A 57,671-nucleotide genomic window follows, 5' to 3' on the forward strand; every position below is an offset into this window, starting at 1 on the left:
CCCGAACTGTCGCCATTCGTGGCCGTGCCGGTACCATCACCGGTCGATCCGTCGCCCGTTTGGCTGTTGCCCGTTGTATCCCCGGACGTCTCCCCTGATCCATCCGATCCATCCGTTGATCCGGTTTCATTCCCGGCCCCGCTCGTCGTATCGGTGCCGGTTTCCGTGCTGGTGTCGCCGCTGCCGGTGTTACCCGTTGCGCCACCACTACCCGTCGTATCATCCCCCGATGACCCGCTGGTATTGTCAGAACCTGCACTGCCCGAACTGTCGCCATTCGTGGCAGTGCCGGTACCATCACCGGTCGATCCGTCGCCCGCCTGGCTGTCGCCAGATGTATCCCCGGACGTCCCCCCTGATCCATCCGATCCATCCGTCGATCCGGTTTCATTCCCGGACCCGCTCGTCGTATCGGTGCCGGTTTCCGTGTTGGTGCCGCCGCTGCCCGTATCACTCTGGCCGCTGCCGGTGTTACCCGTTGCGCCACCACTACCCGTCGTGTCATCCCCCGATGACCCGCTGGTATTGTCAGAACCTGCACTGCCCGAACTGTCGCCATTCGTGGCAGTGCCGGTACCATCACCGGTCGATCCGTCGCCCGCCTGGCTGTCGCCAGATGTATCCCCGGACGTCCCCCCTGATCCATCCGATCCATCCGTCGATCCGGTTTCATTCCCGGACCCGCTCGTCGTATCGGTGCCGGTTTCCGTGTTGGTGCCGCCGCTGCCGGTGTTACCCGTTGCGCCACCGCTACCCGTCGTATCATCCCCTGATGACCCGCTGGTATTGTCAGAACCTGCACCGCCCGAACTGTCGCCATTCGTGGCAGTGCCGGTGCCATTGCTGGTCGATCCGTCGCCCGTTTGGCTGTCGCCAGTTGTATCCCCGGACGCCCCCCCTGATCCATCCGATCCATCCGTCGATCCGGTTTCATTTCCGGACCCGCTCGTCGTATCGGTGCCGGTTTCCGTGCTGGTGTCGCCGCTGCCCGTATCACTCTGGCCGCTGCCGCTGTTACCCGTTGCGCCACCGCTACCCGTCGTATCATCCCCCGATGACCCGCTGGTATTGTCAGAACCGTTATTGGTTAAAGCATCGCCGTTCGTCGCGCCGCTGGTACCACCACTGGTCGTTTCACCCGGCGTGGTGCCGCTGCTATTCGGGATGTTTTCACCCTGGCCGGAACGCATATCGACCTTCACACCGCCTGTCGCATCGCTGTAATCAAGGGTGTTATTGCCCGCGCCACCGCCAATCTGATCATTGCCGCCGCCGGGCGAAAATGTATCGTCGCCGCCTGCGCCAGCAAGGATGTTGTCGTTGGCATCGCCGCGCAAATTGTCGTTGCCATTTGACCCGGTGACATTGTCAATATTGGAAAATGAAGTGGTGTCTCTGCCGTTGCCGCTGCTGGCTGTTCCGGCCCCCATGTCAACATTGGCACCGTCAAGCTCGCCCCAATAGGACAGGGTGTCGTTGCCATCGCCACCGTTTATGACATCATTGCCACCACCGCCGCTGATCGCATCATCGCCCGATGTCCCGGCGATCACGTCATCACCAGCCGTGCCCTGAATGTCGTTAAGCGATGAAAGATCGGTCAAATTGACCGTCCTGCCATCGGCAAGCCCGACAATTTCACCGGCATCGACGATCGAAACCGCTTGCAGATCTTTGATGGTAAGGTTTTGCAGAACCAGCACATCGCCATTATCGAACGTGATAACGACATTTCCGGCATCTTCATGGGCAAGACTGATCAGATCCTGAACCGTTTCGGCCCCCGTGCCGCGGAGCGACAGGGAATCCTGCGTCGGATCAAAATCTGTAATCGTGGTCTGACCGAACCCTTGCTGCAAAACAAACAGATCCCGGCCATGCCCGCCGGTTAAATGATCGCTGCCTTCACCAGAAACCAGCGTGTCATCGCCCGCCCCGCCATCAAGGCTAAGGGTTGACCCATCGGCAATCAGCACGTCGTTATACGCACTGCCGATGACGTTTTGAATATTTGTGAAAACCTGGGTCGAAATTGATTGCGGAAGCTGCCCGGCAGGTGCCCCGGCATTTTTGGAAGCAGAAGAATCCGCATCGCCAATGCCCGCTGCGGAACCATTTTCCGCGCGCGTATCAAGCACATCTTCCAGACTGGGGTCGGTAAAACCCGTGCCATCATCCTGATTGGCTGCCGCTGTCAATTTTTTAACTCCCTACATGGGATCGACTGGCACCCCTGCCAGCATCACTCTACAACTTCCCATATACGGCAGTATATTCAAGCCGACCACATGCGGCAACAGCAGAAACGCTGGAAAACCTTATGTTTCGGCCTTTTTCCCCCGATGTCGCGATGATACGGCATCAAAGCAAAATAATTGTCAGATTGTGTCAGAATTGGAAGTCAAAACAGCCATTTCAAACGTCTGAATTTTGCGACTCGGGCTATTCTTCGCGGAAGGCGCGCTGGAAACTATCTGTGATTGGTGCAAACAAATACGCCAGAATGGTCCGCGCCCCGGTTACAATCTCAAGTTGAGCCGCCATACCGGGCAACAGGATCATGCCTTCATGTTCGGCCAGGCTATCGGCGTCTATTTGGACCAGCGCCCGAAAATAGGGCCGCCCGTCGCTATCGCTAAGCCGGTCGGGGGACACATCAACGATTTCGCCCTTCACCGGCGCAAACCACCGCTGGCTAAAGGCTGTTACCCGGATATTCACCAAAAGCCCCGGTGAAACCACATCAATATCGTTGGGCGAAATGCGCCCTTCAATCACCAGCCGGTCATTATGCGGGACAATTTCCAAAATGGCCGCCCCAGGGGGAATAACGCCCCCAACGGTGGTAAATTTCAGGCTGGTCACAGTCCCTTCGGTCGGGGCAACAATTTTGGAACGTGCGAGAATATCCTCGGCCGAGCGCAAACGTTCGGTCAGATCCGACAAATCGGCCTGCACATCGCGCAGTTCGGTATTCACCGTTTCCAAATGATCGCGGCTCAGCTGGGCCTGACTGGCGCGCACCTGCTGAATTTGTTGTTCAATACGGGCAATGTCGGCGGAAAAGCGGCCAATATTGCCCAGATTATCGACCAGTCGGCTTTCCAGCTGCAACAACCGGGTGCGCCGGGCATAGCCCTTTTCCACCATCGGCTTTACCATCGCCAGTTCTTCTTTAACGATACCAACCTGCTGCCGGGACGCTATTTTTTGCTCGTTGGTGGCCGAAATTTCACGGCGCAATTCCTTGATCCGCTCGTCATAAAGCGATTTCTCGCCGCGAAAGGCACTGGTGCGGCTGTCAAACAGGTCTTTTTGCGCCAAAACAAGCTCTTTATGCGCCGCCGGGCTCAAATCAGATGGCCATACCACATGGTCAAGCCCCTGACGTTCGGCATTCAGCCGCGCCTGGGTCGCCAGCGCACTTAGATGCCGTTTATAAAGCAAATCATAACTGGCCCGGGCACGGGTATCGTCAAGTTCGATCAGGGTTTGGCCTGCCACCACCCGCGCACCATCGCGCACCAGAATGTTACGAATAATCCCGCCTTCAAGATGCTGTATGGTTTGCCGCCCGGAAAAAGGGGCAACAACCCCGCTGGCAATGGCCGCAGAATTAATCCGCGCTGTCGCCGCCCATAAAAAAACCGAACCAAACCCCAATATCAAAATCAGCAACCCCAGACGCACCAACGGTTTAACATCGGTATCAAGGGTTCGAACCGAAGGCAGTTCAACGCCGTTCATCGACGACCCCCTTGCCTGCGCCCGGCAGATCCTTCAACCACCCGCAATTGCGGACGGCCATCGGCCCCGGTTTTTACGCGTGGTTTGCGCCCTTGGGCTGGCACTTCGGGGGCACGCGCAGCATCACTGCCAGCATTATTTTGCGCCTTATTTTGTGCAGCATTTTCGCCCTTCTTGCGCACAACCTCGCGCGCGGTTTTCTCGCGACTCAGCTCGGCATCGGTGGGCCGTTGCGGCCGGGCTGGCTTGGCGGCAGCCTGCTTGCGCCGCACCACATCCTTTGGCCCCTCGCCACGATCCAGCCCATCATCCTTGCGCACGGACGGGGGCAACGGGGTCAAGGGACGCATGACTTTAACAGTGCCACTAGCGGTGCTGCGCATCGCCTGCTGTTCGCTGTTTGCAGCATTGTCTGCGGCGGGCGGTAGTGCATCACGGCGACGCACGCCATCATCGGTCATCCCGGCATCGGGGTTGCGGCGTTGCGGAGCTTCGGGGTTGGGCACCGCCCGTTTTTGCGGTGTAATGCGCATTTGCCCGTCTGGTGCCGGGCGGGGGGTACCGGTCGCCGCCGCGACATGATCGGGCGGGAGTTGCGGCGCGGGTGCCTCAACCGATGCCGGAACGGGTGGCTGGGGCATTTGCATGCGCGAAACATTCACCGGCACCACCCGTATCTGCCCGCCCGACATGGCAATAATGGCATCTGCCCGCTTTAACACTTCGCGTTCGTGACTAACGATAAACGTGGTAATCCCGGCGCGGCGCACAATGTCGATAAGGTTGATGACATATTCCATCCGCCCTTCATCCAGGGCGGTCGTCGGTTCATCAAGCAATAACAGGCGCGGCTTGCCATAAAGGGCCGCTGCCAGTGCCACAAGTTGCCGTTGCCCCCCCGACAGGTTGGTACCGCCACGATCCAGCCGGGTGTCATAGCCATCGGGTAAATCAAGAATGAATTTATGCGCCCCGGCCAGTTCGGCGGCCTGGACAATATCGCGCGGGTAGGCTGTTCCCAGCCGGGCGATGTTTTCGGCAATAGTGCCGGGAAACAAAAACGGATTTTGTGCCAGATAGCCAATTTGCGGCCCGATCTGCGCGCGGTCCAGCCTTGAAGCCTCGATATCGTCAAGTTTGACCGAGCCCGATGCTGGCGACCAGATGCCCATCAACAATTTCAACAAGGCGGTTTTCCCCACCCCGTTAAACCCGGCAATGCTGACAACCTGCCCGGCCCCGACCCGAAATGAAAACCCCTTGAACAGCACATTGCGGCTGCCCGGCGGGGCAAAAACCAGCCGGTCAACCGAAACCGCCATGCCCTTGGCCTTGGGCGCTGGCGCATGCAAACGCGGTTTGCGTTCCAGCAAAATGCGGTTAAGCCGTTCAAACGAACTGCGCGCCGATGTCCAGGACCGCCACGCCGCCACCGCACCATCAAACGGGGCCAATCCGCGCATGCCCAAAATCATCGACGCCACCATTATGCCAATGGTGATGCTTTCGCTCAGCACCAGATAAGCCCCGGTGCCGATAAACATCACCTGCATCGACAAGCGGACAAAATGCGACAATGTGGTCGATGTGCCCACCCGGCGGCTGGTCTGGCTTTCCCAATACAGCGCATCGGACTGGTCGGCCTGCCAGCGTGCCTGGGCCGCGGGCGTCATGCCCATGGCCTCCATCGCCTCGGCATTGCGGATATAGGTTTCTTCCTGGGCAATGCCACGATTTTGCGATTGTTCGGACCGATCCACCGAAATTTTCGCCGCCGTCTCGTTGGCCACCGCAATCAGGATCAAAATCACCGCCCCGCACAGGGCGACCATGCCCAGGCGGATATCAAAAACAAAAACCACGCCGATATAAACCGGTGCCCACATGAAGTCGATCAGGGCAAACGGGCCCGACCCGGTTAAAAACCCGCGCAAACCATAAAGATCGCGCAAGGGTCGTTGCCGGTTGGGTGCCCCGCGCGATGCCTGTTCCACCACATGGGAAAACAGATCGCCCCCCAGGCCCAGATCAAGCCCCGTCCCCACCCGGATCAGCACACGAGAGCGCAATTGCTCCATCGCGGCGATAAAGACCAGCACAATGGCAATGCCAAGGGTCAGCAAAAACAGTGTATCGAAACTGCGCGAAGAAAGAACCCGGTCAAAGACCTGCATCGAATAAATCGGGATCACCATATTCAGCAAATTGATCACCATGCTGAATCCGCCCACAATACCGATCGACCGCCAGAACATCCGTTCTAGCGCGGTGCGGTCACCTTCGCGGTTACGTCCGGACAAAATGCCGGTGTGGGCTGTTTTCGGCAGGGCCATCCTGATCCCGTTAATATCATTGCCGCATACCTGCGGCCTGTCCCCCAAAAGCAATCATTCTGTCGCCTCACACAACAGAACGCACTATCGCGCCGGATTAATCCTCTACGACTATTCTAGTCAAACTTATAAAGATGCGTTAACAAAATCATTGCTTTTGCGCCAATGCTTCATCATCTGCATGAATTTACAGCTGTTATACAGCCGTTATGTTGTGACCTCGCACACCATTTTGGGCAATCAGGGCATTAAAACCCTTGCAACGCCTCCTTATCTGGCCAATTTTCATTGCTTCAATTCCAGAAACAATTGCGAGTCCCTTATGGTCGCCCCCAATCATGCCTCCGCCTCGAAAGACAAATCCAATCCGTTCAAAATCGTCCTGTTAACCATTATGCTTGTCATGGCGCTGGGTTATGTCGGCTACTGGTTCAGCCAGATGGTGTTTTAACCCTTCCCCCAAGACCCCGGTCCCGCAACAAACCTGACACGGTTGTTCGGTCCGGGGGCCGACCTGGCACTTTTGCTGCCCGCCCCTCCTCGGCTACAGGATGCGGGCAGGCACAGGGGCAAGACCGCATTTCGCCCCTGTCGCGCCCACACCATTATTCACGCAATCTCTTTACGCATCATTTTCCCGGTTTTATTTGCCCGGTATTGATCAAGCCCCATGCAACGTCGCCGATAGAAGCGTATCCTTCAGCCATTGCGAACAGGCCTCCGCGAAAAAGGGTTAATAATATGCTGGACCTCTCCAATTCTGTGCAACGGTTTCTGGCCCTGCGTCCTGGCGGGGTTACCCACACCGTCGGGCTTATGGCCAGCATGGCCGGGGTACTGGTGGTGTGCGCCTGGATTTTTGGCGGCCCGATGATGACGGTTTCGGCCTTTTTCGCCATTGCCCTGATGGTGGTTCTGGGGCCGATGGTGTCGTCCGATACGATCATGAAGTTGCTGCGCGCCAAACCGCTGGCCGCACAAAGCTATCCGGCCTTGCATGAAATGGCGGTTCTTTTGGCCCAGCGGGCCGGTCTGACATTTGTGCCGCGCCTGTATTTATTGCCCGGCAAAGGGGTTAATGCCATTACAACCGGCAAGGATGACAGCACCATCATTGCCTTGTCGCAAGATGCCGTTGACAGCCTGTCCCCCCGGCAATTGCGCGCGGTGCTGGCCCACGAAATTGCCCATGCCTGGCATAACGACACCCAAATCCTGATGATGACCGACATCCTGTATCGCACCACCTGGACACTGGCGATGTTTGCGATGTTTATGTTCATTTTCAACGATGGCACCCCGCCCCTGTGGCTGGTGATTGTCCTGGCCGCCGCCCCCAGCATCAGCTTTTTGCTGCAACGTGCGGTCATCCGCGACCGCGAATTTGCCGCCGACCACGGGGCCAGCGACCTTTTGGGCGGCGCTGATGATTTGATTGATGCACTGACCCATATCGACCAAATCAACCGCCGCACCCTGCGCCTGATCCCCTATCGCAGCACCCAGCCCCCGGCGCTGCTCGATACCCATCCGTCCGTCACCACCCGGATCGAGGCCCTGCGTAATCTGCCGCCGCCCTTTGCCGGTGGATTTTTCAACCAGCCCCGCCCGTAACATCAAACCACATTGCGCCCTTGCCAAGGCTTCACACGCCTGCGTCGGTGCCATCGCGCCTAAATGTTTGGTCCCGGCATTTGATGGATCGGATCAAGATTGAAGCGTTCCGGTTCTTTTGTCCAGATATTGCAGATGTATTCGTAAGGTGTCATGCCCTTGAGCGTCTTTAACCGCTTGCCAAAATTGTAAGCGGCAATGAAGTCATTGAGGTGGTTTCTCAGCTGATCATGATCGTCATAATGGAACCGCTTTACTGTCGCGTCCTTGATGGTTCGGTTCATGCGTTCGACCTGTCCGTTTGTCCAGGGATGTTTCGGTTTGGTTGTTCGATGATCGATGTCGGCTTTAGCACAGGCATATTCAAACGCATGAGCACGGAATGCCTCACCGTTTTTCATGGCTTGCCTGATGAGTGCAACAGCCGATCCACCTGCCCCCGGTGTCGTGAACTGGATCCCGTTATCAGTGAGGATCGTGTGGATTTTGTATGGAACAGCTTCAATCAGGCGGTTCAGGAACTCTGCAGCCACCCGTGTTGATGCTTTGGCATGCAACTCAACAAAAGCAAACTTCGAGGTCCGGTCAATCGCAACGAACAAGTGGAGTTTTCCTTCAACCGTTCGAACCTCAGCAATATCAATGTGGAAATAGCCAATGGGGTAAGATTTGAATTTCTTCCTTGCCGTTTTGGTGCCTTCAACATCGGGCAGTCGGCTGATACCATGACGTTGCAGGCAACGGTGAAGAGAAGACCTTGTCAAATGTGGCACGGTTGGCTGCAACGCATAGAGACAATCATCAAGAGGCAACAGCGTGTGGCGGCGGAAAGCCACGATGATTGCCTCGTCTTCTATTGACAAAATCGAAGACCTTGGTTCTTGCGGGCCTGTCTTCAGATCCGATGTCGATGTTCTCTTTTTCCACTTTGCGACAGTCTTTTTGTTGATGCCATACCGTTTCGAGAGAGTTCTCAGGCTCTCTTGACTACTTTGTATCGCTCGACGGGTTGCCTTTGTCGTTGTGGCGCTGCCGTGTAAAATTTGTCCCATAATGCATCCTTCCATTGATGGCTAAATAACGTACCATCAAATGCCGGGACTAAACATTTAACCGGCTCTCCATAAATCATCCTCATGGGGTGCGGGTATAACGCCGGCCCGAAAATTCACCGCCTGAAACCGAAAAACCATAACCTGGCATTTACCTTTTTCGCGCAACCGCGTAAATCAGGGCTGGCTTTCCCGGCCAGATCGGGCAGGCTGGTTTCATAAACCGGGATTCAGGCGGGGCAAAGCGGCATACAGCCACAGCAACACGGCCCCAAACAATTCGTGCTGCCCCGTTTCTGGCGTCAATCCCGGCGTGAGCGCGTAAAAGCTGCGGCCTCACATCGACAGATCATCGCGCAAAAAGGAAATTTCATGCCCGATATCAGTATGGCAAGCGAACTGATCGCCGCCTTTGTCACCCTGTTTGTGATTGTCGACCCGGTGGGGCTGGTGCCGGTTTTTCTTGTGCTGACGCAAGATACCAGCACCGCACACCGCCGCCGCATGGCCATTCGCGCCTGCATCACATCTTTTGTCATCCTGACCGCCTTTGCTCTGCTGGGCGAAAGCCTGCTGGGTATTTTCGGCATCCATATGCCCGCCTTTCGCATTTCGGGCGGCACCTTGCTGTTTTTAATCGCCCTTGAAATGCTGTTTGAACGGCGCGGCAAAAAACGCAACGAACGCGCCGAACAGGTCCATCAGGAACTCGAACATGAAGAAAATGAGGATCGTGCAGGCAGCAAACCCCACACCAACGCCGCCACGGCCACAGGCACATCCGCACCCAATACCATGACCAGTAGCACAGCCAGCCCGGCTGCAAAGGACGGTGCCCATACCAGCACCAGCCCCACGCCAACCGCCGCGCATGACGACGATTACGAAGATGTTTCCATCTTCCCGATGTCAATCCCGTTTCTGGCCGGTCCCGGCTCGATTGCGACGATCATGCTGCTGATGGGCAAGTATAAAGATAATATCGTGATGCAAACCGGCGTGATTGGCGTTGTCGCCCTCGTCATGGTCTGCGCGCTCACCATGTTCCTGCTCTCGGGTCTGGTCGCCAAACGTCTCAGCCCTACGGTCGCCACCGTCATCTCGCGTCTGCTCGGCATGATTTTGGCCGCCCTTGCCATCCAGTTCATTATTGATGGCATTAAACAGGCGTTTTTCTAGCACACAAAATCGAACCTGCTACAATAGCGGCAGGTTAAAAGTGGCGGTTTGTCCCGTTGTAGCTACCATCCAAAATCGAACCTGCTACAATGACAACAGTTCCGCTATTGGTGCCGAAATAGTTGTAGCTACCATCCAAAATCGAACCTGCTACAATCACGGTCACGCACCGGCAAAACGATGTTGTGTTGTAGCTACCATCCAAAATCGAACCTGCTACAATGTTGAGGTTGCCCGCTGCACGGCGGACGCCGTTGTAGCTACCATCCAAAATCGAACCTGCTACAATATCACAAGAAAAGCCCTGCACCACTCCACGGTTGTAGCTACCATCCAAAATCGAACCTGCTACAATATGGCGGAAACCACGCACGGTCTTTGTTTGGTTGTAGCTACCATCCAAAATCGAACCTGCTACAATACGGTGGGTTGTTTAAGGGCGGTTGGCGTCGTTGTAGCTACCATCCAAAATCGAACCTGCTACAATATCGGTTTGGGGGTTGTCCAGGTTACGATCGTTGTAGCTACCATCCAAAATCGAACCTGCTACAATTCGCATTTGTGCGTTTATATCCCGCACCCGGTTGTAGCTACCATCCAAAATCGAACCTGCTACAATATGTCGCGTGCCGGTTGGCCTTGCAAAACGGTTGTAGCTACCATCCAAAATCGAACCTGCTACAATCGGTCAAGCTTCAATTGTTCGCGCACGTCCGTTGTAGCTACCATCCAAAATCGAACCTGCTACAATATGGTAAATTCGGACACGCTGCAAGAAATCGTTGTAGCTACCATCCAAAATCGAACCTGCTACAATATAACGGCAGCGCTATCGTTCGTGAGCGGCGTTGTAGCTACCATCCAAAATCGAACCTGCTACAATTACCATCGGTCTCCGCAGCAATCGCAATCAGTTGTAGCTACCATCCAAAATCGAACCTGCTACAATCTGCCCTTGAATGCGTCGAACACGTGCTAAGTTGTAGCTACCATCCAAAATCGAACCTGCTACAATGTTATTGTGACGCCGGACGTTACAATTCCTGTTGTAGCTACCATCCAAAATCGAACCTGCTACAATATTGTCAGGTTTTTGATTGAAGGCGAAGCCGTTGTAGCTACCATCCAAAATCGAACCTGCTACAATATCAGCGCATCAATTGATTATACCATTGCAGTTGTAGCTACCATCCAAAATCGAACCTGCTACAATTGACTGTTCACAAAGGCGCGGTCCTGAACCGTTGTAGCTACCATCCAAAATCGAACCTGCTACAATACATTGAGAACGGCGAACCGTCCACAGGGGTTGTAGCTACCATCCAAAATCGAACCTGCTACAATAGCCTGATATCTTTGCCGCGACCTATGAGCGTTGTAGCTACCATCCAAAATCGAACCTGCTACAATAGGAACACCGAATCCCGCAGCATATTCAAAGTGTTGCGGGATTTTTTTGAGTCAAAAACTGTCATTTTCACCTTAAAAAAGAGCCAGTTGGTCCGGTTTTTGATCGTTTTTTGTCGGCACCTTGCCCATGAAATTGACCATCTGGCCGAACTGTTTGTCGGTCACCGACAGGATCGAGACCATGCCGCGTTCGGGGATTTTAGCCGAGATGCGTTTGCTGGCGGCATCGGCCTTGGCCCGGCTTTCGTAAAAGCGGTAATAGACCGAAAACTGTTTCATATCGAAACCTTCATCAAGCAAATAATCGTGAAATTTGCGCGCCCGGCGCTTTTCTGCCTTGGTCACCACGGGCAGGTCAAACATCACAAAAGCCCACATGATCCGATACCCCGATAATGCCATTTTGCCCTGGCTCCCCGGCTGGTCCGTCTGATCGGTCTGATCCGGGTTACAGCCCCTCCATCTCCATCTGCTTTTCAATTCTGATTTGAGGTGGGAGATCCAGTTCCTTGCGCTGGCCCGCATAGACAGCAGCGAGCGAAAACGCCATTTGCCCCATCACCCGGTAAACCGGCAATAATCCTTCGCTGGTGGGAATGGCCCCGGTCACAATAGCCGCCAGCGCCTTTTTGGCATCGGGTGTAACGGCGTCGCCCCACATATCGCGATTGGCATAGACCACCCGGTCCACCAGCGGGCGAAACGGTTCCATCAAATCATCGACCAGACGAAACGGATTGCGTTTGGAGGTATGAAAAATGCCCAAAGCCGGGGCCAATCCGGCGGCGGCCACCGCGCGCGCCATGGCAGATCGCACAACGATATAGCCATAATTCAACACCCCGTTAGGCCCGCCGCCATCGGGGTTGCGGACAAAATCACCGCCCAGAAGGCGCGACCAGTAAAACCGGGCGGCCCGGGCCTCGATATTATCGGGGTCGCCGGGTTTGACCAGGGCAATCAGCTTGACCAGGGCATCAGCCCCTGCCGGGTCCGCCCCGCGCAGGGTGTTGGCTTGCTCGCGGATTTTGGCGCGAATGATCTGGCGCCATAACCGGCGGATCAGGGCCGGTTTTGCCATGGCCTGGGTCGCAATGCGGTCGGCCTGTTCAAAATGGCCGGTAAAGGGCCAGACGATGGAGGACGGCATATGTTTGTCATCGCACAAAACCAGCGGAATATTTTCACGCGCCAGCGCCGCAGCAAGATCGGTGGACAGGGTGGCGCGATAGGCGTGAACAATCACGGCATTAATATCACCCAGCGGCAAACGGCCCAGCTTTGCCTCCCCATCCATAACTTCCAGAGCATTTCGCGCCAGTCGCAGATGCCGGTTTTCGCCCGAAATATCCACCACTCGCCACATCTGCCTGCTCCGTTACAAGGGTTTTACCAATTCCGTTTCGGGCTGCGCCACACCACTTGCCCGGCGGCATCCACCACAATCAATCGTGGGTCTGCCTGCAATAAACGGTTAAAGCTGAATCGCAACCGTGATCGCAGCGGCGTATCACGCACATTCAATGCCAGATTAACCGGCTGAAACGACCAGTCCCCGTCTGAGTTTTCCCTAAACACGCAAATCCGGCGCTGACCTTCCTTGTCGGTCAGTTCCACCGTATCGCCCTGATACAGGCGCAACAGGGCAGTATTTTCCGGGTCTTCCTGCCATTGCGGGGTAAATCCCGGTTTCATCGCGTCAATGTTGCGGACAATTTCATAGACCGTTTTGCCATCCGCCCCGCGATATACATCCAGCCACGCATTATTGCCCGCGCGATAGCTGCGGCTTGGCACTCCGTTGTCATTTTCCGCAACGATCACCGCCTGCGACATACCATAAACCCGCACGGTCCGCCGCCCGGTTTGGTCAACATAGCGGGCAATCGCCCGTCCCAGCCTTTCTTCGGGTTTGATGACCCGGGTCTGGGTTGAGGCATCGGGCTCGCCCGCATCACGCACCACGGTTTCGGCTTCCGGCTGCTGGTCATACAGGGCCATGATGGCCTGATGAACATCTTTCAAATCCGTTGCAATGCGTTTCAAATCACCGACCGGATCACGCGATGGCCAAAACACATGGGCGGAGCCGTCTTTAAGCCCCTTTGCCAGCGCGTTGATATAACGTTCGGGCAGGCAAATGGCATCTTCCAGCTTTTTCGGGTCCACCACCATCCCCGGCACAAGGCGCTTGCGATTGCGCACCAGATAACTGCCATCGCCCAGCCGCGCCACCACGCCAAGGCAGGTGGCTTCGTGCAGCCCGGCATTAATATTACGATCCGGTTTGTGGTTGGCCCGGCTTTCGGCCAGAAACAGCCGAATGTCCTGTGCAAAATGTTCCCACGGGTGCGGCGGGGTTAATTGCCCAATACGGCCATTATTGGCCTCAGCCTGCCGTTTGGCTTCGATTTTTAAAATCTGCACCAGCCTGGGCGGGGTCAAAGCCGCAACAATCGCATCTAGCAAATGGTGGCGATGGTCATCCCGGTTTTTCTTGCCCGTTCCCTGTTTGGCATCGGCTTTATACCCGTCGGGCTCCTGATCCAGCGCAATTTGCTCGACCATATCCTTCAGGCCCCAGCCATAACGCAAATCGCCAACCACGCGGCCATTGAGCGCCACCACCGGCTTTGTTTTTCCACTGGAATCAGGCCGGATAATACATTGCAGATATTGCGCCACCCATTTGGCGATATAACGGGTATCGTTTAAAAACCGCTCGGTAAAATCGTTATCATCGGCATAGCGTTCCATCGCATCAGGGCCAAATCGCCATGCCTTGTGCGCCATACCCTTGGTGTTGCGAATGTTTTCAATCATTTGCTCGTGGCTGATCAAAACGCCATCATCGCGTTTGTAATCTTTCCCGTCGCCAAAAGCTTTATGCGGATGTTGCTGCCCTTTTACCCGGTTGGCATCACGCCACGCCACCACCAGATTGCCCAAACTGTCATCCAGCGTTTGCGAGCGCGGTAAAATATGGTCGAGGTCAAAATCCTGGAACAACCGGTTCACCTCGATCTGCTTTAACGAATAGGGACATTTCCAGCCCTGTTCACGGGCGAGGCGCAACATGCGGCGGGCCTTGCGCCCGGCAATGCCGCCATTTCTAACAATCTCGCGGTCATCTTCACTGTTCTGTTTGTGCTGTTTTGTCGTCTGGCGGGCATAGGCTTCGCGTTCTTCCTCGCTCATGCTCATTTCACGCGCCAGTTCCACATGTACCCGCAATGGCAAGCCGTGGGTTTTCTCGTGGCGGGCCAGCAGCGCATTCACCACTTTGCGTATCCGGTTCAGCGCCACATGCACCACCGGGTTGGGAATACGGCCAAATTTTTCCTCGTTGGTGGCGGCAGGATACCCCCGATCCTCCGGTTTCATCCGCCCGCGCACCAGATGAGGGAACACCTTGCCGTAATAAGGCAGGCGCGATGCCGCAACAACCTGCGCCCCGGCTTTTTGAAAGCCCTGTTTCTGATCCAGCCATTGTTCCGCATCATAGGGAAACATCACCCGCCCGGCATTCGGCCCGTCTTCCATGACTTCGTCACGCAATGTTTCAAACAACAACCGCGTTGCGGTTGGCCCGGTGGCGGCATACCCGGCAGGCAAGATAACCTCTTCTACCGCATCGCCTGCTGCCACAGGCGACAGCCCAAAATCATCGCACAGTGACCGCACAACAATTTCACGATCCCGCTCCTTGCGCAAAAGCTCAACAAGGGATTCGCGCCGCTCCGGTGTTAAATCTGCATAAACCGCCTGTAATTCTGGCACCTTGGCAAACTCGTGTGCCAATCGATGCCCCTTGATTTTTACGGCGTCCTTGCGCTTGCCATATCCGGCATCCAGCGAAAGTTTACGGCCTTTATCCAGTTCGAGAATTTTCTTGATTTCAGACCCGCCAAGGTCTTTGCCCGTCATCAGTTCGGCAATCAAACGGTCCCGCTGATCCGGGGTCAGACGTTCTTTTGACTCATTGCTGAATTTTACCAGTAACGAGTTCACCTGCTCATAAATGCGCTTGCGCTGAAACAGGTCCGATGCTTCGGGCAATCGCCTTTCACGATCCGGAAAATACAAACACGGGCCAATTTCGGGTTCCGGAGCATCCTTTTCCCAAAATACCCGCACGCGCAGGGTTTCCATCACATCGGCGGTCAGAATGTCGGGGTAAAATTCGGCCTGTTTTGCCAGCAGTGTGTCAAACTCCGCCTCAATCTGCTGGCGGGTAAATAAAAACCCGCCATCGCGCCCCTTGCGATTGCGCAGGGCCGGGCGTTGGTTGCCTTTGGTTGCGTCCTGTTCGCGCTGCCATAAAAAGCTGCCCGGTGTTGTTGCCTTGCTCTCTACCATCAAGGACCGGGTTTGTTCGGCTTCCTGTGCCATGCCGCTGGCTTCGGCACGAGCCTGCTTTTCGCCCTTGTCATCCTTGCCACTTTCCAGAACGCGGGTCAGGCGCATTCCCCGGTTTTTGGCCACATGCAAAATGGTACGGGCCAGATCCCCCGGTGTCAGTTTCTGTTCCAGCGCAAGGGCACGCAAGCGAAACCGGCTGTTGGCCGATAAAATTGCCGGTTCGCCCGCAGCCTTGCAAGCCGCGATATAAGCCTGCCCGGCATCGGGCAAAACATCGTCAAAACCCGGTGGAACAGCAAAAAGGTTACTTAAATAACCGCGCAAATCTTTCAAACGATGTGTCTGGCGCTGATAGCGTTTGCGAATAGACCGTTGCAGCCGCCGTTCTGCCGCCCCGTCCGCCGCAGGAAAGATATGGCTGACACCATCAATAATGCCGCGATAATGCAACACGCCATTAACGACATCGACCTCAATCAAGGCAGCCCCAACCGATGCCACCCCGACATCAATGCCCAGCACACAGCCCTTCATCTTCCTTCGCCTTTCATATCATTTTTATCTTATTTTATTTTTGAACTATGCCTGCCCGCAAAAAGCTATTGCAAGAATTAATTTTCTCGCATAAAGTTTAATTGGTTCGATTTTGGATGGTAGCTGCAACAAAGCTATCATGCTGAAAGATAAGGGAGGCTCCGGCCTCCCTTTTTTCGTTTTATGCCATGCGCCAAAACCGGTTTCTCAGCTAAAATTCACCTTCAAAAATGACTCATTTTTCAAAAAATCCGGCTAAAATCAGCACCGAAATTCGATTTCTTGAACCAAAAAAATCCCGTAACATATTGACTATGCTACGGGATTCGACGTTCCTATTGTAGCAGGTTCGATTTTGGATGGTAGCTACAACAGCATGTCTGGGGTGGCGGATATGAGTTAAATTGTAGCAGGTTCGATTTTGGATGGTAGCTACAACCGTTTTGATGTACGGCTTTGCAAAAACCGAATTGTAGCAGGTTCGATTTTGGATGGTAGCTACAACGGTTACGCGGCTGGCGATGCGAACATCGGCATTGTAGCAGGTTCGATTTTGGATGGTAGCTACAACCGGTGTCGCGTCCGAACAAGCTGCGCTATGATTGTAGCAGGTTCGATTTTGGATGGTAGCTACAACATCGCCATCTTCCACCACCAGAATAAAATTATTGTAGCAGGTTCGATTTTGGATGGTAGCTACAACGGGATGCGGTGGGTATTTGCAGATGAGCTAATTGTAGCAGGTTCGATTTTGGATGGTAGCTACAACCGCAAGGACATATTGGAGCCGATTATCAGCATTGTAGCAGGTTCGATTTTGGATGGTAGCTACAACCTGATTACATTCCTCAACAATCGCAATCGGATTGTAGCAGGTTCGATTTTGGATGGTAGCTACAACACCTTAACGAGGCGATCCTCTGCGATGCTAATTGTAGCAGGTTCGATTTTGGATGGTAGCTACAACTGAATCCGCTGTAATGTCTTTGATCGGTGTATTGTAGCAGGTTCGATTTTGGATGGTAGCTACAACACAATGTCGATGATGATGTTTTCGACACCAATTGTAGCAGGTTCGATTTTGGATGGTAGCTACAACAGAAAATCTGCAAAAACTGGGTCCGGTTCAGATTGTAGCAGGTTCGATTTTGGATGGTAGCTACAACGGTTGTCATCGGATCTGGGCTGGAAAACCATTGTAGCAGGTTCGATTTTGGATGGTAGCTACAACTGCACGACATGCGCCAGATGGGCAGGAAAGATTGTAGCAGGTTCGATTTTCGCATTGGCACTTAAGTTGAGATGAAAAAGCCCTGGCATATAACCTCCCGAACGCCAGGAGTAATTGGCACAAAGTTTATCAAACTCTAACAACCGATTCGATATCGTTGCTCGGTGATTAGATTCTCGTCTGTACAATAGACAAATCAGGCACAACCAGATTGTCATCAAATTCAAAATTGATGTTAATATTAACATCAACATAAAATACCAACGACACTTCTATCAGCAGTCGAACGAACCGAATTTTTTTCACCGAACCATCCTTTCTGGCGTGCATATTCCATAAGCATTAAAGGCTCAATGAGATTTTTTGTCAACAAGCACGTTCAGAGAGACAAATCCCTGAACGTGCGAATCAACACGTTGAGACGGGTTCGATTTTGGAATGACAGCTACAACGCATATTCCATATGCATCTCAAAGCAAGATCATTGTAGCAGGTTCGATCTTACTTACCAAGCAACTGCAAACCCAAACAAAAAGGGAGAGCCAAAGCCCTCCCTTTTGTCGTTCCCGTTTTACCGGGTGATCAGTCCCACCGCTGGGCCGCGCGCAGGATGGCTGCGGTGTCGATCTGGTAATGGTTATACAGATCAATGCTGTCGCCGCATTGACCAAACGCATTTATTCCCAAAGGAGCCACTGCATGGCCGCGCACCGCGCCTAACCACGCCAAAGCCGCCGGGTGGCCGTCAATCACGGTGACCATGCGGGCATCTTTTGCCAGGGGTTTCAGCAGGTTTTCGATATGGGCCATCTCGCCGTTATTGCTGGTATTTTTGCTAGCGTTTTTGTCGGCCTTGCCTTCCAGGCGGGCGCGTTCCAGATCCTGCCATTCGTTATATAAACGGTCGGTCGAGGTCACGGCCAACAGACCCAGGTCGGGATGGTCATCCTTAAGTTGTTCCCACGCCGCAATCGCCTCGGGCGCCATCGCCCCGCAATAGGCCAGTACCATTTTGCAATTTTCACCCGGTTCGCGCAGCCAGTAGCCCCCGCGCACAATGCTGGCTTTGGTGGCATCATCAAGCACACGGTCCGGCTGTGCCATGGGTTTGGTTGACAGGCGCAAATAAACCGATCCGCCGTCTTTATCCTGCATATGGTTAAACGACCAGCCCATGACGGCGGCCACTTCATCGCCAAAGCTGGGTTCAAAGCTGGTCAGGCCCGGCTGGCCCATGCCGATCATGGGGGTGCCAATCGATTGATGCGCCCCACCTTCCGGTGCCAGTGAAATACCGCTGGGTGTTGCCACCACCATAAAGCGGGCATCCTGATAACAGGCATAATTCAGCGCATCGAGCCCGCGGGCGATGAACGGATCATACAGTGTGCCAATGGGAAACAACCGCTGGCCAAACAGGCTGTGCGACAGGCCAAGGGCGGCAAGGTTCAAAAACAGGTTGTTTTCGGCAATGCCCAGTTCCACATGCTGGCCTTTGGGCGTTCTGATCCATTTTTGGGCCGAGGGCACCTTGCGGTCGCGAAATTCATCAGCCAGATTTTCCCGGGCAAACAGGCCGCGCTGGTTTACAAAGCCGCCCAGATTGGTCGATACCGTGACATCGGGCGAGGTGGTGACAATGCGGTCGGCAAAGTCGCTGTTTTTCGATTTCGCCAGTTCATTCAGGATCTTGCCAAAAACCTCCTGCGTGCTGCCGGTATCGGCCCGCTGATAGGGCATTTCCGGCACGGTAATGATTTCGGCAAATTTCTGGCGCGGCTGGCGGTTATTAAACGGCGCGGCGTCAACAAAGGCGCGCACATCATCGGCCGCGCAGTCCAGCCCGGCGGCCCTGTCCCATTCCGCGCCCTCGGCAATATTGTTGGCTTTGCGGAACCCTTCCATTTGCGCCACATTCATCAGCCCGGCATGGTTGTCCTTGTGGCCCTGAAGCGGCAGACCATAGCCCTTAACCGTATAAGCAATAAACACGGTGGGTTTGTCGTTGGGCACATTTTCAAAGGCGTTTAAAATCGCTTCCATGCAATGCCCGCCCAGATTGGTCATCAGATCATGCAAGGCATCGTCATCATAATCACCCAGCAGGCTGGCAAGGGCGTTATCACCCGGCATATCGGCCAAAATCTGTTTGCGCCAGGCCGCCCCGCCCTGAAAGGTCAGGGCGGAATACACATCATTAGGCGATTCATTGAGCCATTTTTTAAGCGATTTTCCGCCAGGCCGCGCAAAGGCATCGTGCAGCTTGCGGCCATATTTAATCGTGATCACGTTCCAGCCGACCGCACGGAAAAAACGGCCAATCACGCGAAACAAATGGGCATCAATCATGCCATCCAGGCTTTGGCGGTTATAATCGATCACCCACCAGACATTGCGAATGTCGTGTTTCCAGGTATCAAGCAGGGCTTCGTAAATATTGCCTTCATCCAGTTCGGCATCGCCGACCAGCGCCACCATCCGGCCCGGTTTTTCGCCCTTGGGCAGCATGTTTTTATAGCGCAGATAATCCTGGGTTAAGGCAGCAAAATTGGTCACCGCCGCGCCCAGCCCGACCGATCCGGTTGAAAAATCCACCACGTCGCCATCCTTGGTACGCGACGGATAAGACTGCGCCCCGCCAAAGGCCCGGAAATTTTCCAGCTTTTCGCGCGATTGCCGACCAAACATATAGTTAATCGCATGAAATACCGGCGATGCGTGCGGCTTTACCGCCACCCGGTCCTGCGGGCGCAACACATTGAAATAAAGGGCGGTCATAAGGGTGCTGAGTGATGCGCAACTGGCCTGATGCCCGCCCACCTTGATGCCATCGCGTTTTGGCCGAATGTGGTTGGCATTGTGAATGGTCCAGCTTGACAGCCAGCGCACCTTTTTTTCCACCTCGGCCAGCATTTTCAAATCATGGGCCGAAACGCGCGTGCCGGCTGTGGCATCAATAATCTCGCCGGTCATGATGGTATCGCTGTGTGCTGCCAATGTCTGTCTCCCGCTTGCATCACGGCGGCCCTTTCCGGTACGGAGGCCGCTTATATTTTGGTACTTGAATACGTATTTCTAAAAACCTGCCCGCACAGGCAAGCGATTTTGGCAAAATTCGCAGAACCAGCGACAGTTTCGAAAATTCTTCGCGCATCTCGCGCAATATTTGCCAATTTTATCGAACGGCAATTTTGCAAAAAGGCTGCGGCCAGTTCCTTGCAACAGCGATTCGCGCCATGGGTCCGTAAGGTCAGATCAGCCTGCACCCCTCACAGAAAACCCCGCCATTTTCACAGATTTTAGCGCCGCTCCCCCCGCCCAGAAACGAAAGATGATCATTTTCTCTGGCCCCGAATTTGTCCCTGCCAGCCTGCCGCCACACCCAGCATCCACCGCATGTCGCTAGTCGCCCTCTCACCGGGAAGGCGACACGACAGGTTATTTATTCAGCCGCCATCTTCATCGTATCGCCATCCAGCGCATGTTCCAGATCTGCCAGAATGTCATCGACGCATTCAAGTCCGGCGGAAATACGGATCAAGCCATCGGTGATCTGATATTGGGCGCGTTCTTCGGCACTATAGGTCGAATGGGTCATCGAGGCCGGATGCTGGATCAGGGTTTCGGCATCGCCAAGGCTCACGGCCCGGGCAATCATTTGCAGGCTGTTCATCATTTTACGACCGGCCTCGATCCCGCCTTTAAGTTCGAACGCAATCATGCCGCCAAAACGGGCCATTTGTTTTTTGGCAAGATCGTGCTGGGGGAAACTGGCAAGTCCGGGGTAATAAACCGTTTCGACCTGCGGATGTGCTTCCAGAAACGCCGCGATTTTTTCGGCATTGTCGCAATGGCGTTCCATGCGCAATTCCAGCGTTTTTAACCCGCGCAACACCAGATTGGCATCCTGGGGCGATAAAACCGCCCCGGTCATATCCTTTAGCCCGATCAGGCGAATGTCGGTCAAATCCTCGGCTGTGCCGATAATGGCACCGGCCATTAAATCGCCGTGGCCGCCCAGATATTTGGTTGCCGAATGCACCACAATATCAGCCCCCCTTTCCAGCGGGCGCTGCAAATACGGGGTGCAATAGGTGTTATCGACCACCACCCTGGCCCCGTGTTTATGGGCAATATCGGCAATTGCCTGCACATCAACCAAACGCATATTGGGGTTGGCGGGGGTTTCAAAGTAAACCACCTTGGTATTGTCGGAAATCGCTGCTTCCAGATTTTTCGGGTCCGACAAATCGACATGGGTATGTTTAATCCCGAACCGTTCCAGCCCATGGCGGAAAAAGGCAAAGGTGCAGCCATATAACGTGCGGTCCACAATCACTTCGTCGCCCGGCGCAATCAGCGTCCAGAACACCGAGGTAATCGCCCCCATACCCGATGCCGTGGCAATCGCGGCTTCGCCGCCTTCCAGTGTCGCCAGGCGATCTTCCAGCAGGCTGAGTGTCGGGTTGCCAATGCGCGAATAAATATAGCCCCCTTCATCCCCGGCAAAGCGACGCCCGCCCTGCTCGGCGGTATCAAAGGCAAAGGTCGAACTCATATAAACCGGCTGATTCAACGCCCCGTTATGGCTGGCAGGATTATAGCCATGATGAATGGCGCGGGTGGCAAAACCGGCTTTGGCATTCCGATGGGCATGGTTTGACGAAGACATGAAGGCACTCCCGTTTTTTAAACTGTTCTGCCCTCATTAACGCAACCGCCATGCCAGTTCCGGCTTTTTGTTTAAATTCAATACCTTGGAAATATCGCGTGCATTCCATCTGTATCATAAAGTTTACACACCCATAGAAGCCAGCCGCAGAAACACTTGTATTTCGCAAAAACAGTGCCTTATATATGTATATAATAGTTTACACTGTAAATTAAGATATACACATGCGTTTTGAAATCACCGGTGAAAATCGCCTTGGCATTACCCGCGATGTTGTAAATACCTTAACATTGCGCGGGCTGGATATTCGGGCGTTTGAAGTCACCCCGCATCATATCTATGCCGATATTCCCGCCATTGGCCCCGATGATTTTGCGGAACTGGCGCGCTGCCTGATGCGGGTACCGGGCATTCGCAATGCCCAACCGATTGACCATTTACCGACCGAACGCCGCCGTGCCCAGCTTCACGCCACCCTGGCCGCCATGGGCGACCCGGTAATTGCGGTAAACGCCAACGGCCTGATTGCGCAGGTCAACCCGGCGGCACAAAAAATTGCCGGTACATCCAAACAACCACTGCGCGATCAGCCCCTTACCAGCATTTTAACCGAACCCGATATAACAACCCTGCGCCGGGCCGGGTTTTCGCAAAGCGAACGCGAGGTGACGCTGGGCGGGCAAACCTACCTGTTGCAGGTCGAACCCATTGGCCGGGTCGAGGATGGCAGCCCGGTGCACGATACCGGCCCCCGCGAGGATGACGCCCCATGGGGCGGGGTCTTGATTTTTCATCGTGCAGCGCGACTGGGCCGGGTCATCACCGCCCTTCAGGATCGCAACCATACCGAATTTGCCGACATTATTGGCGACAGCCGTGCGCTGGCGCGGGTTAAAACCCAGGCACAACGTTTGGCGATTGTTGACGCACCCTTGCTTATTCTGGGTGAAACCGGCACCGGCAAGGAACTGTTTGCCCGTGCCTGCCACCGCGCCGGCAAACGCAATGACCAACCTTTTTTGGCCCTGAACTGTGCCGCCCTGCCCGAGGGTTTGGCCGAAAGCGAATTGTTTGGCTATGCCGCCGGAGCCTTTACCAGCGCACGGCGCGGCGGCAAACCGGGGCTTTTAGAACTGGCCGATGGCGGCAGCCTGTTTTTAGATGAAATCGGCGAGCTATCGCCCTATTTACAGGCAAAATTACTGCGCGTTTTGCAAGATGGCCGATTTCGCCGGGTGGGTGGGACCGAGGAAATTGCGGTTGATGTGCGCATCATCAGTGCGACCAACCGCGACCTTGAAGCCATGTCGCATGACGGAACGTTTCGCGAAGATCTTTATTTCCGCCTCAATGTCCTTGGCATCACCTTGCCGCCCCTGCGCGAGCGGCGCGAGGATATTGATGCGCTGGCACACTATTTTGTCGCCCGCGCGGCCCGCCAAACCGAACGCCCTTGCCCCAAAATCGCGCGCGATACCCTGCAATGGCTTGTCACCCGCGACTGGAAAGGCAATGTCCGCGAACTGGAAAACACGCTGTTTCGTGCCGTCGCCCTGCTTGATGGCGATATCCTGGCTGCCTCCGACCTGCAATCTGCCTATGGCCCGCATTCAGCGTCACGCCGCGACGCTGAAACCGCTTCAACACCGCAAAATGCGCCCTTTCAGCCCGAAGATGCCGTGCCAATTGTCGGGTCTTCGCAAAACACCCTCGAAAGCTCGCTTATCGATCAGGCGCTGTTTTGTGAAAATCATGGTGCGGCGATGGATCTGCTGGAAAAAAGCCTGCTGGAACGGCTTTATCCTGATTATCCCAGTTCACGCAAACTTGCCGCCCGGCTGGGGCTGTCGCACACAGCGGTTGCCAATAAACTGCGTAAATACGGCATTGGCACCTGACCCTGCTCGCTCGTGCTGCGGTGCCACATCCCTGAAAAAGTTGAAACACCCATCAAGCGCAAACAACCCCGACGTCATTCCTTGCTTCAACGATTGCGCTGCGGCATGATCGGATTATCTCACAAGGGCAAACTCGCCGAACGCCCCCTCATCGGACAATGGAGAACCACCATGCTAAAAGGCAAACACGCGCTTGTAACCGGCTCGACCAGCGGTATCGGCCTTGCGATGGCAAAGGCCCTTGCCGGGCAGGGTGCCAATGTCATGCTGAACGGTTTTGGCGATGCCAGCGAAATTGAACAGATCCGCTTGGGCATCGAAAGCGAATTTGGCGTCAAGGCGCTTTATAGCGGCGCCGACCTTTCCAAACCCGATGAAATTGCAGACATGATGAAAATGGCCGCCAGCGATTTTGGCGGCGTGGATGTTCTGATCAACAATGCCGGTATTCAATACACCGCCCTTGTCGAGGATTTCCCGATTGAAAAATGGGATGCGATCATCGCGATTAACCTGTCATCGGCCTATCACACCACCCGGCTGGCCCTGCCGCACATGAAAAAGCAAAACTGGGGCCGGGTGATCAACACGGCATCGGCGCACGGCCTTGTCGCATCGCCGCAAAAGGCCGCCTATGTTGCCGCCAAACACGGCATTGTCGGCTTTACCAAGGTTGTCGCCCTTGAAACCGCCGAAACCGGCATTACCGCCAATGCGATCTGCCCGGGCTGGGTTCGCACCGAACTGGTGGAAAAACAGATCAAGGCCCGTGCCGAGGAAAACAACATTTCAGTCGAGGAAGCCGCCAAAGACCTGGTATCGGACAAACATCCGTCCAAAACCTTCGTCACCCCCGAACAAATCGGCCAGACCGCGGTTTTCCTGTGCTCGCCTGCCGCCGACCAAATGACCGGCACCAGCATTTCGGTGGATGGTGGCTGGACGGCGCAGTAAAGCCAAAAAATGACACCATATGGTATCATGACAGACAAATCCCTTGAATGAAACCGATCAGTTACATATACTCATTTTCCGCATTATGGAACTGATCGGTGTCATTATGATTATCCGAAGCCCCGCCGACCTGCAAAAAGCCGTCCGCATTCTGCGCAAGCAACGCGGCCTGACACAGACCGAGGCCGCACAGCTTATCGGCCATAGTCGCAAATGGCTGTCATCGCTTGAAACCGGCGCGACCCAGCCGCCGGTCGATATGGTGATCAATCTTCTGGTGCTGCTGGGCGCGCCGATCCATCTGGACATGCCCGGCGACCCCCGCCGCCCCGCGCGTGACAATCTGCCGCCGTCCGATATGCTTGATATTGACGAGGGGCTGTAACATGGAACGGGTTGCCGCAGTCTGTTTATACGACACCCCGATTGCTGACCTTGCAGCAGAAACCGGCGGGCGCCTGAAATTTCGTTATCACGCCGATTTTATTGCCCGCCATCATGCAGGGGATGCCCATTGCCACCCCTTGTCGCTGTCACTGCCAGTACCCGCCCGTTATGATGAAAATTTCTGGTTTGATGACGGGCAATGTGGGCCATTTTTTGCCGGATTGCTGCCCGACAACAAACAAACACGCCGCCGCCTGGCACAAATCCTGGGCACCCGGCAGTCGATGAACGCCAATGACGAATTCGACATGCTTTTTGCTCTCGGACGCGACTGCCCCGGTGCGGTTTCCCTGATCGCACCCGATGCCGACCCCGATGATTACGATCCCTGTCATCCGCAATATCGCCTCCTTAGCGAGGCCGAACTGGCCCGACATATCCGCGAATTGCCAACCCGCCCGCTTTTTGCCGACGACGCAGGCGAAATCCGCATTTCCCTGGCCGGTGTTCACGACAAGGCCGTGGTGATCCGGGTGGGCGGCGAAATCGCCCTGCCGCTGGGGCGCACCCCCAGTTCACACATCCTCAAACCCGACATTCGCGGCCTGCCGGAATCCATCCGGGTGGAACATTTCTGCCTTGAAGTCGCCCGCGCCATCGGCCTTGCCACCCCGCGCTCGCGCATTATGCAGGCCGAAGACCAAACCTTCATGCTGCTGGCCCGCTATGACCGCGCCCTGCACGAAAAATCCGGCACGCGCTATTTAACCCGCCTGCACCAGGAAGATTTCTGCCAGGCCACCGGGTGCTTTCCCGACCAGAAATATGAACGCGATGGCGGCCCGGGCTGGCTCAGCCTGTTTGCCATGCTGCGCTACAGCCACGACCCGGCGCGTGACCGTCTCGAACTTTTACGGCGCGCCATTTTTCAGTATCTCATCGGCAACCCCGATGCCCATGCCAAAAATTACAGCCTGCTCTGGCAAAATGGTGCGTTACGCCTCGCCCCGCTTTACGACATCAACAATGCCAGGGCCTTTGCCGGATTTTACAAGCAACAGCGCATCAAACTGGCAATGGCGATTGGCGGCGAGCGCGACCCACACGTGCTGACACAGGATCACTGGACCCAATTTGGCAAAGAAATCGGCCTCAGCCCCAAACTTGTTCTGGCCGAACTTGAAACCCTGCGCGACCAGATCGGCCCCATCGCCCAGACGGTCCGTACCCGCCTGACCAACAGCCTCGCCGATACCCCGCTGCTCGACCTTGCCCTTAACGACATTCTCAGTCGCTGCCCATGAACTGACCACGGCAAAAGTTACCTCAGCTTTAAACGAAGCCCTGCATCATAAATATCCGTACAAATTACAGATGCTTGATACTGAGAATCCCGCCCCATTTATCATTGAGATAATCGCAAACAATTTTGCGGTGACAGTTGTGGGGTTTTGCTTCCGAGCACAATAAACAAGCTCCATCAAGCATAGCGGGATCCAGCTTCTTTTCGATTTGCCTCTGCGCCATCAAATCCCGGAATTTACCTTCATAAACACTCCAGTCACCTTTTTCTTTTTTATATTGATCCAGCATTATTTTTGTCGGCGCCAAGTCCGGATAGTGAACATAGTCAACATTGCAAATCGTTTTTAAAAAGAACTTCAAATCTCCCGCCTTTGCAAATCCGGCCAGTTGCGAGGTATTATTCAGGCGCACATCAACCACTTTTTTTACATGTGATGACTTGATGCGCTGAAAGAATGATTCCGCAGAAGTCTGCGTAAAACCAATGGTATTAACCTTAGACACTCACCCAACCTCCCTTGCGGAAACTTCCTGTTCTTGCTCTACATAAGCAACTTTTTTCCCACGCTCCCGATATGCACGAGAAATTCGCTCATCTAACGGCGTAAAAAGATCTTCATGATTAAGACCCGACAATTCAAGCAACTGACGCTCAATATCGTCATGACTTGACACACTGCCATTACCCAAAATATGGGACAGCCGTATCCCCTGATCAGCGAGCGATCTTCCAACCAGCAAACAACGATGGCAGTCCAGAGGATTATGCTCTGCGCACATTAATGCGATTGTATATCCCTTGCTGATTCCATCCTTGACACGCTCAAGACCAGCTTGAAATTCAACCGAAGATGCCATCAACTCATAATTTGCAACGCCGTCTGTATAGCATTCCAAACGGCGCGGACGTCCGCCAAGCTCGTTTCCTAAAAAAACGTAGGATATCCCATCCCTTTTTAACTGTTTTTGCAAAACATCCTGATTGAATTGCGGCGTGAATTTTGAGAACGGCGTTGATCGGACGTCGGCTATGACATTGACCGCAAAGGAATTCAGCTTGCTCAAAAACATGTCATAACTCGTTGTAGAATGACCTACCGTAAATGTTATGGACATAGACACATTTCCTTACCAAAGAACTCCGTTTAGCATGACTGTACACTCATTGAGCCTTTGTTTCCACGGCCTGGCCAAACCCACTCGCAAATGCAGATAGCCATCCGGTAACATACGATTTAATGCCGGAAGTCCATTTTCAAGCCATCCCAAATGCAGACGAGTACCAGAGACCGGCAGACGATACGAATGAGAAACATCGCAGATCTCTGCGCGCAACTTTGGTTTCTTTGGATCATAATGATCCTCAACGAATCGCAATTGACTCCTGTGAACCATCAACCCTGCCAATGATTTTGTCTTAGCTCCAACAGGCACATAGTTTCCATTTGAATAGTTTTCCAAATCGAATGGTAAGCAACCTGATCTAAAAATGCTTCCTGCAAACTATCGCAACAATGCCCGATACGACGTCTGAGCCAGTCCTTATACGCAGCCATCGTATTGATTAATATTATTTGCCCAAATGCGGGTATCTTCAGAGGCATGAGGGTACGAACTATTATGAGACTCATGTTGCGGCTCAACATCAAGAACGACCCCTTTGTAAACACCAACTTGGTTTATCAATTGCGTTGTCCAATTTCTCCCGTTTGGCAACAAGCGAACCATACTATTTCTCGCAACATCAAAGCCCGCAACGCAATGCTGTCCAGGACTCATATTCGTCACATCGGTTATGATAACTTCCATTGCCCCCTCTATTCATCAACCTTGATTGAAGTTATTGAGAGAAATCTTAAATCTTAAACAAAACAACTATTACGCGCACAGATACGTAAGAATAGTTACCCCAAATACCGCGCCAAATGTTCCACCAGCATTCTGACCTTGGAGGATAAATGCCGGTTGGCGGGGTAAAGCGCCCAAATGCCTTCGTCAGACGGCTGATAGCGGGTTAAAATCGGCACCAGTTCACCGCTGGCGATATAGGGATCAACGTAAAAATCGGGCAATTGCACAATGCCGATCCCCTTGCGTGCAGCATCGAGCAGGGCCTGCCCGCTATTGGCGGTGATGCTGCCGTGAATGCGAATGGTACGTTCGCGCCTCTCTTCCTCGAACCGCCAGTAATCCAGCGTGCCGGGCAGGCAGTTATGGCGTGAAAGCTCCGACAGGCTATGCGGCTCACCGCGCTTTGCCAGATAGGCCGGGGCAGCACAGACATAAAGCCTGCGCGAGGATAGCCGCTGGCTCATGATTGCGCTTGATGTGCCCTCCAGCCGCCCCAGCCGGACCGACAGATCAAACCCTTCCAAAATCAGATCCAGTTTCTGGTTGGTAAAGCGGCATTGCACCTCAAGGTCGGGATAGCGGGCGACGAAATCATTGATCAGCGGGGCAATTACGGTTTCGCCGTAGGTGGTTGGCGCGGTCAGTTTCAATTTCCCGCGCGGGGTATCTTGCAAACTGCTGATCGCCCGTTCGGCATCGTCCAGCCCGTCGCGCAACTGGCGGCAATGCTGGTAATAAATCAGTCCGGCTTCGGTCAGGGTTACCTTGCGCGTGGTGCGGTAAAACAGCTTGCTGCCCAGGCGCATTTCAAGCGCGGTTATCTGACGGCTGACATGGGCAATCGAAACGCCAAGCTGCGTTGCCGCCCCGGTAAAGCTTTGGCATTCTGCCACCGCAATACATTCGCTAATGCCGTCCCACGCATTCATTATTACCACACTGTAAAAGTTATTTGCATAATTACCGGATTATCAAATTATCAGAAACAAATAAACTTTCCTTCATATCTTTGCATCCACCTATGCGTTCCCGCTGGTCTGAAAAGGATTTACCATGACTGCACAAACCATCACCTGCAAAGCCGCCATTGCCTGGGAAGCCGGGAAACCGCTGTCGGTCGAGGACGTTCAGGTCGCGCCGCCCAAAGCAGGCGAAGTGCGCCTTAAACTGACCGCAACCGGCGTGTGCCACACCGATGCCTTCACTCTGTCGGGCGATGACCCCGAAGGCATTTTCCCCGCCATTTTGGGCCATGAAGGCGGCGGCGTTGTTGAATCGATTGGCGAAGGTGTCACCAGCGTTGCCGTGGGCGACCATGTTATTCCGCTTTACACACCGGAATGTGGTGAATGCAAATTTTGCAAATCGGGCAAAACCAACCTGTGCAGCAAAATCCGTGAAACTCAGGGCAAAGGCCTGATGCCCGACGGCACCACGCGCTTTTCACAAAACGGCACGCCGATTTTCCATTATATGGGCTGCTCGACCTTTTCTGAATATACCGTTTTGCCGGAAATTTCGGTCGCCAAAGTCAATAAATCCGCTCCGTTAGAAGAAGTCTGCCTGCTGGGTTGTGGTGTAACCACCGGCATGGGGGCTGCCACCAATGCCGCCAAAGTAAAAAAGGGCGATACCGTTGCCATCTTCGGCCTCGGCGGTATTGGCCTGTCGGCGATTATCGGCTGCCAGATGGCGGGGGCAGAACGCATTCTGGCTATCGACATTAACGAAAAGAAGTTTGATCTGGCAAAGCAGTTGGGTGCCACCGATTGCATCAACCCGAAAAACTTCGACAAACCGATCCAGCAGGTGATTGTCGATATGACCGATGGCGGGGTTGATTACAGCTTTGAATGTATTGGCAATGTCAACATCATGCGCTCCGCCCTGGAATGCTGCCACAAGGGCTGGGGGGAATCCGTCATCATCGGGGTTGCCGGGGCCGGACAGGAAATTTCCACCCGCCCGTTCCAGCTGGTTACCGGGCGCGTCTGGCGGGGTACGGCCTTTGGCGGGGTTAAGGGCCGGTCTGAATTGCCAAATTATGTCGAACGTTATCTGGCGGGCGAGTTTAAACTGTCCGATTTCATCACCCATACCATGCCGCTTGAAGACATCAACCATGCCTTCCATCTGATGCATGAAGGCGAAAGCATCCGCAGCGTCATCCATTATGCACCGGCGGCGAAATAAATTGCCAAACGAGCGGGCCGGATGCGTTCTTCCGGCCCGATTGCATAACCGGAGGATCAAATGAGCATCGAAAATATATCAAGCGCCAAAAGCTTCGGCGGCTGGCACAAACAATACAGCCACCGCTCAACCGTTCTGGGCTGCGACATGCGCTTTGCCATTTACCTGCCGCCCCAGGCGGGCAATGGCACCACGGTGCCGGTGATGTATTGGCTTTCGGGCCTGACCTGCACCGATGAAAACTTTATGCAAAAAGCCGGTGCACACCGCATTGCTGCCGAACTGGGCATTGCCATTGTCGCCCCCGACACCAGCCCGCGCGGCGACCATGTGCCCGATGATGAAAACGAAGCCTATGATTTCGGCAAGGGGGCGGGTTTTTATGTCAATGCGACACAGGAACCCTGGCGGCAGAATTACCGGATGTATGATTATATCTTAAGCGAGCTTCCGGCCCTGATCGCCGAACATTTCCCGGTCAATGACAATGCGGTTATTTCCGGCCATTCAATGGGCGGGCATGGCGCGCTGATGATGGCGCTACGCAATCCCGGCAAATTCCGTTCTGTCACCGCCTTTTCGCCCATTTGCAACCCGGTCAATGTGCCCTGGGGGCAAAAGGCGTTTGAAAACTATCTTGGCGCCAAACAGGCCGACTGGGCCGCTTATGACAGCTCCATGCTGATGAGCACCGCCCAGCCCACCGGCTTCACTCCCGCCCTTGTCGATCAGGGCGATGCCGATGGCTTCCTCAAAGACCAGCTTAAACCCGAAACGCTGGAACAGGCGGCCAAAAACAGCGGCTACCCGCTGACGCTACGGATGCAGGAAGGCTATGATCACAGCTATTATTTCATCGCCAGCTTCATTGAAGACCATATGCGGTTTCATGCGAAGCATTTGGGGCTGTAAACCCTAGATATTCCTCTGCCATCCGGCGCTTTCAATACCGCCGGATGGCGGGTTCTTTTAAGCCAGCTTTTGCCAAAACGCATTTTTACGCGGATGCTCCGCCCTTAGGCGCTGCATATAGGCATCATGCGGTTCAAATGGCCCAAAATCATATATCCGTTTGGCAAGGCTTTCACATTCTGCCAAATGATTGGCCGCATAGCGATAACGGCTTGAGCGGGTGTGCTCCAAGGTAAAATCAATCATCGCACGCAAAACAAGGGTAGCAGCCAGGGGGTATTTCTCGCTCAGGGCATCGGCGACCGGCCCCAAAAGTTCATATTCGTTTCCGTCCAATTCATGCTGATGCGCCACAACCATGCCTGCCGCTCTGTCATAGGCCGGCCATTCTATCAAAAACCACAGCGCAGCCTCCCAATCATCCCCCTGAACGGCATGATCAAGAGCCTTTTCCTCAGCCTCGAAATCCTCAAAATCGGGAAGTTTGCGTATATAGTCTCTTAAATGGCGGGTGGAAAACCAGGCTTTGAAACATTCCCATCGCATGGTTTGAGCATCATCAACACGCCCCAACGCCTCCAGTGCCGCAATCCGTGTATCAAGCCAGGCAAAATCATCATAATATGGCAGATAATTATCACCACGATGATCGGCATTATCAAGAAATGTCAGTGCCTCGCCCGCGCGCCCGGCAGCCACAAGGCGCGCGGCAATATCGGTCGCAATCTTGGCAAAACGGTGTTGTTCCTTTGTGTATCGGGCAATATAGCCGTCAACATCCCCCAACAAATCCGCGATATTTTTTAATGCGTACGAAATCGCACTTTTCATGCTCAAACTGCGGATATATTCGTCGTATATCGGCCCGCTTGAAGACCAAGCAATAACCGTTCTATCTTCTTCTTTCGGAATGCTCGGCTCTTTTTGCGACAATGCGATCAAATTGTGTTTCAAATGTTGCAACCCGCTCTGCCCCAGCGGCTCGGCCATGGTGGCAAGTAAATCATCGAACTGCGCAAAGCTGTTCGATAAAATATACCCGCAAACGCGGTCCGCCAAGTCCTCGGGTTTAACAGAGGCATGGCTGGCGAAATCTGCCCCATCCTGATGCACTTGCCGAAAAAAAACGATCAACTCCCGCGGGTCCTCGACACAGCGATACAGCACGCCCTCGGACAGATCCAGCAATTGCCATATCAGCGACAAAGCCGTATCGGCCGTGCGCGGCCCAATCTGATCAACAATCAGACGCCGCTGATTTTCAAGATCTTTCACCAACTTGCGCTGCTGGCTCAAACTCAGTTCCGATTTTGACCGGGCAACCGTTGTCAAACGCTTCGCAACCTCTTTTTCAAGAAGTTCCGGGCTTTGCGCCGCCATTAATTCCATCCTTAGCCGACGGCGCATTTCTGCGTCACCCTCGGTTACTTCCAGCAATAAATTTGCTAGGCGCGGCGCGCCCAAGTCTTCCAGATTTTTAGCGTTTACTGTCTTGGGGGATGCCACCTGATCCTCGCCTGTTCCTCAATTCAAACTGAAATCAGTTCACCACAACATCATCACGCAATCAATCCGGGTCATAGCTGCGCGCTTCAATGGCGTCGGCCACATCATCGGCCATTTTCAAGGTATGAATAATCAAAGGGACTGAAAGTGCGATCATGTTGCGGTCCAGCCCGCGCGCCTTTTGGGCTTCACGCACCTCGCTGGCAACCGATGCAATTACCGGAATAAACCGCAAGACCAGAGAAAAAGCCAAGCCAACCTTTTCCGGGTTCACCCCTAAGGGGCGCAGCGGCATCATGGCGCGCTCAAGCGCGGCCAACATCAGCGAAACACGGGTCGTTAACGTCACCAACCCGGCAAACAGCACCACCGATGCCAGCCGTGTTACCACCACCAGCCCTGCCTGCCAGTCATTCAGCCACAATTGCACCGCAAAAAACACCACCAGCAACCAGATCAACGGTTTGATTTGCGCCCATAAAATACGCAAAGAAAAGCGCGCAATGCCGTAAAGCGCGGTCACCCCGGCCAGAACCGCCAGCAATATCGGCCAGTCATTAATCAGAAACACCACCGTCCCGACAATCACCAGTGCCAGCACCTTCACCCCGGCAGGCAGGCGATGAAGTGGCGAGGCGCGATTCTGATACAGGCCATTGGCAAGGTTCATGACATCAGATCCACATAAAAGGGCAGCGCCTTTTGTGGCAGGTCATCACACACCACCTGGCCCTGATCAATCACCAGAATACGGTCATAATCGGCCAGAAGATCCAGATCATGTGACACCGTAATCACCTGCTGGTCCAGCGCGGCAATCGCCTGTGCCACCCGGTTACGGTTGCGCAAATCCAGCAAGGTTGTCGGCTCGTCAAACACCACGCAGCGCGGCTCCATGATCAACACACCCGAAATCGCCAGAAGCTGCTTTTGCCCGCCGCTCAGTTGATGGCTGGGATGGGTGCGAAATTCACCCATGTCATAACGGGCTAAAACGGCATCAATGCGGGCATCAATCTCGGTTTTAGGCAGTTTCAAAGGTTTCAAGCCAAAGGCAAGGTCTTCCTCGACCACAGGAAAAACGATCTGGTTATCGGGGTTTTGAAAAACAAACCCGATGCGCGCGCGCACTTTGCGCCCCTCTTTGGCAGTATCAAATCCATCGACACTCACCCGGCCCGCTGTTGGCGTCAAAAGCCCGTTTAACAGGCGCACCAAGGTGCTTTTACCCGAGCCATTGGCCCCGACAATGCCGATCCGACGCTCGCTCAGCGACAGGGAAATATCGTCCAACACGCAGCGCGCGCCATAGCGCACGCTGACATTTTGCAATTCAATCATCGATCACGACCGTCATATCCCGCTCAGCAAAAAGCCGCCTGCAGTCATCCCGCAGGCGGCGAAATTAAAGCACGCAAATCAGGCGGGCGAAACCAGCGGATAGGCGCGACGCACCGCAAGGGCGGCACCGGTTGCGACAAACACCTTCAACGCATCGCCAATGAGAAACGGTGCCGATCCGACAGTCGCTTTCCAGTAGGAAATATCAACCGCAACCGCCACCCAGGCATTGCCCAATCCATAGAGCACGACAATGCCGCCAAAACCGATGATGGCAGCGGTATTGACCACATTCAGGCTGTTCCAGAATTTTTCGATCAGATAGCCGATGACAAAGGCCGACACCGCCCAGCCCAGCATGAAACCGCCCGTCGGCCCCAAAAACACGCCAAAACCGCCACGTCCGCCCGCCAGAAGCGGCAAACCAAGCGCGACCAGCACCAAAAACAGCACAACGGAAAGTGCCCCGCGCCGCGCGCCCAAAATCGCCCCCGCCAACATTGGTGCCAGCGATTGCGCGGTAATCGGCACGCCCGTGATTGGCAGAGTAAAGGGCGGAAACAGCCCCAAAACGGCCATCAGGGCAGCAAAAAGGGCGATATAAACAATGTCCTTGGTCTTCATTCTGATCCCTCACATCCGGGCCACCAATCTCACTGGCAAGGGATAGCGGGTAATGGGAGCTTTTCCAAGGGAAATGCAACTGGGACCTCCATCCACAGGAGGGTGCCCATGCCGGGCGCACCAAACAAACACCCGACCATTTCTGGCCGGGTGTTGCTGAACTCCCATCATCTGCGATCTTCTGCTTGTTCTATGTCACGCAGCAGATTGACGGAGCCCCCCTGATTCGATGATAAAGTTTTTCACATCCTCAAGGCCTTCCATCGCCTTGAGATTGGTGAAAACAAAAGGCCGGTCACCGCGCATTTTGCGCGCATCGCGGTCCATAACCCCCAGATCCGCGCCCACCAGCGGGGCAAGATCGGTTTTGTTAATAATAAGAAGGTCGGAGCGGGTAATGCCCGGCCCGCCTTTACGCGGAATTTTATCACCCGCCGACACATCAATCACGTAAATCGTAATATCGGCCAGTTCGGGCGAGAATGTCGCCGACAGATTATCGCCGCCCGATTCAATAAAAATCGCCTCAAGCCCGGGATGTTTTGCGGTCATATCTTCGACCGCTGCCAGATTGATCGAGGCATCTTCGCGAATGGCGGTATGCGGGCAGCCACCGGTTTCAACACCGGCAATGCGATCAGGTGCCAGTGCGCCCGAGCGGGTCATGAACTCGGCATCTTCGCGGGTATAAATATCGTTGGTGATGGCGGCGATGTTAAATTCATCGCGCATCGCCTTGCACAACCGTTCCAGCAATGCCGTTTTGCCAGAGCCAACCGGGCCACCAATACCAATGCGAAGCGGAGAAGTCATGATCGGAACAACCTTGTATATTGGGTTTCGTGTTTCATCGATGTCCAGTCAATCAGCGGGGCGCAGGCACCAATGTCATCCGGGTCGGTTGCCATGGCCTGTTTAACCGCCAGTTCCACCGCCCTTTCCAGGGCGGCAATGGCGCGAATACCATCGGTCTGCCCCAGCGGCACAAGCCGCACAGCACTGGAAACCAGATTGGCCGCCATCGCATGGAAAAAAGCGGTCAAGGCACTGCGCAAATCAATATCCGCCCCCGCCGCCGCAATCGCCACGGCCACCGGATAAGACGGCAACCGGCCATCCGCCCGCATGGACGCGGCCCAGTTTGCCAGCAAAGCATCATCCCAGACCTGGCCGAGGGTGGAGACAAATGCCCGCCCCTGAGCGGTGGCCTCCAGCGCCATTTCGGCCGTGCCCCGGCGGCAATCGGCATCAATGCCAATGGCGATCAGATCCTCAAGGTCACAAGCGCGGGCGGCATGATAAGCCTGACAAAACAGCACTCCGTCAATGCGCCCGGCACCAAAGGCCAAAACACCTTCCACCCAGGTTATCACGCTGTCGCATGTGCCAACCCGGCCATCCTCAATCGCAAATTCAACCCCGTGCGAATAGGTATAGGCCCCCACCGGAAAAGACGGCCCCAGCCATGTCATCAAGCGCATCAATCCGCTAGAATTAAGCGGTATTGTCGCGGTATGATCAATGGTCATGATCACCCCCGGCGGCATGGTTATGGTTGTGGTCATGACCGTGACTGTGGTGGCTATGAGTCTGACCGTGGCGATGGGCCGCACCAACCTCTGTCTCAGCCTCCCCCTGATCGGCATCGGCGAAAAAATCGTGGTCATGGCCATGATGATGGCCACTTTCCTGCGCATTGCCCCCCAGGCCGTGATAGGCCCCGCGTTCGGGGTCAAACGGTGCAATTTCGCTGTCAACCACACCACCAAGACCAATAATCATGTCGCGCAAAACATGGTCGTCAATAATGCGCAAACGCCCGTCTTTAAGCACCTGCATCGGCGTATGGCGGTTGCCAATGTGCCAGGCCATGCGGGCCGCCGCAATGGGACCGGCACAGGTAATGGTCATCACCGCTTCCTCGGCGGCCTGCACCACAATCACCCCGCCATCGGCCAGTTTCAGCCGGTCGCCATCGCCCAAACGTACCGCATGGGGCAAATCCAGCAAAAAGGCCGCGCCCGCATCATCATACAGGCGAATGCGCCGCCGGTGCCGGTCGGCAAAGGCCAGCGTTACCGTACCGCGCAGTTCGGCGGCATGGTTTTGCCCGACGGGAATATGTTCAATGGCGCGCCGCATGGTCCGGCCCCTTAAAACAAAAAGTAACGTTGTGCCATCGGCACTTCGGTTGCTGGTTGGCAGGTGAGATGCACCCCGTCCGCATGAACCTGATAGGTTTCCGGATCGACATCAATTTTTGGCAAAGTATCGTTCAGCTTCATGTCCTTTTTGCCGATATTGCGCGTATTGGACACCGGCAATAACTGACGTTGCAAGCCAAATTCGGCGGCGATCCCGGCATCAATCCCGGCCTGGGAAACAAAGGTAAAGCACGATTTGGTCAGCGCCCCGCCAAAGGCCCCGAACATGGGACGATAATGTACTGGCTGCGGGGTGGGGATGGAGGCATTCGGGTCGCCCATGGCGGCCCCCATAATCATGCCGCCCTTCAGGATCATATCGGGCTTAACGCCAAAAAACATTGGTTTCCACACCACCAGATCGGCGATTTTACCCACCTCGATGGATCCCACATGGCTGGCAATGCCCTGGGCAATCGCCGGGTTGATGGTGTATTTGGCGATATAGCGTTTGGCGCGGAAATTATCGTTTCCGGCCCCGTCTTCGGGCAAATTGCCGCGCTGCTTTTTCATTTTATCCGCCGTTTGCCAGGTCCGGCAAATGACCTCGCCCACCCGGCCCATCGCCTGGCTGTCGGACGAAATAATCGAAAATGCGCCCAGATCATGCAAAATGTCTTCAGCCGCGATGGTTTCGCGGCGAATACGGCTTTCGGCAAAGGCCACATCTTCGGGAATTTTCGGATCAAGATGATGGCAAACCATCAACATATCCAGATGTTCATCGATGGTATTAACCGTAAAGGGCCGTGTCGGGTTGGTCGAACTCGGCAAAACATTGGCTTCGCCGCACAGCTTGATAATGTCAGGCGCATGACCGCCCCCGGCCCCTTCGGTATGGAAGGTATGAATGGTCCGCCCCTTGAACGCGGCCCGGCTATGTTCGACAAAGCCGCTTTCATTAAGCGTATCGGTGTGGATCATCACCTGCACGTCAAGATCATCGGCAACCGACAGGCAGGCATCAATCGTGGCCGGGGTGGTGCCCCAGTCTTCATGCAGCTTTAATCCGCAAGCCCCGGCTTTGACCTGTTCGATCAGGGCAGCAGGCAGGGTGGCATTGCCCTTGCCAAAATAACCAACATTAACCGGCAGCCCATCGGCGGCTTGTAACATCCGCGCAATGTGCCACGGGCCGGGGGTACAGGTGGTGGCGTTCGTACCCGCCGCCGGGCCGGTGCCCCCACCCAACATGGTGGTCACGCCAGAATACAGGGCTTCGTCCGCCTGTTGCGGGCAAATCCAGTGAATATGCGCGTCGATCCCGCCTGCGGTGATAATATTTCCTTCACCGGCAATCACTTCGGTGCCGGGGCCGATAATAATATCGACATCGGGCTGAATATCGGGGTTGCCCGCCTTGCCAATCGCGGCAATGCGGCCGTCGCGCAGGCCAATATCGGCCTTTACAATGCCCCAGTAATCCAGAATCAGGGCGTTGGTAATCACCGTATCCACCGCCCCCTCGGCGCGCGATACCTGCGACTGACCCATGCCATCGCGGATCACTTTACCACCACCAAATTTGACTTCTTCGCCGTACGTAGTGAAGTCTTTTTCAACTTCGATCATCAGATCGGTATCGGCAAGGCGCACCTTGTCGCCAACGGTCGGGCCAAACATGGCAGCATAGGATGAACGATCAATTTCATAGGCCATGTTCAGTCCCCCAACGCGCCGTTAATTTTACCATTAAAACCGTACACCACACCCTTGCCGACATATTTGATCAGGGTGACCTCACGGGTCTGGCCCGGTTCAAACCGCACGGCACTGCCCGCAGGAACATCAAGGCGGCAGCCCCGTGCCGCTTCGCGATCAAAATCAAGACCGGGATTGGTTTCGTAAAAATGATAATGCGAACCCACCTGCACCGGGCGGTCGCCGGTGTTTGACACTGTGAGGGTCACGGTATCGCGCCCGTCATTCAGGGTCAGGGTGCCAGGGGCGGTTATAATTTCACCGGGGATCATAAGAACGCACCTTTCCTAGCGAATGGGTTCATGAACGGTAACGAGCTTGACCCCGTCAGGAAAGGTCGCTTCGACCTGAATGTCATGGATCATTTCGGCAATGCCCTCCATCACCTGATCGCGGGTCAAAACCGTGGCCCCGTCGCGCATCAGTTCGGCCACCGACACCCCGTCGCGCGCGCCCTCTACCACGTAATCCGTGATCAGGGCGATGGCTTCGGGGTAATTCAGCTTTACGCCGCGTTCCAGCCGCCGACGGGCCACCATCGCGGCCATCGCCACCAGCAATTTGTCTTTTTCGCGTGGCATCAGGTTCATGGCGCTCTCCCTTTATCGTGCAAGCCGTTCTGCATCGCTTAAATCTCCCACATGCGCGGCAGGCGCGCCGGAAGATGATTTACCTTATGGCGAAACATCGCCCACCAGGCGCCATAGGCGCGGCGCAACCGCATCGGTTCAACCGCCAGCCACCGCACAATGACAATATTTGTCATTGCGGTTGCCGCCGCCAAAACCGCGTCTCCCTGTTGGGCCGCGCCCTTTAGGCATTCGCGGGCCACCTCAAGCTGATTTTCGGCCCCCCGACCGGTGAAAATCGCTGTGGCACTGGCCCGCGCCCCGTTAAAACTTGCCCGATGATCCAGCACCTGTAAAATATCGCCATCCAGTTGTAACGCATCACGCCATATGGGGCGACCCTCAAGCGCCACATCCCAGGCTTCGCGTGCCAGACCGTGCGCAAAAACCTCGCCCCGGGCCAGTCGGCCAAAAACCATCATTTCCCCGGCCAAAACCCGGCCCGAACCCGTAACAGAAACCGATGTTGTGCGGCGCAAACGGGCACCATCAAACAAAATCGTTTCCTGGGGTAACCATTCCAGCCACGCGCCATCGTCGGCGGTCAGATCGACTGTCATTTTGCCATCCGGCCCTAATGACCGATAAACTTTTTCTGCCGCCTGTGCGGTCAGTTGTAATTGGGTATTTTCGCCCGCCCGGCCCGAAAACGCCAGTTGGTCGCCGCCGACCATGCCGCCCGATGTTGTCACCAGCACCGCCTGGCTGATATCGCCAGGCTGGGGGCGCGGAAACAACATTTTCATCGGGTCGCGGTAAAACAGATGGTTCAGGGCCGAAGGCTGGCCGGGGAGATGTGCCGCCTTGAAAGAAACTTCCGCCCGCCCGTCGGTCACAATCGGCCGCACCAAACAATCGGGGCGCACCTTTATTTCCGGGCGCACCGCTGCTGAAATCGCGGTGTCGTCAAGCGCGGAACTTTCAATCTTGCCTAATTGCACAGGCCCACCCAACGCTGTTTCAACTTCGCCACCAACAGCAGCAGGCCACATATTAGCAAGATGCGGGCCAGAACCGGACACCCGCCAAAATTGGCCCATATCGGCCCATTTACGCAAATATCGAGGCGCAAACAGGCAACCGCAGATATTTTTCATGCGCGAAAATTAGGCAGGTGCTGATCAAACGGTCAGATAGGTGCGGACATTTTCCCGGTCCAGTTCGTTTTTAGTCCCTGCCAGCACCACTTCGCCGCGTTCTAGCACAATGATTTCATCGGCAAGTTCATGGGCAAAATCAAAATATTGCTCGACCAGCAAAATCGCCATATCGCCCCGGTCTGCCAATTGCTTGATCACCCGCTGGATATCTTTAATGATCGAGGGCTGAATACCTTCGGTCGGTTCATCAAGCACAAGCAAGCGGGGCCGGGTCACAAGGGCGCGGCCAATCGCCAGTTGCTGTTGCTGCCCGCCCGACAAATCGCCCCCGCGCCGCCCCAGCATGTCGCGCAGAACCGGAAACAGATCAAAAATTTCATCGGGGATATGACGTAGTGGCCGGGGCAGGGCGGCAAAACCGGTTTCAAGGTTTTCCTTAACCGTTAAAAGCGGAAAAACCTCGCGCCCTTGCGGCACAATGGCAATCCCTGCCGCAGATCGTTTCCACGACGGATCACGCGATATTTTTTTACCTTCCCAGACAATATCACCACTGGCTATCGGATGCTGGCCGACAACAGCGCGCATCAACGATGTTTTGCCCACCCCGTTGCGGCCCAGAACCGCCGTTACCTTGCCGGTTTCCGCCCGGAGCGAAACCGAGCGCAGCGCATGGGACGCCCCATAATAAAGGTCGATATTTTCAACACTCAGCATGATCAGCGCCCCAGATAAACTTCAATAACACGCGGGTCTTTTTGCACGCTATCGAGCCTGCCTTCCGCCAGAACCGAGCCCTCGTGCAGCACGGTGACCTTGCAATCAAGATCGCGGACAAATTCCATATCGTGTTCCACCACCACAACCGACCGGGTTTTGGCGATATTGCGCAGCAAAATGGCGGTTTGTTCGGTTTCAGAATCGGTCATGCCCGCCACAGGTTCATCAACCAGCAACAATTGCGGTTCCTGCATCAGCAACATGCCAATTTCCAGCCATTGCTTTTGCCCGTGCGACAGGTTGGCCGCCAGCGTCTCACGCGCATCGGCCAGCCGAATGGTCGCCAGGGTTTCCTCGATCCGCTGTTTTTCAGCAGTGCTTAGCCGGTGAAACAGGGCCGAAAACACCCTGCGCCCGCCCGAACAGGCCAGTAACAGATTATCAAAAACCGTATGACTTTCAAACACGGTGGGTTTTTGAAACTTGCGCCCAATGCCCAGATTGGCAATGTCGGCTTCGTCTAGTTTGGTTAAATCAACCTCGCTGCGAAACAACACATCGCCGGTATCGGGGCGGGTTTTTCCGGTGATAATATCCATCATCGTGGTTTTACCTGCCCCGTTGGGGCCGATAATGGCGCGAAGCTCGCCCGGCTCGACATAAAAGCTCAGGTTATTGAGCGCGCGAAAACCGTCAAACGTCACCGAAACGCCATCGACATATAAAATCGTCGCGGCCTTTTCACTCTGAATCATCCGGCTTTCTTGCAATAACAGGTCCTCTGCCGTGCTCATGCCTTGCCCCCCTGATTGGCGCGCCATGACGCCAGTCTTTCACGCCAGCCGCCAGCCCCGCCCGGTCCACCATTGGCCGTGCCAAATGCCGGAACAGCGCCAATCACGCCCTTGGGCAAAAACAGGGTGACGGCAACAAACAGCCCGCCCAGGAAAAACAGCCAGAAATCGGGCATAACACCGGTGAAAAACGTTTTGGCGTAATTCACAATAAACGCGCCTAACACCGCCCCGTAAAGCGTGCCACGCCCGCCAACCGCCACCCAGATTACCACTTCAATACTGGCGGCCGGGGCAAATTCGCCGGGGTTGATAATGCCGATTTGCGGCACATAAAGCGCACCGGCAATGCCCGCCATCACCGCTGAAACGGTAAACACAAACAGCTTGTAATATTCCACCCGATAGCCGGTAAAACGCACCCGGCTTTCGGCATCGCGAATGGCAATTAACACCTTGCCCAGCCGCGATTGCGTAATGCCCCGTGCGACCAGATAACACAGTGCCAGCATCACAGCCGATACCACCACCAAAACACACCGGGTTTGATCCGATTGCAGGTCAAAGCCCAGAATATCCTTGAAATCTGTCAGGCCGTTATTGCCGCCAAAGCCCATATCATTGCGGAAAAACGCCAGTAACAGCGCATAGGTCATCGCCTGGGTAATAATCGACAGGTAAACCCCGGTCACGCGCGATCGAAACGCCAGAAACCCGAACACAAACGCCAGCAAACCGGGAACCAGCATCGCCATAATCACGGCCATGCTGAAATGATCAAACCCGGACCAGTACCACGGCAATTCCTTCCAGTTCAGAAACACCATGAAATCGGGCAAGACCGGGTCGCCATAGACCCCGCGATCCCCGATCTGGCGCATCAGATACATGCCCATCGCATAGCCCCCCAGGGCAAAAAACGCCCCGTGGCCCAGGCTTAAAATGCCGCAAAAACCCCAAATCAAATCAACACTCAGGGCCAACAGCGCATAACACAAATATTTGCCCAACAGCCCCAGCATCCAGGTGGGCACATGAAAGGCCGATCCTTCGGGTACCAGCAAATTACCCATCGGAATCAAAATGCTGCCCACCAGCAAAATGCCCAGCAAAATCATGCCGCCCCGGTCTTGCAACAACCAGCCCAGAACCGGCGTCATTTTATATTTCTGGCGATAGTCGGTCATGGATCAGGCCTCCACCGCGCGGCCCTTAAGGGCAAACAACCCTTTGGGACGTTTCTGGATAAACAGGATAAGGGCGACCAGCACAAAGATTTTTGCCAATACAGCCCCGGCAACCGGTTCAAGAAATTTATTGACAATCCCCAGGCTAAATGCGCCCAAAACCGTGCCCCACAAATTGCCAACGCCGCCAAACACCACCACCATAAAACTGTCAATGATATAGCCCTGCCCCAAATTGGGGCTGACATTGTCGATCTGGCTAAGCGCGACACCGGCAATCCCGGCAATGCCCGACCCCAAACCAAAGGTCAGCGCATCAACATAGCCGGTGCGGATACCAACCGACCCGGCCATGCGGCGGTTTTGCGTCACCGCGCGCATTTGCAGACCAAAGGCGGTATAGCGCAGCACAATGGCAATGCCACCAACCACAATCAGGCTAAACAAAATAATCCACAGCCGGTTATAGGTCAGAACCAGCCCGGTCGAAAATTCGATGGCGCCGCTCATGAAATCGGGTGCGACAACCTGGCGGTTACTGGCGCCAAAAATGCTACGAATGGCTTGCTGTAAAAACAGGCTAAGCCCCCAGGTTGCCAACAGGGTTTCCAGCGGGCGGCCATATAAAAAGCGGATGATCAAACGTTCAACCACCACACCAACCCCGCCCGAAACCAGAAAGGCCATCGGCACCGCCACCGCCAGCGACCAGCCAATCCCCGCAGGCCACCACACCAGAAAAACCTGCTGCACCGCATAGGTGGTATAGGCACCAATCATAATCATTTCGCCGTGCGCCATATTAATGACGCCCATCACACCAAAGGTAATTGCCAGGCCAACGGCGGCCAGCAACAAAACCGACCCCAGGCTGATGCCCCGGTAAACATCCCCGCCGGTCTGCCACATTTTTAACCGACTTTCGACCGATGCCACCGCATCCTTTGCCGCCGCAACCACTTTGGGGTCATAATTTTCGGCCTCGGCGGCATTGACGAATTGCAACAGAACCGCACGAATTTGCGGCGTGGTCTGGCTGGCCAGAATATCAATCGCATCTAACCGTTCTTGCGATGTTTTGCCCGCCGCCAGCGCCATGGTCGCCTTGGCAAGTTCCATCCGGGCCAGCAATTCAGGGTTACTTTCGCGGTTAATCGCGCGTTGCAACAACGGCGCCATCGCCGGGTCGCGCGTGTCCATCACGGTTTCCACCGCCGCCTGGCGGGTTACCAGGTCGGGGCTAAATAAATTCAGAGACGCCAGGCCATCGCGCAAAGCACCACGCAGGCGGTTATTGATCCGTATTTTATCAAGATCGTCCGATCCGCTTTCACCCGTGACTTCACCACTGACAACATCAATATGCTGCCAGACCTTGCCCTGCTTTTTGCCAATCACAACCTTGTCATCTGCCTTGCTGGCATACAGATCGCCGTCAAGCATGGCCTGAAGGATCGGGGCGACACGCGGATCACCATCGGCGGCCATTTTTTCAATGACATGCAGTTTTTTGGTCGAACTTTTGGCGTTCAACTGTTCGGCATGTTGCCGCAATTGTTCATCGCTAAAGGCCGCGGCCTGTTGCGGGGCAAAAACCACCAGTATCAGGGCGCAAAGCACAAACAGGGGCAGGGAAAATTGGCAGAAAGAAAAATGGCGGAGCCAGCCCGGCGCAGGCGGGGGAAAATCTTGACGCATGATCAAAGCCTTCGCATCGCGCATTCACATATATTGGCAACAGTAATGCAACGGCAAAACAGGCTGCCTTGCTGCGCACCAGCAAAACGGGCCGGAATGCGCATCGCACCCGGCCCGAATGTCGTTATTAATATGTCGGTTTTTCGCAGTTACCGCAGACCCACGGATAGGTCCAGTCCGCAGTCAGTTTGGCACTTTCCGGGATATAATCCGACCAGGAATCACCCACAACAACACCATCGGTTTTCCAAACGGTATCGAACTGACCATCATCCTGGACTTCGCCAATCAGAACCGGTTTGGACAGGTAATGGTTGGTGTTCATCACAGCGATACCACCGGTCAGGTTCGGTACTTTCTGGCCATACATGGCCTGACGAACGGCATCCACATCGGTGGTGCCCGCCTGCTCAACGGCCTGTTTCCACATGGTAAAGCCGATATAGGTGGCTTCCATCGGATCGTTGGTGACCCGTTTGTCATCACCAATATAGGCATGCCATTTTTTAATAAAGGCCGCATTGGCGTCACTATCGACACTTTCAAAATAGTTCCAGGCGGCCAGATGACCCACCAGCGGAGTGGTGTCAATCCCGGCCAGTTCTTCTTCCCCAACCGAGAAAGCAACCACCGGAATATCTTCAGCCTTAATGCCCTGGTTTGCCAATTCTTTATAGAACGGCACATTGGCATCGCCATTAATGGTCGACACAACGGCGGTTTTCTTACCGGCAGAAGCAAAGGTTTTTACATCCGCAACAATCGACTGCCAGTCAGAATGACCAAATGGCGTGTAGTTTTCCATAATGTCTTCGTCGGCAACACCTTTGCTGTGCAGATATGCCCGCAAAATCTTGTTGGTGGTACGCGGATAAACATAATCCGTCCCCAACAGGGCAAAACGCTGTGCGCCGCCGCCATCTTCGCTCATCAGGTAATCAACAGCGGGAACAGCCTGCTGGTTCGGCGCAGCCCCGGTATAAAACACGTTGCGCGAACTTTCTTCACCTTCAAATTGCACCGGATAGAACAAAAGACCGTTATCTTCTTCAAAGACCGGCAAGACCGATTTGCGCGAAACAGAGGTCCAGCAACCGAAAACGGCGGCAACCTTGTCTTTTTCCAGAAGTTCACGCGCCTTTTCGGCAAAAAGCGGCCAATCCGAAGCCGGGTCAACCACCACAGCTTCGACCTTTTTGCCCAGAAGGCCGCCTTTTTTGTTGATGTCATCAACCAGCATCAGGACCGTGTCCTTCAGCGTGGTTTCCGAAATCGCCATTGTTCCCGAGAGAGAGTGCAGAACGCCAATTTTGATCGTTTCGTCGGCGGCCTGCGCTGGCGTCATCGCCATTGCCGACCACGCCAGCGCCCCCGCGCCAACGATCGTCTGAAGCGTCTTCTTCATTTTATAGCCTCCACTGCGAATTTATTGCACCGCAGCGGTACTAGCCAAAATCATGCCAAATTTTGACATTTTAGACAAAATCGAAAAAACCGCAGAGTCTCAACGCAATTTAACAATACCACATCGCCATTTAGTAGAAAATTATTGCGCCGCCACCCCGCAGAATGACTATTTTTCATTCATATTATAATATTTGACTGTTTTTTGATCAACCCAAGGATGCTTGACGGACCTCGCCAACAGGGGTATCTCACCGGCCGGAGGTTTCGGCCGCCACCGAGGTTATTGCACCACAATACCTCGCACCCCGCTAGTTTGCCCTGGCGGGGTGCATTTATTTCGCCCCTGCACCACCATCATCATGACGCCTGCAACGCCACGGCGCGAATACAATCACGCATCCATAAGCCAGCAACATCGCGTTCCGTATGCCGGGCCCAGACCATAAAACTCGCTGAAAAGCCCTGCGCGACCGGCACTGGGCTGATCACCAAACCAAATGTTGCGGCATAACGCCGGGCAATGCGTTCTGGCACCGTCGCAATCAAGGGGGCCTTGGCGGCCACGGCCAACAGCGGCAAAAAGGCCGGAGCAGCAAACCCGACATCGAGCGTATGACCGGTTTTTTGATAAATTTCCCCGGCGCAGCCTACGATATTGGCACTGTGCGAAAAAACCGCGTGGCGTGCCGCAAAATATGTATCGGCATCCAGCGGCGCGTCTCGCCCAATCAAATCAGAGCGAAAACAGCAACTGGCGTGGGCATCAAACAGCTTTTCGCCATCAAACGATCCTTGCGGCACATAGGGCACGCCCACAGCAACATCTATTTCGCTACGATTTAACAAAGGCTCAACCGTTGCCAGGCTTAATTCCCGGGCCAAAATGCCAATGCCGGGTGCGGCATGGGCCAGATACCCCAGAAGGTCCGGCAACAGAACCTGCGCCATCTCGTCAGAAACCCCGATGCGAAAAACCCGTTTTTCCGTTCGCGGATCAAAATCATTTCCCACCTGCAAGGCGGCTTGTGCCTGCTGCAAAGCATGGCGGATCGGCCCGGACAGGCTTTGCGCACGGGCCGTTGGCTGCATTTCCTGCCCAACCCGAACAAACAAATCATCGCGTAACAACATCCGCAACGTTGCCAGATTGTGGCTCATCGCAGACTGACCGATCCGCAATTTTCTGGCTGCCCGCGTCACACTGCCTTCCGTGATCAAGGCATCAAAGGCAACCAGCAGATTAAGGTCAAAAGATCGTAAATTGAAATGATCAATGATTTGCATTATCGGCATCGATTTGATTAATGACAGACTCAGATATAGCCTGTCTGAACCAACTTACAAAGCCCCGCCTGCGCTGGCGGGCAACAGACAGGAAACCACCATGAACGCCCCGATCAAACATCCGGCATTGCCCAATCCCGTTCCCGGTTATTACCCTATGATCCTTGGCGACATGGTCGTCACCGCATTATCAGACGGCACCATCCCCTTTGCGCTGGAAAAACTTTATCAAAACACCAATGCCGACCATGTCGCGTCACGGCTGACTGATACCTGGCAAGGCACGCCAACCCCCGCATCCTTTAATGCCTTTTTATTTGCCATAGATAACCGTCTTATTCTGGTTGATACCGGCAGCGGCGATCTGGCCGGGTCTGCACTTGGGCATGTTGAACGTAACCTTATGGCGGCGGGATACCGGCCCGAGCAAATCTGTGACGTTATTTTAACCCACCTGCATAGCGACCATGTCGGTGGGTTAATCCGCGATGGCAAAATGGCATTTCCCAATGCCCGCCTGCATATCCCGAAACGCGATGCAGACTTTTTCCTAAACCCGGACCACATGGCACAGGTTCCCGCTGCCATGCATCCACATTTTAAAAATGCCATTGCCTGCATCGCACCCTATGAAAATGCAGGGCGTGTGTCCGTGTTTGCCGACAATGCCAGCCCCATCCCCGATTTTGCAATGTCGGTTCTGTTACCCGGTCATTCACCGGGGCATAGCGGCATCATCATGCAATCGGGCGAAACTGCCGTCTTTTGCTGGGGCGATATCAGCCACGGCCATATCGTCCAGTTTGAGGACCCCGCCATCGCCATCTGCTTTGACGTCGATGGCGACACGGCGGTTCAAAGCCGTAAAAAAGCGCTGGAATTTGCCGTTACAAAGAAATGCCATGTGGCAGGCAGCCATATTGCCTTTCCCGGCATCGGCCATATCACGGTTGCCCGGCATGGCTATCGCTGGAACCCCACTGTTTTTCAAAACCTGCCATAAGAAAATCAAATCCGAACAAAGCAGGGGGTGGATCACAATGTTCCACCCCCTGCTTATCTCGGTCACAGCTTAGTTACGAGCGGACTTGCTCAAAGCCTTATTCCGGCATTTTCGCCCTTATCCACTGGCCCAGCCTGGCCCGTTCTTCGTCGGTCATTTCAGTAAGGTTTCCCAACGGCATCGATTTGCCAATCACCGCCTGCGCCATAATGCGTTGCGCATTGGTGTGAACCTGATCAAGGCTGTCAAACATCACGCCAGCCGGGGCCGCATCAAAGCCATCCTCGGTCGGGTGGGCGGAATGACACACCGCACAGCGGGTTTGAATAATACCCATGGCTTCGTTTGACGAAATAATATCGCCATCGCGCGGGGCACTGGGATCATAGGATACAAAAACCACCAATATCGCCATAAACACCGCCGCCGCTGGCAATTGCCAGGCAATCGCCTTGCCCGATCCGCCCGAATTGCGGGTATTGAAAAAATGCCGCACCAGCCCGCCCACAATCAGGATCAGGCCAATTACCACCCACGCCTGATCATGGGCATAGGTCATCGGGTAATGGTTGCTGATCATCATCGCCAGCACCGGCAAGGTCAGATAGTTATTATGGGTGGAACGCTGTTTGGCCTGCAACCCCAAAGCCGGGTCGGGCTTTTCGCCCGCCATAAGCGATGCGACGACCTTTTTCTGGTTGGGGATAATAATGCGAAACACATTGGCCGCCATCATGGTGCCAATCAGCGCACCGACATGAATAAACGCGCCACGCCCGCTAAAGACATGGGTATAAATCCAGGCAAAGGCCATAATCTGAATGAACAGAGCCACGGCCAGGGTGCCGGTTTTACGGCCAATCGGGCTTTTGCAAATCAGATCATAAATGAACCACCCGGCGATCAGACTGATCAAGCCGGTCAGGATGGCATCCCACTTGGTCATCGGCATAATCGCCGGATCAATCAAATAGGATTCCGCACTCCAGTAATACATCGTCACCAGCAAGGCAAAACCGGTCAGCCAGGTGAAATAGGCTTCGTATTTAAACCAGTGCAAATCGTCGGGCATTGTGGCCGGGGCGACCATCCATTTATTGACGTGGTAAAAGCCGCCGCCATGCACCATCCAGGCTTCGCCGTAAACGCCGTCATCCATGCCCGGGCGTTTGCGCAGCGATAAATCCAGCCAGACGAAATAAAATGATGATCCAATCCACGCGATCCCGGTAATCACATGCGCCCAGCGCAGGATCAGATTGATCCAGTCCTGAAACAGAATATCCACCTGTTTGGTCCCTCTCTCTTACCGGGTTGGCCTGGCGATGATAATCGCGGCCCCCGGTCCCCGTCCCTGATTTTGCTTTGCAGCATATTATGACGCGAATTTTCAGAATTCTTACAATATCTATTTTCCTAACACAGGGTTGACGGGGGCTCTATTATTTAGCAAGCGGGCATAATCGAAATGACTTTCAAGACTTTTTTTAAAATGGCACAGTAAAGACGCGATAACGACGTCGCCACCGCAGCACAATAAATAAACCCGTCGCAACCGCGCCCGGACAGAAACGGCCCGTAAACCAACAAGAGTGAGAGCATAGCCCCATGTCCGATTTCGAGGACATCCAGATTTTTGTGCGCGTTGCCGAACTGGGTAATCTTTCGGCTGCCGGGCGCGAATTGCGCCATTCGGCTGCCGTGGTATCAAACCGCATAGCCCGGCTGGAAGAACGACTGGGCGTGCGCCTGTTAAACCGCACCACACGCCGCGTTGGCCTGACCACCGAAGGCGACATTTACTATCGCCATTGCCAGCGCATTCTGGCCGAAATGGAAGAAGCCGAAAACGCCATTGCCAACCAGAAAAACAACACCCGTGGCCCGGTCACGGTGACCTGCCCGGTTGCCTTTGGCACCATGTTCGTCGCCCCGATCATTCCCAAATTTGTTGAAAAAAATCCCGATGTACAAGTCCGCCTGCACCTGTCTGACCGGCTGCTGGATTTGCTGCAAGACAAGGTCGACCTTGCCATTCGCATTGCCGAGCTTAAGGAAAGTTCGCTGATTGTGCGCAAACTGGCCGCCAACAAACGGGTCCTGGTGGCAAGCCCGGCCTATTTAAAACGCCACGGCACCCCGCGCATCCCCGCCGACCTTTTGAACCATAACTGCCTGTTGCTACGGTTTCCCGGCTCGCGGCAATATCAATGGACCTTGCAACGTGAAGGCGACGACGCCCCAGGCACCTTATCAGTTTCAGGATCAATGGATTCGGACAATGGCGAGGTCTTGACCCGCTGGTGTGTTGACGGGCATGGCATTGCCCTGAAATCGATGTGGGAAGTTGGCCCGCTGATCGCATCGGGGGCGCTAAAGGTGGTTCTGCCCGACTGCACCCCGCCGGCCCATGCAATTTATACCCTGTACCCGGAAAACCGTTATCTGCCGACACGGGTGCGCGCCTTTGTTGATTTTCTGGTCGCCGAATTTGGCGGCACCCCGCCATGGGAACGCCAGTAACGCCAGCGCCACAAGCACCTGTAACCGGCGCAAACGGCACTTGATCAGCCCCGTAAACACAAGGCAATCACCGGCGCAATCATAACATTTAACAAGCCGACCAACACCATGATCAACCCGGCAACCGATCCTTCTTCGGTGCCAATTTCGTGGGCCTTGGCCGTTCCGGCACCGTGTGCGCCCATGCCCAATGCGGCCCCTCGGGCCAGGGTCGATGATACCGGCATACGGGCCAGCATAATTTCGCCCAGAACCGCACCAAATACCCCGGTCACCACCACAAAAACCGCGGTTAAATCGGGAATGCCGCCAATATCGCCCGACACCTCCATGGCAAAGGGCGTGCTGATGGAACGGGGCAGCAAACTAAGCCGCAAGGCCCCATCCAACCCCAAAAACGTGGCCAGGCACCAGCCGGTTACCATCGCGGTAACACTACCGGCCACCGCCCCCACCGCCAGCACCGGCCAGTGGCGATAGATAAATTTGCGCTGCTCATAAATTGGCACGGCAAAGGCCACCATGGTGGGGCCAAGCAACGTTACCAGCCAGCCGGTCCCACGGATATAAGCGCCATAACTTTCATGAAGCAGCAATGCCAATCCGATCAGGATGACCGGCGTGACCAAAAGCGGCGTTAACCAGCCGCGTTGCCAGCGATGATGAAGTTTACGGGCCAGAATATAAAAGCCGATTGTTGCCAACGACCAGAAAATGGCCTGGGCAATGGCATTGTCAAACCACATCATGGCGGGACCTGAAACGTACAAAAACGTCCATAATCAGGGCGGTAACGGCAATAACCGATGCCGTGCTGCCCAAGATGACCACCAAAACCTTCACGCCCAGCATCCCGAACAATTCGGAATGATTTAAAACCGCCAACACGGCAGGCACAAAAAACAGCAGCATTTCGGCCAAATACCATTGTGCCCCGCGCCGCATGCTGTGCAAGCTGATGCGGTGTGTTGCCAGCAAGGCAAAAACAATCGCCATGCCGATAATCCCGCCGGGCAAGGGCACATGCACCATGCGTACAATCGCTTCGCCCAGCAGCCAAAAGGCAAATATCAAAGCAATTTGCAAAAGGCGGCTATTGCGCACGGCATGGCGGCTGCGAATGCTGATACCGGTGAAAAAACGGCTGGTCGTAAGCGGGGCAGCGACGGCGTGGACGGTGGCGGGGGATGGGACCGCAGAAATTGGGGGGGTCATGTCTGTTCTCCTTGACTGCCACCATAACGCACCGCACAATATGATTAAAATGAATTGAATTACTTAAAACTATTCCCATTAGGAATGATTATGGATATTCGCGCCCTGCGCGCCTTTGTCGAAGTTGTTCGTCAGGGCGGTTTCTCCCACGCAGCCAAAACCGTTTTTGTCACCCAGTCGGCGATCAGCAAATCTGTGCGCCAGCTGGAAGATGAAATTGGGGTGCCGTTGCTCGAACGCATCGGCCATAACAGCCGCATGACGGCAGCGGGCGAAGTTGTTTATGCCCGTGCGCTGCGCATTTTGGCCGAGCGCGAAGACCTTTTGGCGGAATTAAATGAAATTCGCGGCTTAAAACGCGGTGCCTTGCATTTGGGCCTGCCGCCAATTGGCAGCAACACCCTGTTTGCGCCAGTATTTGCCATTTATCGCAAACGGTTTCCCGGCATTGATATTCGCCTGGTCGAACAGGGCAGTACCCGGCTGGAAGAAATGCTGCAAAGCGGGGAACTGGAACTGGGCGCATCATTGTTACCAACGGCGGGCGACTTTGATGCCCAACCTGTGCGCTGCGAACCGCTGGTCGCCCTGTTGCCAAACGACCATCCCGACGCACATAAACCCCGCATCACCTTTGATGATTTGCGCGACACACCGTTGATCCTGTTTGAAAAGGGGTTTGCGCTCAACCGTATTTTAATTGATGCCGCCCGTCGCCGTAAAATTGAACCGGTTATTGCGGCGCGCAGCAGTCAGATCGATTTTATCACCGAACTGGTGGCAGCAGGCCTTGGTGTCAGCTTTTTACCGCGCATGATTGCGCAGCAGCGCCCGCATCCCGGCCTGAAATATATCGAGCTTAACGAAACCGACACCCAATGGGACATGGCCATGATCTGGCGACGAAACGGATTTTTATCGCACGCGGCCCGGGCGTGGCTGGAAATTGTCCGCGAGATTTACCCTGCCATCTCCCCGGTAACACTGTCGGGGTCAGTCGCCATCGCCGCCAAGATACCCTGATAACACCGCCGCCACATTCTGGCCGATCACATCATGGGCATACCCGCCTTCCATCACAAACAGGGTGCGAAGGCCAAGGCCGCCAATCTGTTTGCCAATTTCCGTATAATCCGCTGTGGTCAGGCCAAGGGCGCCCAATGGCTCCAGCGCGTGGGCATTCACCCCGAGCGACACCACCAGCAGACTGGCACCAAAAGCGGCAATTTTTTGCTGTGCCGCCTCGAATGCGGATGAAAACCCGACAAAACCGGCATTTTCCGCCAAGGGCAAATTAAGGTTTGTCCCTGCCCCGTCCCCCGATCCGGTTTCATGGGCATAGCCGGTGAAAAAGGGGAAATGACCGTCCGGCTCTGCATGGATCGACACGGTTAAAACATCGCCACGATAATAAAAAATATCCTGCGTGCCATCGCCGTGATCCTGATCAATATCAAGAATCGCCACCCGCCCAGCCCCAAGGGCACGCATATGCTGGGCGGCAATCGCGGCATTATTTAACAGGCAATACCCGCCATAGCGGGCACGGTGCGCGTGGTGCCCCGGTGGTCGCCCCAGGCAAAAGGATGCCTCGCCATCCGTCATCACCGCATGGGCCGCCGAAATGGCGGTTTGCGCCCCCCAATAAGCTGCCTGCCAACTGCCATCGCCAATCGGCGTGTCGGTGGCATAGGCATATTGGCCCAGCTTTTTAAGGATGTGGTGATGATCCGGGGGGATGCTGTTGGCCTTATCACCCGCAACGGGCACATTGGTCGGCCACACACCGGGAATGGCCGCGCCATCAAACCCGGCATCGTTCCAGTCCTGCCAGGCATGGCTTAAAAAAGCCAGATAATCAGCATCATGAACAGCACGAATTGCCGCCATACCGTGATCTGCGGGGTCCACAAGTTGTGCGGTTACTTTATGAGCCAGAGCATCGCGGATAATGCCCATGCGACGCGGATCGTCGAGAGCGGAAATGGTTTGGCCGCGATAAAATTCCGATTTCACGTCATGGGCATCATGACGGGCATTGAAAAATACGCGCATTGTCATATCCCTGAACCAGCCCGCAAGGGGGAACCGGTTCAAGGATCGTGCCGGTTTTGGCCTGCGGATTATTTCTTACGGGCCGCAGTATACAGCAATTGCGTAATATTATCGAGAAATCCACCGAGTTGCCCGCGCAGGTTTTCAGCCTGACGTGACAAATCGGCAGCCATTTCGCGGGTGGTTTGGGCTGCCTGCCCGGTCTGGGTGGTCATATTGGAAACGACAGTGATATTATCGGTCACTTCACACGCCCCGCCCGATGCCTGTTCAACATTGTGCGTCATGTCCGACGACAGGGCAGTCTGGGTTTCAACATTGGTTGAAATCAGATCAGCACGCGCCGCCAGATCATCAATGACACCGGCAATTTCGCGGATCGACCCGACCGACAATTCAATCGCGTTCTGAATGTCGTGAACCTTTTCCTCGATGCTTTGCGTTGCCTTGCTGGTTTGATTGGCAAGGCCTTTAACCTCGTTGGCCACCACGGCAAACCCTTTGCCTGCTTCGCCCGCACGCGCCGCTTCAATGGTCGCATTTAGCGCCAGAAGGTTGGTTTGGGCCGCAATGTCGCGAATGAAACTGACAACCTCGACAATCTCGACGGCGGCGGTTTCAAGCTGACCAATCCGGCCATCGGTTTCGCGGGCCAACCCGTTGGCGCGGTGCGCAATATCAACCGATTCACGAGCCTGTTCGCTGACTTCACGAATGGAATGGTTCAATTCCTCGGACGCGGCAGAAACACCTGACACATTATCGGCGGTCTGGCGGGCCGCAGCGGCGACATTGGTCGAACGGGTGCTGGTTTCATGCGCGATGCGGTTGGCATCGTCCGATGCCCCTTCAAGGGCGACCGATGCCCGGGCAATACGGTCCACCGCATCGAACGACCCGGTCCGAAATTCGTCGACGACCTTTTGAAAACCGCCCAGCTTTTTTTCGATCATCCCCGTGGCTGCATTAATTTCACGCGCCGATGTCAGATAGGAACCCACCAGCCCGGTTTCAACAATGCGCCGGTAATAGCGATTTTCGGCCACAGCCGCCATGGATGCCGCACTTTCGCGCAGAAACGCATCGTTGCGGTCGATAAGCCGGTTAATGGCATTAAACAGGTCGCGCATCTGCGGATGACTGTCGACATGGATAATCCGGGCTTCGTAGTCGCCATTTGCTGCCGCCTCGACAACTTCCAGCGCCTTTTGAATTCCCGACTTCGCAGACCCACCAAACAGGGACATATTCAAACCTCGGCGTTAGTGTTGTGACAGGCTTTGAACGAACTGATCATATTCAAGGCCCATATCCTTGACCTTTTGCGCCATGGCGCGTGCCGCCATATGCATGCCATCCTTGCGGTTGGGCTGGCTTTCTTCGATTTTGCGCAATTCGGCATAAAGGGGTTTGATCGTTTTTTCGACCACCCCGGCCTCGGGCACCCGGCGATTGGAATGATATCCGGTAATTTTGCCGTGCCGGTCAAAGCTGGGGGTTATATGGGCGTAAACCCAGTAATGATCGCCGTTTTTTGCCAGATTGACGACATAGGCAAAAATTTCGCGCCCGGCCTCGATCTCGGACCATAACAGCGCAAAAACGCAGCGCGGCATATCGGGGTGGCGGATAATCGAATGGGGCTGACCCAGAATTTCTTCTTCGTCATAGCCAGCGATATCAAGAAACGTGCCATTGGCATAAGTAATACGGCCCTTCAGGTCGGTTTTACTAACGATCAGTTCGTCTGCACCAAAATGTCGTTCCTTGCCTGTCGGCCTGGCTCTGGCTAGCGTTTCACTCACGTATCCTACCCCGGTTTTTCTATCCGATGACCCACCGTTCCAAATTGACGGCAGTTTTGCCTGTTCGACTACCATGGAACGATATATCCGCGAAGGATAAATGTAAAATCTCCATGTGTCACATAGTCTAAACCAGCCTCTGAAAATTAGAACAATTCGATAAAACCAGCCGGAGACCACAGGCATTATACGCCGGTTGACCGTTTCCCGATCAAAACCCGCGCCATATCCCCCGTCCGGGGGATTTGCCGATGTTAAAAATCGCGTTCAATAACATTGAGCAAACCCGACCTGTCCCGCCTTTGGGAAAATTGCAGGACGAGTTTTAAACGCCTGGGAGACTTTGATGAAGAAACTGATTATGCCTTTTGCCATGCTGATCGGGCTGGCAGCCTGCCAGACAAACAGCAATGTCGTACGCAACAGCCAGGTCAGCCTGCTGTCGCTGGCCAAACCCGACATCGCCGTCGGTGATACCTATGCCTATTACCGCAACGGCGAAAAAGAAACACTGACCGTTACCGGCAAAAATGGCGATGGTTTGATGTTTGAAATCACCGAAGGGCCCAATGCCGGCTGCACATCAGAAGGTGCTGACTTCATAAGCCCCGAAACCAAATGGACCAATTGCGCCGGATCAAACGGCACGCAAAGCGTTGTTCAGAAAGGCGATATCTGGCCGTTAAAGCCTGGTGCGATGGAATCCTTTGACATTGAAGGAACGGACGGCAAAGACACATGGACCGCAACACGCGATTGTACGGTTGCCGGGACCGCAATGGTCACCGTTGGCACCAAAACCATCCCGACCTATGAAGTGATTTGCAAAGACGCCTCCAACACCCGCAGCTGGTTTTATTCCCCCGACAACAAATGGCCGATCAAATTCACCAAGGTCCATAAAAAACGCGGCCTGATCGAAGATTATGTCATTGATCTTGGTCAGGGTGCCAGCTGATCATCCTAAACGGCACAGCATAAACGGACACGACAAAAGGTCCGGTCGGTCAAATATCGAACCATCCAGCCGACCGGGCCATAATCGGCCAGCACATTTTAAGAAACGCGTCCGATCTGCGGCTTTTGGGTGTCGCCGTCGTCGTTTAGCGGAATGATTAGCTGAACCGCAAGGCGCACAAGCTCCAGCCGGTCATTGGCCCCGGTTTTACGAAAGATGCTGGCAAGCTGGGATTTGACGGTTTCACGTCCCTTGCCCAAATGATCGGCGATGTCGTTGTTGC

Annotated in this window: 50 protein-coding genes and 2 CRISPR repeat arrays (1 of these 52 running past the window's edge); of the genes, 12 read left to right on the forward strand and 38 right to left on the reverse strand. The window is 54.7% G+C overall.

Annotation, left to right across the window (positions count from 1 at the left end):
* The 3 genes from AAC086_RS06920 to AAC086_RS06930 form a co-directional block, all read right to left on the reverse strand.
* Window positions 1–2,198, reverse strand: a 2,198-nt coding sequence (locus AAC086_RS06920) for a calcium-binding protein (RefSeq protein WP_339776929.1), incomplete at its 3' end; no start/stop codon positions are given.
* Window positions 2,199–2,442: 244 nt separating this feature from the next.
* Window positions 2,443–3,747: an HlyD family type I secretion periplasmic adaptor subunit gene (locus AAC086_RS06925; RefSeq protein ID WP_339776931.1), complete on the reverse strand. Its 1,305-nt coding sequence runs from the start codon at window positions 3,745–3,747 to the stop codon at window positions 2,443–2,445.
* Window positions 3,744–5,963, reverse strand: a complete 2,220-nt coding sequence (locus AAC086_RS06930) for a type I secretion system permease/ATPase (RefSeq protein ID WP_339776933.1) — start codon at window positions 5,961–5,963, stop codon at window positions 3,744–3,746. The genes AAC086_RS06925 and AAC086_RS06930 overlap by 4 nt, the downstream gene beginning before the upstream one ends.
* Here AAC086_RS06930 and AAC086_RS06935 point away from each other — a divergent pair.
* The gene (locus AAC086_RS06935; RefSeq protein ID WP_339776936.1) at window positions 5,962–6,531 is read left to right on the forward strand and encodes a hypothetical protein; all 570 of its coding nucleotides are present in this window, start codon (window positions 5,962–5,964) and stop codon (window positions 6,529–6,531) included. The genes AAC086_RS06930 and AAC086_RS06935 overlap by 2 nt on opposite strands.
* A gap of 290 nt (window positions 6,532–6,821) precedes the next feature.
* Window positions 6,822–7,694: a M48 family metalloprotease gene (locus AAC086_RS06940; protein ID WP_339776938.1), complete on the forward strand. Its 873-nt coding sequence runs from the start codon at window positions 6,822–6,824 to the stop codon at window positions 7,692–7,694.
* Window positions 7,695–7,753: 59 nt separating this feature from the next.
* Here the strand turns inward: AAC086_RS06940 and AAC086_RS06945 are convergent, their stop codons facing one another.
* The 7 genes from AAC086_RS06945 to AAC086_RS06975 all read right to left on the reverse strand — a co-directional run bounded on the left by AAC086_RS06945 (window position 7,754) and on the right by AAC086_RS06975 (window position 22,134).
* Window positions 7,754–8,746, reverse strand: coding sequence for an IS481 family transposase (locus AAC086_RS06945; RefSeq protein WP_339776941.1), 993 nt, complete (start codon window positions 8,744–8,746; stop codon window positions 7,754–7,756).
* 336 nt (window positions 8,747–9,082) lie between these two features.
* Window positions 9,083–9,340 carry a hypothetical protein gene (locus AAC086_RS06950; protein WP_339776943.1) on the reverse strand — a complete coding sequence of 86 codons (258 nt, stop codon included), beginning with the start codon at window positions 9,338–9,340 and terminating at the stop codon, window positions 9,083–9,085.
* Between the two features lie 574 nt (window positions 9,341–9,914).
* A CRISPR array of direct repeats spans window positions 9,915–11,335; the repeat unit is 36 nt; unit sequence GTTGTAGCTACCATCCAAAATCGAACCTGCTACAAT.
* Between the two features lie 72 nt (window positions 11,336–11,407).
* A complete protein-coding gene (gene cas2, locus AAC086_RS06955; RefSeq protein WP_085590772.1) occupies window positions 11,408–11,737 on the reverse strand; it encodes a CRISPR-associated endonuclease Cas2 in 330 nt (109 codons plus the stop codon).
* A gap of 46 nt (window positions 11,738–11,783) precedes the next feature.
* Window positions 11,784–12,701, reverse strand: coding sequence for a type II CRISPR-associated endonuclease Cas1 (gene cas1 / locus AAC086_RS06960; protein ID WP_339776949.1), 918 nt, complete (start codon window positions 12,699–12,701; stop codon window positions 11,784–11,786).
* Between the two features lie 23 nt (window positions 12,702–12,724).
* Window positions 12,725–16,231 carry a type II CRISPR RNA-guided endonuclease Cas9 gene (gene cas9, locus AAC086_RS06965; RefSeq protein WP_339776952.1) on the reverse strand — a complete coding sequence of 1,169 codons (3,507 nt, stop codon included), beginning with the start codon at window positions 16,229–16,231 and terminating at the stop codon, window positions 12,725–12,727.
* Window positions 16,232–16,568: 337 nt separating this feature from the next.
* Window positions 16,569–17,528: a CRISPR direct-repeat array (repeat unit 36 nt; unit sequence ATTGTAGCAGGTTCGATTTTGGATGGTAGCTACAAC).
* 516 nt (window positions 17,529–18,044) lie between these two features.
* Window positions 18,045–20,435: a transketolase gene (locus AAC086_RS06970; protein ID WP_339777619.1), complete on the reverse strand. Its 2,391-nt coding sequence runs from the start codon at window positions 20,433–20,435 to the stop codon at window positions 18,045–18,047.
* A gap of 469 nt (window positions 20,436–20,904) precedes the next feature.
* Window positions 20,905–22,134: a methionine gamma-lyase gene (locus AAC086_RS06975; protein ID WP_339776954.1), complete on the reverse strand. Its 1,230-nt coding sequence runs from the start codon at window positions 22,132–22,134 to the stop codon at window positions 20,905–20,907.
* Between the two features lie 224 nt (window positions 22,135–22,358).
* On the opposite strand from AAC086_RS06975, the gene AAC086_RS06980 reads away from it, so the two are divergent.
* The 4 genes from AAC086_RS06980 (at window position 22,359) to AAC086_RS06995 (ending at window position 26,677) form a co-directional block, all read left to right on the forward strand.
* Entirely contained in the window at window positions 22,359–24,032 is a 1,674-nt protein-coding gene (locus AAC086_RS06980) for a sigma 54-interacting transcriptional regulator (RefSeq protein ID WP_339776956.1), read from the forward strand.
* A 171-nt stretch (window positions 24,033–24,203) separates the two neighbouring features.
* On the forward strand, window positions 24,204–24,986 hold the full coding sequence (locus AAC086_RS06985) for a 3-hydroxybutyrate dehydrogenase (RefSeq protein WP_339776957.1): 783 nt from the start codon (window positions 24,204–24,206) through the stop codon (window positions 24,984–24,986).
* Between the two features lie 43 nt (window positions 24,987–25,029).
* Entirely contained in the window at window positions 25,030–25,371 is a 342-nt protein-coding gene (locus tag AAC086_RS06990) for a helix-turn-helix transcriptional regulator (RefSeq protein ID WP_339776959.1), read from the forward strand.
* Between the two features lies 1 nt (window position 25,372).
* On the forward strand, window positions 25,373–26,677 hold the full coding sequence (locus AAC086_RS06995; protein WP_339776961.1) for a type II toxin-antitoxin system HipA family toxin: 1,305 nt from the start codon (window positions 25,373–25,375) through the stop codon (window positions 26,675–26,677).
* A gap of 64 nt (window positions 26,678–26,741) precedes the next feature.
* Here the strand turns inward: AAC086_RS06995 and AAC086_RS07000 are convergent, their stop codons facing one another.
* The 4 genes from AAC086_RS07000 to AAC086_RS07015 form a co-directional block, all read right to left on the reverse strand.
* Window positions 26,742–27,182 carry a DUF488 domain-containing protein gene (locus AAC086_RS07000; protein ID WP_339776963.1) on the reverse strand — a complete coding sequence of 147 codons (441 nt, stop codon included), beginning with the start codon at window positions 27,180–27,182 and terminating at the stop codon, window positions 26,742–26,744.
* Window positions 27,183–27,794, reverse strand: a complete 612-nt coding sequence (locus AAC086_RS07005; RefSeq protein WP_339776964.1) for a DUF488 family protein — start codon at window positions 27,792–27,794, stop codon at window positions 27,183–27,185.
* 426 nt (window positions 27,795–28,220) lie between these two features.
* A complete protein-coding gene (locus AAC086_RS07010; protein WP_339776967.1) occupies window positions 28,221–28,487 on the reverse strand; it encodes a hypothetical protein in 267 nt (88 codons plus the stop codon).
* A gap of 95 nt (window positions 28,488–28,582) precedes the next feature.
* Window positions 28,583–29,458, reverse strand: coding sequence for a LysR substrate-binding domain-containing protein (locus AAC086_RS07015; RefSeq protein WP_339776970.1), 876 nt, complete (start codon window positions 29,456–29,458; stop codon window positions 28,583–28,585).
* A gap of 139 nt (window positions 29,459–29,597) precedes the next feature.
* Between AAC086_RS07015 and AAC086_RS07020 the strand changes: the two genes are divergently transcribed.
* Window positions 29,598–30,722, forward strand: coding sequence for an S-(hydroxymethyl)glutathione dehydrogenase/class III alcohol dehydrogenase (locus AAC086_RS07020; protein WP_339777622.1), 1,125 nt, complete (start codon window positions 29,598–29,600; stop codon window positions 30,720–30,722).
* Window positions 30,723–30,782: 60 nt separating this feature from the next.
* Window positions 30,783–31,634 carry an S-formylglutathione hydrolase gene (gene fghA / locus AAC086_RS07025; RefSeq protein WP_339776973.1) on the forward strand — a complete coding sequence of 284 codons (852 nt, stop codon included), beginning with the start codon at window positions 30,783–30,785 and terminating at the stop codon, window positions 31,632–31,634.
* A gap of 57 nt (window positions 31,635–31,691) precedes the next feature.
* Here the strand turns inward: fghA and AAC086_RS07030 are convergent, their stop codons facing one another.
* The 17 genes from AAC086_RS07030 to AAC086_RS07110 all read right to left on the reverse strand — a co-directional run bounded on the left by AAC086_RS07030 (window position 31,692) and on the right by AAC086_RS07110 (window position 47,829).
* Window positions 31,692–33,140 (reverse strand): DUF6880 family protein, encoded by a 1,449-nt coding sequence (locus AAC086_RS07030; RefSeq protein WP_339776976.1) that lies wholly within the window; start codon window positions 33,138–33,140, stop codon window positions 31,692–31,694.
* 61 nt (window positions 33,141–33,201) lie between these two features.
* A complete protein-coding gene (locus AAC086_RS07035) occupies window positions 33,202–33,810 on the reverse strand; it encodes an energy-coupling factor transporter transmembrane protein EcfT (protein WP_339776979.1) in 609 nt (202 codons plus the stop codon).
* Window positions 33,807–34,481 (reverse strand): ATP-binding cassette domain-containing protein, encoded by a 675-nt coding sequence (locus AAC086_RS07040; protein WP_339776980.1) that lies wholly within the window; start codon window positions 34,479–34,481, stop codon window positions 33,807–33,809. The genes AAC086_RS07035 and AAC086_RS07040 overlap by 4 nt, the downstream gene beginning before the upstream one ends.
* Before the next feature lie 78 nt (window positions 34,482–34,559).
* Window positions 34,560–35,105, reverse strand: a complete 546-nt coding sequence (locus AAC086_RS07045; RefSeq protein ID WP_339776982.1) for a biotin transporter BioY — start codon at window positions 35,103–35,105, stop codon at window positions 34,560–34,562.
* Window positions 35,106–35,300: 195 nt separating this feature from the next.
* A complete protein-coding gene (gene ureG / locus AAC086_RS07050) occupies window positions 35,301–35,918 on the reverse strand; it encodes an urease accessory protein UreG (protein ID WP_339776985.1) in 618 nt (205 codons plus the stop codon).
* Window positions 35,915–36,634, reverse strand: coding sequence for an urease accessory protein UreF (locus AAC086_RS07055; RefSeq protein ID WP_339776988.1), 720 nt, complete (start codon window positions 36,632–36,634; stop codon window positions 35,915–35,917). The genes ureG and AAC086_RS07055 overlap by 4 nt, the downstream gene beginning before the upstream one ends.
* Entirely contained in the window at window positions 36,624–37,247 is a 624-nt protein-coding gene (locus AAC086_RS07060; RefSeq protein ID WP_339776991.1) for an urease accessory protein UreE, read from the reverse strand. Before AAC086_RS07060 ends, AAC086_RS07055 begins: the two co-directional genes overlap by 11 nt.
* Before the next feature lie 11 nt (window positions 37,248–37,258).
* On the reverse strand, window positions 37,259–38,968 hold the full coding sequence (gene ureC / locus AAC086_RS07065; protein ID WP_339776994.1) for an urease subunit alpha: 1,710 nt from the start codon (window positions 38,966–38,968) through the stop codon (window positions 37,259–37,261).
* A gap of 2 nt (window positions 38,969–38,970) precedes the next feature.
* Window positions 38,971–39,282, reverse strand: a complete 312-nt coding sequence (locus AAC086_RS07070) for an urease subunit beta (RefSeq protein WP_339776997.1) — start codon at window positions 39,280–39,282, stop codon at window positions 38,971–38,973.
* A 15-nt stretch (window positions 39,283–39,297) separates the two neighbouring features.
* Entirely contained in the window at window positions 39,298–39,600 is a 303-nt protein-coding gene (locus AAC086_RS07075) for an urease subunit gamma (protein ID WP_085590813.1), read from the reverse strand.
* A 38-nt stretch (window positions 39,601–39,638) separates the two neighbouring features.
* On the reverse strand, window positions 39,639–40,679 hold the full coding sequence (locus tag AAC086_RS07080; protein WP_339777001.1) for an urease accessory protein UreD: 1,041 nt from the start codon (window positions 40,677–40,679) through the stop codon (window positions 39,639–39,641).
* An 81-nt stretch (window positions 40,680–40,760) separates the two neighbouring features.
* Window positions 40,761–41,456, reverse strand: coding sequence for an urea ABC transporter ATP-binding subunit UrtE (gene urtE, locus AAC086_RS07085; RefSeq protein ID WP_339777004.1), 696 nt, complete (start codon window positions 41,454–41,456; stop codon window positions 40,761–40,763).
* A gap of 2 nt (window positions 41,457–41,458) precedes the next feature.
* Entirely contained in the window at window positions 41,459–42,214 is a 756-nt protein-coding gene (gene urtD, locus AAC086_RS07090; RefSeq protein WP_339777623.1) for an urea ABC transporter ATP-binding protein UrtD, read from the reverse strand.
* A gap of 35 nt (window positions 42,215–42,249) precedes the next feature.
* On the reverse strand, window positions 42,250–43,371 hold the full coding sequence (gene urtC / locus AAC086_RS07095) for an urea ABC transporter permease subunit UrtC (RefSeq protein ID WP_339777625.1): 1,122 nt from the start codon (window positions 43,369–43,371) through the stop codon (window positions 42,250–42,252).
* A gap of 72 nt (window positions 43,372–43,443) precedes the next feature.
* Window positions 43,444–45,138, reverse strand: coding sequence for an urea ABC transporter permease subunit UrtB (gene urtB / locus AAC086_RS07100; RefSeq protein ID WP_339777006.1), 1,695 nt, complete (start codon window positions 45,136–45,138; stop codon window positions 43,444–43,446).
* 127 nt (window positions 45,139–45,265) lie between these two features.
* On the reverse strand, window positions 45,266–46,489 hold the full coding sequence (gene urtA / locus AAC086_RS07105) for an urea ABC transporter substrate-binding protein (RefSeq protein ID WP_339777628.1): 1,224 nt from the start codon (window positions 46,487–46,489) through the stop codon (window positions 45,266–45,268).
* A gap of 413 nt (window positions 46,490–46,902) precedes the next feature.
* Window positions 46,903–47,829 (reverse strand): LysR family transcriptional regulator, encoded by a 927-nt coding sequence (locus AAC086_RS07110; protein WP_339777009.1) that lies wholly within the window; start codon window positions 47,827–47,829, stop codon window positions 46,903–46,905.
* Window positions 47,830–47,929: 100 nt separating this feature from the next.
* On the opposite strand from AAC086_RS07110, the gene AAC086_RS07115 reads away from it, so the two are divergent.
* A complete protein-coding gene (locus tag AAC086_RS07115) occupies window positions 47,930–48,832 on the forward strand; it encodes an MBL fold metallo-hydrolase (protein ID WP_339777014.1) in 903 nt (300 codons plus the stop codon).
* 97 nt (window positions 48,833–48,929) lie between these two features.
* Here the strand turns inward: AAC086_RS07115 and AAC086_RS07120 are convergent, their stop codons facing one another.
* Window positions 48,930–50,120, reverse strand: coding sequence for a urate hydroxylase PuuD (locus AAC086_RS07120; RefSeq protein WP_339777017.1), 1,191 nt, complete (start codon window positions 50,118–50,120; stop codon window positions 48,930–48,932).
* Between the two features lie 320 nt (window positions 50,121–50,440).
* Between AAC086_RS07120 and AAC086_RS07125 the strand changes: the two genes are divergently transcribed.
* Window positions 50,441–51,355 (forward strand): LysR family transcriptional regulator, encoded by a 915-nt coding sequence (locus tag AAC086_RS07125; protein ID WP_339777018.1) that lies wholly within the window; start codon window positions 50,441–50,443, stop codon window positions 51,353–51,355.
* 44 nt (window positions 51,356–51,399) lie between these two features.
* Here AAC086_RS07125 and AAC086_RS07130 read toward each other — a convergent pair whose 3' ends face one another.
* Together AAC086_RS07130 and AAC086_RS07135 are read right to left on the reverse strand one after the other, a co-directional pair.
* Entirely contained in the window at window positions 51,400–52,104 is a 705-nt protein-coding gene (locus AAC086_RS07130) for an LrgB family protein (RefSeq protein ID WP_339777021.1), read from the reverse strand.
* Complete coding sequence (locus AAC086_RS07135; protein WP_339777024.1) at window positions 52,091–52,570, reverse strand: CidA/LrgA family protein; 480 nt, start codon at window positions 52,568–52,570, stop codon at window positions 52,091–52,093. The genes AAC086_RS07130 and AAC086_RS07135 overlap by 14 nt, the downstream gene beginning before the upstream one ends.
* A 90-nt stretch (window positions 52,571–52,660) precedes the next feature.
* Here AAC086_RS07135 and AAC086_RS07140 point away from each other — a divergent pair, with 90 nt between their 5' ends.
* Window positions 52,661–53,593 (forward strand): LysR family transcriptional regulator, encoded by a 933-nt coding sequence (locus AAC086_RS07140; RefSeq protein ID WP_339777026.1) that lies wholly within the window; start codon window positions 52,661–52,663, stop codon window positions 53,591–53,593.
* Here AAC086_RS07140 and AAC086_RS07145 read toward each other — a convergent pair.
* The 3 genes from AAC086_RS07145 to AAC086_RS07155 form a co-directional block, all read right to left on the reverse strand.
* Window positions 53,564–54,625 (reverse strand): histone deacetylase family protein, encoded by a 1,062-nt coding sequence (locus AAC086_RS07145; RefSeq protein ID WP_339777029.1) that lies wholly within the window; start codon window positions 54,623–54,625, stop codon window positions 53,564–53,566. The genes AAC086_RS07140 and AAC086_RS07145 overlap by 30 nt on opposite strands.
* Window positions 54,626–54,693: 68 nt before the next feature.
* Window positions 54,694–55,872, reverse strand: coding sequence for a methyl-accepting chemotaxis protein (locus AAC086_RS07150; protein WP_339777031.1), 1,179 nt, complete (start codon window positions 55,870–55,872; stop codon window positions 54,694–54,696).
* Window positions 55,873–55,887: 15 nt separating this feature from the next.
* Window positions 55,888–56,430: a PAS domain-containing protein gene (locus AAC086_RS07155; RefSeq protein ID WP_339777032.1), complete on the reverse strand. Its 543-nt coding sequence runs from the start codon at window positions 56,428–56,430 to the stop codon at window positions 55,888–55,890.
* A 346-nt stretch (window positions 56,431–56,776) separates the two neighbouring features.
* Between AAC086_RS07155 and AAC086_RS07160 the strand changes: the two genes are divergently transcribed.
* Window positions 56,777–57,388, forward strand: a complete 612-nt coding sequence (locus AAC086_RS07160) for a hypothetical protein (protein ID WP_339777034.1) — start codon at window positions 56,777–56,779, stop codon at window positions 57,386–57,388.
* Window positions 57,389–57,486: 98 nt separating this feature from the next.
* Here AAC086_RS07160 and AAC086_RS07165 read toward each other — a convergent pair whose 3' ends face one another.
* Window positions 57,487–57,671, reverse strand: the 3' end of a protein-coding gene (locus AAC086_RS07165; RefSeq protein WP_339777036.1) for a helix-turn-helix transcriptional regulator. Its footprint extends 1,009 nt past the window's final position; 185 of the gene's 1,194 nt are visible here — the last part of the coding sequence; the start codon falls outside the window, past its right edge; its stop codon occupies window positions 57,487–57,489.

It is taken from the genome of uncultured Thalassospira sp. (genome assembly GCF_963976115.1).
Classification (GTDB): domain Bacteria; phylum Pseudomonadota; class Alphaproteobacteria; order Rhodospirillales; family Thalassospiraceae; genus Thalassospira.

Excerpts from the sequence above, each read along its gene's own strand:
- AAC086_RS06925 (WP_339776931.1), bottom strand. The coding sequence starts at position 3,747 with ATGAACGGCGTTGAACTGCCTTCGGTTCGAACCCTTGATACCGATGTT.
- AAC086_RS06935 (WP_339776936.1), top strand. The coding sequence starts at position 5,962 with ATGCTGAATCCGCCCACAATACCGATCGACCGCCAGAACATCCGTTCT.
- AAC086_RS06930 (WP_339776933.1), bottom strand. The coding sequence starts at position 5,963 with ATGGTGATCAATTTGCTGAATATGGTGATCCCGATTTATTCGATGCAG.
- AAC086_RS06940 (WP_339776938.1), top strand. The coding sequence starts at position 6,822 with ATGCTGGACCTCTCCAATTCTGTGCAACGGTTTCTGGCCCTGCGTCCT.
- AAC086_RS06945 (WP_339776941.1), bottom strand. The coding sequence starts at position 8,746 with ATGGGACAAATTTTACACGGCAGCGCCACAACGACAAAGGCAACCCGT.
- AAC086_RS06950 (WP_339776943.1), bottom strand. The coding sequence starts at position 9,340 with ATGGATGCCGAAAATACCCAGCAGGCTTTCGCCCAGCAGAGCAAAGGC.
- cas2 (WP_085590772.1), bottom strand. The coding sequence starts at position 11,737 with ATGGCATTATCGGGGTATCGGATCATGTGGGCTTTTGTGATGTTTGAC.
- cas1 (WP_339776949.1), bottom strand. The coding sequence starts at position 12,701 with ATGTGGCGAGTGGTGGATATTTCGGGCGAAAACCGGCATCTGCGACTG.
- cas9 (WP_339776952.1), bottom strand. The coding sequence starts at position 16,231 with ATGAAGGGCTGTGTGCTGGGCATTGATGTCGGGGTGGCATCGGTTGGG.
- AAC086_RS06970 (WP_339777619.1), bottom strand. The coding sequence starts at position 20,435 with ATGACCGGCGAGATTATTGATGCCACAGCCGGCACGCGCGTTTCGGCC.
- AAC086_RS06975 (WP_339776954.1), bottom strand. The coding sequence starts at position 22,134 with ATGTCTTCGTCAAACCATGCCCATCGGAATGCCAAAGCCGGTTTTGCC.
- AAC086_RS06980 (WP_339776956.1), top strand. The coding sequence starts at position 22,359 with ATGCGTTTTGAAATCACCGGTGAAAATCGCCTTGGCATTACCCGCGAT.
- AAC086_RS06985 (WP_339776957.1), top strand. The coding sequence starts at position 24,204 with ATGCTAAAAGGCAAACACGCGCTTGTAACCGGCTCGACCAGCGGTATC.
- AAC086_RS06995 (WP_339776961.1), top strand. The coding sequence starts at position 25,373 with ATGGAACGGGTTGCCGCAGTCTGTTTATACGACACCCCGATTGCTGAC.
- AAC086_RS07005 (WP_339776964.1), bottom strand. The coding sequence starts at position 27,794 with ATGTCCATAACATTTACGGTAGGTCATTCTACAACGAGTTATGACATG.
- AAC086_RS07010 (WP_339776967.1), bottom strand. The coding sequence starts at position 28,487 with ATGGAAGTTATCATAACCGATGTGACGAATATGAGTCCTGGACAGCAT.
- AAC086_RS07015 (WP_339776970.1), bottom strand. The coding sequence starts at position 29,458 with ATGAATGCGTGGGACGGCATTAGCGAATGTATTGCGGTGGCAGAATGC.
- fghA (WP_339776973.1), top strand. The coding sequence starts at position 30,783 with ATGAGCATCGAAAATATATCAAGCGCCAAAAGCTTCGGCGGCTGGCAC.
- AAC086_RS07035 (WP_339776979.1), bottom strand. The coding sequence starts at position 33,810 with ATGAACCTTGCCAATGGCCTGTATCAGAATCGCGCCTCGCCACTTCAT.
- AAC086_RS07040 (WP_339776980.1), bottom strand. The coding sequence starts at position 34,481 with ATGATTGAATTGCAAAATGTCAGCGTGCGCTATGGCGCGCGCTGCGTG.
- AAC086_RS07045 (WP_339776982.1), bottom strand. The coding sequence starts at position 35,105 with ATGAAGACCAAGGACATTGTTTATATCGCCCTTTTTGCTGCCCTGATG.
- ureG (WP_339776985.1), bottom strand. The coding sequence starts at position 35,918 with ATGACTTCTCCGCTTCGCATTGGTATTGGTGGCCCGGTTGGCTCTGGC.
- AAC086_RS07055 (WP_339776988.1), bottom strand. The coding sequence starts at position 36,634 with ATGACCATTGATCATACCGCGACAATACCGCTTAATTCTAGCGGATTG.
- AAC086_RS07060 (WP_339776991.1), bottom strand. The coding sequence starts at position 37,247 with ATGCGGCGCGCCATTGAACATATTCCCGTCGGGCAAAACCATGCCGCC.
- ureC (WP_339776994.1), bottom strand. The coding sequence starts at position 38,968 with ATGGCCTATGAAATTGATCGTTCATCCTATGCTGCCATGTTTGGCCCG.
- AAC086_RS07070 (WP_339776997.1), bottom strand. The coding sequence starts at position 39,282 with ATGATCCCCGGTGAAATTATAACCGCCCCTGGCACCCTGACCCTGAAT.
- AAC086_RS07075 (WP_085590813.1), bottom strand. The coding sequence starts at position 39,600 with ATGAACCTGATGCCACGCGAAAAAGACAAATTGCTGGTGGCGATGGCC.
- AAC086_RS07080 (WP_339777001.1), bottom strand. The coding sequence starts at position 40,679 with ATGGGCCAATTTTGGCGGGTGTCCGGTTCTGGCCCGCATCTTGCTAAT.
- urtE (WP_339777004.1), bottom strand. The coding sequence starts at position 41,456 with ATGCTGAGTGTTGAAAATATCGACCTTTATTATGGGGCGTCCCATGCG.
- urtD (WP_339777623.1), bottom strand. The coding sequence starts at position 42,214 with ATGATTCAGAGTGAAAAGGCCGCGACGATTTTATATGTCGATGGCGTT.
- urtC (WP_339777625.1), bottom strand. The coding sequence starts at position 43,371 with ATGATTTTGCTGGGCATTTTGCTGGTGGGCAGCATTTTGATTCCGATG.
- urtB (WP_339777006.1), bottom strand. The coding sequence starts at position 45,138 with ATGCGTCAAGATTTTCCCCCGCCTGCGCCGGGCTGGCTCCGCCATTTT.
- urtA (WP_339777628.1), bottom strand. The coding sequence starts at position 46,489 with ATGGCGATGACGCCAGCGCAGGCCGCCGACGAAACGATCAAAATTGGC.
- AAC086_RS07110 (WP_339777009.1), bottom strand. The coding sequence starts at position 47,829 with ATGCAAATCATTGATCATTTCAATTTACGATCTTTTGACCTTAATCTG.
- AAC086_RS07115 (WP_339777014.1), top strand. The coding sequence starts at position 47,930 with ATGAACGCCCCGATCAAACATCCGGCATTGCCCAATCCCGTTCCCGGT.
- AAC086_RS07125 (WP_339777018.1), top strand. The coding sequence starts at position 50,441 with ATGTCCGATTTCGAGGACATCCAGATTTTTGTGCGCGTTGCCGAACTG.
- AAC086_RS07130 (WP_339777021.1), bottom strand. The coding sequence starts at position 52,104 with ATGATGTGGTTTGACAATGCCATTGCCCAGGCCATTTTCTGGTCGTTG.
- AAC086_RS07135 (WP_339777024.1), bottom strand. The coding sequence starts at position 52,570 with ATGACCCCCCCAATTTCTGCGGTCCCATCCCCCGCCACCGTCCACGCC.
- AAC086_RS07140 (WP_339777026.1), top strand. The coding sequence starts at position 52,661 with ATGGATATTCGCGCCCTGCGCGCCTTTGTCGAAGTTGTTCGTCAGGGC.
- AAC086_RS07145 (WP_339777029.1), bottom strand. The coding sequence starts at position 54,625 with ATGCGCGTATTTTTCAATGCCCGTCATGATGCCCATGACGTGAAATCG.
- AAC086_RS07150 (WP_339777031.1), bottom strand. The coding sequence starts at position 55,872 with ATGTCCCTGTTTGGTGGGTCTGCGAAGTCGGGAATTCAAAAGGCGCTG.
- AAC086_RS07160 (WP_339777034.1), top strand. The coding sequence starts at position 56,777 with ATGAAGAAACTGATTATGCCTTTTGCCATGCTGATCGGGCTGGCAGCC.